The organism is Campylobacter sp. CFSAN093233, assembly GCF_011068165.1.
In the GTDB taxonomy this organism is placed as follows: Bacteria; Campylobacterota; Campylobacteria; order Campylobacterales; family Campylobacteraceae; genus Campylobacter_D; species Campylobacter_D jejuni.
In genome coordinates this window covers 1-57,671 of sequence record NZ_JAAMWY010000005.1, presented here as the reverse complement: position 1 = coordinate 57,671, position 57,671 = coordinate 1, and the positions used below count along the sequence as shown (strand labels likewise).

General features: G+C 30.2%; 51 protein-coding genes, 2 tRNA genes and 8 pseudogenes (1 of these 61 running past the window's edge). 39 read left to right on the top strand and 22 right to left on the bottom strand.

Going from position 1 to position 57,671, the window contains the following annotated elements; all coding sequences use genetic code 11:
• The 11 genes from FBF15_RS03160 to FBF15_RS03110 form a co-directional block, all read right to left on the bottom strand.
• Positions 1-116: the 5' portion of a nitronate monooxygenase family protein gene (locus FBF15_RS03160; protein WP_002857924.1), read on the bottom strand. It extends 976 nt beyond the left edge of the window; the window shows 116 of its 1,092 coding nt (coding positions 1-116); it begins with the start codon at positions 114-116; its stop codon lies beyond the left edge, outside the window.
• Positions 113-1,318, bottom strand: coding sequence for a tyrosine--tRNA ligase (gene tyrS / locus FBF15_RS03155; RefSeq protein ID WP_020836850.1), 1,206 nt, complete (start codon positions 1,316-1,318; stop codon positions 113-115). Before tyrS ends, FBF15_RS03160 begins: the two co-directional genes overlap by 4 nt.
• 11 nt (positions 1,319-1,329) lie before the next feature.
• Positions 1,330-3,525: a bifunctional (p)ppGpp synthetase/guanosine-3',5'-bis(diphosphate) 3'-pyrophosphohydrolase gene (locus FBF15_RS03150; protein WP_038816864.1), complete on the bottom strand. Its 2,196-nt coding sequence runs from the start codon at positions 3,523-3,525 to the stop codon at positions 1,330-1,332.
• A complete protein-coding gene (locus FBF15_RS03145) occupies positions 3,509-3,733 on the bottom strand; it encodes a DNA-directed RNA polymerase subunit omega (RefSeq protein ID WP_038816865.1) in 225 nt (74 codons plus the stop codon). Before FBF15_RS03145 ends, FBF15_RS03150 begins: the two co-directional genes overlap by 17 nt.
• 10 nt (positions 3,734-3,743) lie before the next feature.
• Positions 3,744-4,463: a UMP kinase gene (gene pyrH / locus FBF15_RS03140; protein ID WP_002854049.1), complete on the bottom strand. Its 720-nt coding sequence runs from the start codon at positions 4,461-4,463 to the stop codon at positions 3,744-3,746.
• A 51-nt stretch (positions 4,464-4,514) separates the two neighbouring features.
• Positions 4,515-5,708: a M23 family metallopeptidase gene (locus FBF15_RS03135; protein WP_038816866.1), complete on the bottom strand. Its 1,194-nt coding sequence runs from the start codon at positions 5,706-5,708 to the stop codon at positions 4,515-4,517.
• On the bottom strand, positions 5,705-6,511 hold the full coding sequence (locus FBF15_RS03130; RefSeq protein ID WP_038816867.1) for an FtsX-like permease family protein: 807 nt from the start codon (positions 6,509-6,511) through the stop codon (positions 5,705-5,707). The genes FBF15_RS03135 and FBF15_RS03130 overlap by 4 nt, the downstream gene beginning before the upstream one ends.
• A complete protein-coding gene (locus FBF15_RS03125) occupies positions 6,498-7,163 on the bottom strand; it encodes an ABC transporter ATP-binding protein (RefSeq protein WP_002853534.1) in 666 nt (221 codons plus the stop codon). Before FBF15_RS03125 ends, FBF15_RS03130 begins: the two co-directional genes overlap by 14 nt.
• A 69-nt stretch (positions 7,164-7,232) precedes the next feature.
• A complete protein-coding gene (trmB, locus tag FBF15_RS03120) occupies positions 7,233-8,411 on the bottom strand; it encodes a tRNA (guanosine(46)-N7)-methyltransferase TrmB (RefSeq protein WP_038816868.1) in 1,179 nt (392 codons plus the stop codon).
• Positions 8,411-9,646 (bottom strand): fibronectin type III domain-containing protein, encoded by a 1,236-nt coding sequence (locus FBF15_RS03115; protein ID WP_072233170.1) that lies wholly within the window; start codon positions 9,644-9,646, stop codon positions 8,411-8,413. Before FBF15_RS03115 ends, trmB begins: the two co-directional genes overlap by 1 nt.
• Positions 9,591-10,559 carry an RluA family pseudouridine synthase gene (locus FBF15_RS03110; protein WP_038816870.1) on the bottom strand — a complete coding sequence of 323 codons (969 nt, stop codon included), beginning with the start codon at positions 10,557-10,559 and terminating at the stop codon, positions 9,591-9,593. Before FBF15_RS03110 ends, FBF15_RS03115 begins: the two co-directional genes overlap by 56 nt.
• A gap of 77 nt (positions 10,560-10,636) precedes the next feature.
• Here FBF15_RS03110 and FBF15_RS03105 point away from each other — a divergent pair, with 77 nt between their 5' ends.
• On the top strand, positions 10,637-11,737 hold the full coding sequence (locus FBF15_RS03105) for an FtsW/RodA/SpoVE family cell cycle protein (protein WP_002853654.1): 1,101 nt from the start codon (positions 10,637-10,639) through the stop codon (positions 11,735-11,737).
• A 53-nt stretch (positions 11,738-11,790) separates the two neighbouring features.
• A tRNA-Ile gene (locus tag FBF15_RS03100) sits at positions 11,791-11,867 on the top strand.
• Between the two features lie 108 nt (positions 11,868-11,975).
• Here the strand turns inward: FBF15_RS03100 and FBF15_RS03095 are convergent.
• Positions 11,976-12,051 (bottom strand) — tRNA-Phe (locus FBF15_RS03095).
• Between the two features lie 154 nt (positions 12,052-12,205).
• Between FBF15_RS03095 and FBF15_RS03090 the strand changes: the two genes are divergently transcribed.
• Both FBF15_RS03090 and FBF15_RS03085 read left to right on the top strand, forming a co-directional pair.
• The gene (locus tag FBF15_RS03090; protein WP_038816871.1) at positions 12,206-13,549 is read left to right on the top strand and encodes a TrkH family potassium uptake protein; all 1,344 of its coding nucleotides are present in this window, start codon (positions 12,206-12,208) and stop codon (positions 13,547-13,549) included.
• 10 nt (positions 13,550-13,559) lie between these two features.
• Positions 13,560-14,210, top strand: a complete 651-nt coding sequence (locus tag FBF15_RS03085) for a TrkA family potassium uptake protein (protein WP_002853664.1) — start codon at positions 13,560-13,562, stop codon at positions 14,208-14,210.
• Here FBF15_RS03085 and FBF15_RS03080 read toward each other — a convergent pair.
• From FBF15_RS03080 to gltX, 4 genes are read right to left on the bottom strand one after another with little or no spacing between them, the layout of a single operon-like run.
• Positions 14,207-14,878, bottom strand: coding sequence for a menaquinone biosynthetic enzyme MqnA/MqnD family protein (locus FBF15_RS03080; RefSeq protein WP_002871654.1), 672 nt, complete (start codon positions 14,876-14,878; stop codon positions 14,207-14,209). The genes FBF15_RS03085 and FBF15_RS03080 overlap by 4 nt on opposite strands.
• Before the next feature lie 5 nt (positions 14,879-14,883).
• A complete protein-coding gene (gene upp, locus FBF15_RS03075) occupies positions 14,884-15,510 on the bottom strand; it encodes a uracil phosphoribosyltransferase (RefSeq protein ID WP_038816872.1) in 627 nt (208 codons plus the stop codon).
• A complete protein-coding gene (locus tag FBF15_RS03070; RefSeq protein WP_038816873.1) occupies positions 15,507-16,742 on the bottom strand; it encodes a malic enzyme-like NAD(P)-binding protein in 1,236 nt (411 codons plus the stop codon). The genes upp and FBF15_RS03070 overlap by 4 nt, the downstream gene beginning before the upstream one ends.
• 1 nt (position 16,743) lies before the next feature.
• The gene (gene gltX / locus FBF15_RS03065) at positions 16,744-18,135 is read right to left on the bottom strand and encodes a glutamate--tRNA ligase (RefSeq protein ID WP_002874415.1); all 1,392 of its coding nucleotides are present in this window, start codon (positions 18,133-18,135) and stop codon (positions 16,744-16,746) included.
• Between the two features lie 64 nt (positions 18,136-18,199).
• On the opposite strand from gltX, the gene salC reads away from it, so the two are divergent.
• The gene (gene salC / locus FBF15_RS03060) at positions 18,200-19,015 is read left to right on the top strand and encodes a peptidylprolyl isomerase SalC (RefSeq protein ID WP_038816874.1); all 816 of its coding nucleotides are present in this window, start codon (positions 18,200-18,202) and stop codon (positions 19,013-19,015) included.
• Between the two features lie 36 nt (positions 19,016-19,051).
• Here salC and FBF15_RS03055 read toward each other — a convergent pair whose 3' ends face one another.
• Together FBF15_RS03055 and accB are read right to left on the bottom strand one after the other, a co-directional pair.
• A complete protein-coding gene (locus FBF15_RS03055; protein WP_002854112.1) occupies positions 19,052-20,383 on the bottom strand; it encodes an acetyl-CoA carboxylase biotin carboxylase subunit in 1,332 nt (443 codons plus the stop codon).
• A 1-nt stretch (position 20,384) separates the two neighbouring features.
• A complete protein-coding gene (gene accB, locus FBF15_RS03050) occupies positions 20,385-20,840 on the bottom strand; it encodes an acetyl-CoA carboxylase biotin carboxyl carrier protein (protein WP_002853623.1) in 456 nt (151 codons plus the stop codon).
• A gap of 147 nt (positions 20,841-20,987) precedes the next feature.
• Here accB and dcd point away from each other — a divergent pair, with 147 nt between their 5' ends.
• The 10 genes and pseudogenes from dcd to FBF15_RS02995 all read left to right on the top strand — a co-directional run bounded on the left by dcd (position 20,988) and on the right by FBF15_RS02995 (position 29,776).
• Positions 20,988-21,548 (top strand): dCTP deaminase, encoded by a 561-nt coding sequence (dcd, locus tag FBF15_RS03045; RefSeq protein WP_002869981.1) that lies wholly within the window; start codon positions 20,988-20,990, stop codon positions 21,546-21,548.
• A 48-nt stretch (positions 21,549-21,596) separates the two neighbouring features.
• Positions 21,597-22,601 carry a UDP-N-acetylglucosamine 4,6-dehydratase (inverting) gene (gene pseB, locus FBF15_RS03040; RefSeq protein ID WP_038816875.1) on the top strand — a complete coding sequence of 335 codons (1,005 nt, stop codon included), beginning with the start codon at positions 21,597-21,599 and terminating at the stop codon, positions 22,599-22,601.
• Between the two features lies 1 nt (position 22,602).
• Complete coding sequence (gene pseC / locus FBF15_RS03035) at positions 22,603-23,733, top strand: UDP-4-amino-4,6-dideoxy-N-acetyl-beta-L-altrosamine transaminase (protein WP_038816876.1); 1,131 nt, start codon at positions 22,603-22,605, stop codon at positions 23,731-23,733.
• A pseudogene (locus tag FBF15_RS03025) lies at positions 23,726-25,036 on the top strand (DUF4910 domain-containing protein). Before pseC ends, FBF15_RS03025 begins: the two are co-directional and overlap by 8 nt.
• Positions 25,033-25,818, top strand: coding sequence for an AAC(3) family N-acetyltransferase (locus FBF15_RS03020; RefSeq protein ID WP_052773645.1), 786 nt, complete (start codon positions 25,033-25,035; stop codon positions 25,816-25,818). Before FBF15_RS03025 ends, FBF15_RS03020 begins: the two are co-directional and overlap by 4 nt.
• Positions 25,815-26,039, top strand: a complete 225-nt coding sequence (locus FBF15_RS03015) for an acyl carrier protein (protein WP_032591391.1) — start codon at positions 25,815-25,817, stop codon at positions 26,037-26,039. Before FBF15_RS03020 ends, FBF15_RS03015 begins: the two co-directional genes overlap by 4 nt.
• Positions 26,040-26,064: 25 nt before the next feature.
• Positions 26,065-26,941 (top strand): annotated as a pseudogene (locus FBF15_RS03010) (class I SAM-dependent methyltransferase).
• A pseudogene (locus FBF15_RS03005) lies at positions 26,941-28,504 on the top strand (HAD family hydrolase). Before FBF15_RS03010 ends, FBF15_RS03005 begins: the two co-directional pseudogenes overlap by 1 nt.
• A pseudogene (locus FBF15_RS03000) lies at positions 28,494-29,555 on the top strand (beta-ketoacyl-ACP synthase III). The pseudogenes FBF15_RS03005 and FBF15_RS03000 overlap by 11 nt, the downstream one beginning before the upstream one ends.
• Positions 29,555-29,776 carry an acyl carrier protein gene (locus tag FBF15_RS02995; protein WP_002777644.1) on the top strand — a complete coding sequence of 74 codons (222 nt, stop codon included), beginning with the start codon at positions 29,555-29,557 and terminating at the stop codon, positions 29,774-29,776. Before FBF15_RS03000 ends, FBF15_RS02995 begins: the two are co-directional and overlap by 1 nt.
• Positions 29,777-29,789: 13 nt before the next feature.
• On the opposite strand, the pseudogene FBF15_RS09615 reads toward FBF15_RS02995, so the two are convergent.
• Positions 29,790-31,019 (bottom strand): annotated as a pseudogene (locus FBF15_RS09615) (DUF2920 family protein).
• A 60-nt stretch (positions 31,020-31,079) separates the two neighbouring features.
• On the opposite strand from FBF15_RS09615, the gene FBF15_RS02985 reads away from it, so the two are divergent.
• The 4 genes and pseudogenes from FBF15_RS02985 to FBF15_RS02970 all read left to right on the top strand — a co-directional run bounded on the left by FBF15_RS02985 (position 31,080) and on the right by FBF15_RS02970 (position 34,255).
• Complete coding sequence (locus tag FBF15_RS02985) at positions 31,080-32,588, top strand: AMP-binding protein (protein ID WP_165434553.1); 1,509 nt, start codon at positions 31,080-31,082, stop codon at positions 32,586-32,588.
• Positions 32,581-33,306, top strand: coding sequence for a GNAT family N-acetyltransferase (locus FBF15_RS02980; RefSeq protein WP_002838787.1), 726 nt, complete (start codon positions 32,581-32,583; stop codon positions 33,304-33,306). Before FBF15_RS02985 ends, FBF15_RS02980 begins: the two co-directional genes overlap by 8 nt.
• Positions 33,306-34,026: pseudogene (locus FBF15_RS02975) on the top strand (formyltransferase family protein). The gene FBF15_RS02980 and the pseudogene FBF15_RS02975 overlap by 1 nt, the downstream one beginning before the upstream one ends.
• 1 nt (position 34,027) lies before the next feature.
• Positions 34,028-34,255, top strand: coding sequence for a hypothetical protein (locus tag FBF15_RS02970; protein WP_002838785.1), 228 nt, complete (start codon positions 34,028-34,030; stop codon positions 34,253-34,255).
• Here the strand turns inward: FBF15_RS02970 and FBF15_RS02965 are convergent.
• Positions 34,252-35,322: pseudogene (locus tag FBF15_RS02965) on the bottom strand (acyl carrier protein). The gene FBF15_RS02970 and the pseudogene FBF15_RS02965 sit on opposite strands and share 4 nt — an antisense overlap.
• Before the next feature lie 100 nt (positions 35,323-35,422).
• On the opposite strand from FBF15_RS02965, the gene FBF15_RS09605 reads away from it, so the two are divergent.
• A complete protein-coding gene (locus tag FBF15_RS09605; RefSeq protein WP_242633114.1) occupies positions 35,423-35,653 on the top strand; it encodes a hypothetical protein in 231 nt (76 codons plus the stop codon).
• On the top strand, positions 35,644-36,438 hold the full coding sequence (locus FBF15_RS02960) for a 3-oxoacyl-ACP synthase (RefSeq protein ID WP_233908857.1): 795 nt from the start codon (positions 35,644-35,646) through the stop codon (positions 36,436-36,438). Before FBF15_RS09605 ends, FBF15_RS02960 begins: the two co-directional genes overlap by 10 nt.
• Before the next feature lie 312 nt (positions 36,439-36,750).
• Here the strand turns inward: FBF15_RS02960 and FBF15_RS02955 are convergent, their stop codons facing one another.
• On the bottom strand, positions 36,751-37,962 hold the full coding sequence (locus FBF15_RS02955; protein WP_052773647.1) for a DUF2920 family protein: 1,212 nt from the start codon (positions 37,960-37,962) through the stop codon (positions 36,751-36,753).
• A gap of 91 nt (positions 37,963-38,053) precedes the next feature.
• On the opposite strand from FBF15_RS02955, the gene pseF reads away from it, so the two are divergent.
• From pseF to FBF15_RS02865, 18 genes and pseudogenes are all read left to right on the top strand, one after another.
• Complete coding sequence (gene pseF, locus FBF15_RS02950) at positions 38,054-38,752, top strand: pseudaminic acid cytidylyltransferase (protein ID WP_038816892.1); 699 nt, start codon at positions 38,054-38,056, stop codon at positions 38,750-38,752.
• Positions 38,736-39,557, top strand: a complete 822-nt coding sequence (gene pseG / locus FBF15_RS02945; protein WP_038816893.1) for a UDP-2,4-diacetamido-2,4,6-trideoxy-beta-L-altropyranose hydrolase — start codon at positions 38,736-38,738, stop codon at positions 39,555-39,557. Before pseF ends, pseG begins: the two co-directional genes overlap by 17 nt.
• Positions 39,554-40,057 (top strand): UDP-4-amino-4,6-dideoxy-N-acetyl-beta-L-altrosamine N-acetyltransferase, encoded by a 504-nt coding sequence (pseH, locus tag FBF15_RS02940; RefSeq protein ID WP_050554044.1) that lies wholly within the window; start codon positions 39,554-39,556, stop codon positions 40,055-40,057. Before pseG ends, pseH begins: the two co-directional genes overlap by 4 nt.
• Positions 40,054-40,686: a formyltransferase family protein gene (locus FBF15_RS02935; RefSeq protein WP_038816894.1), complete on the top strand. Its 633-nt coding sequence runs from the start codon at positions 40,054-40,056 to the stop codon at positions 40,684-40,686. The genes pseH and FBF15_RS02935 overlap by 4 nt, the downstream gene beginning before the upstream one ends.
• Before the next feature lie 259 nt (positions 40,687-40,945).
• On the top strand, positions 40,946-41,977 hold the full coding sequence (gene pseI, locus FBF15_RS02930; RefSeq protein ID WP_165434552.1) for a pseudaminic acid synthase: 1,032 nt from the start codon (positions 40,946-40,948) through the stop codon (positions 41,975-41,977).
• A complete protein-coding gene (gene legB, locus FBF15_RS02925; RefSeq protein ID WP_165434551.1) occupies positions 41,974-42,942 on the top strand; it encodes a 4,6-dehydratase LegB in 969 nt (322 codons plus the stop codon). The genes pseI and legB overlap by 4 nt, the downstream gene beginning before the upstream one ends.
• Positions 42,935-44,077, top strand: a complete 1,143-nt coding sequence (locus tag FBF15_RS02920; RefSeq protein WP_038816897.1) for a LegC family aminotransferase — start codon at positions 42,935-42,937, stop codon at positions 44,075-44,077. Before legB ends, FBF15_RS02920 begins: the two co-directional genes overlap by 8 nt.
• A 217-nt stretch (positions 44,078-44,294) precedes the next feature.
• Positions 44,295-45,416: an N-acetyl sugar amidotransferase gene (locus FBF15_RS02915; protein WP_052774585.1), complete on the top strand. Its 1,122-nt coding sequence runs from the start codon at positions 44,295-44,297 to the stop codon at positions 45,414-45,416.
• Between the two features lie 10 nt (positions 45,417-45,426).
• Positions 45,427-46,108 (top strand): annotated as a pseudogene (locus FBF15_RS02910) (methyltransferase domain-containing protein).
• Between the two features lie 41 nt (positions 46,109-46,149).
• Positions 46,150-47,154 (top strand): N,N'-diacetyllegionaminate synthase, encoded by a 1,005-nt coding sequence (legI, locus tag FBF15_RS02905; protein ID WP_002838713.1) that lies wholly within the window; start codon positions 46,150-46,152, stop codon positions 47,152-47,154.
• A complete protein-coding gene (legG, locus tag FBF15_RS02900; protein WP_002838716.1) occupies positions 47,147-48,322 on the top strand; it encodes a GDP-N,N'-diacetylbacillosamine 2-epimerase (hydrolyzing) in 1,176 nt (391 codons plus the stop codon). The genes legI and legG overlap by 8 nt, the downstream gene beginning before the upstream one ends.
• Positions 48,309-49,340 (top strand): nucleotidyltransferase family protein, encoded by a 1,032-nt coding sequence (locus tag FBF15_RS02895; protein WP_038816616.1) that lies wholly within the window; start codon positions 48,309-48,311, stop codon positions 49,338-49,340. The genes legG and FBF15_RS02895 overlap by 14 nt, the downstream gene beginning before the upstream one ends.
• Positions 49,337-50,242, top strand: coding sequence for a Gfo/Idh/MocA family oxidoreductase (locus tag FBF15_RS02890; protein WP_038816617.1), 906 nt, complete (start codon positions 49,337-49,339; stop codon positions 50,240-50,242). Before FBF15_RS02895 ends, FBF15_RS02890 begins: the two co-directional genes overlap by 4 nt.
• Positions 50,235-50,942 (top strand): CMP-N,N'-diacetyllegionaminic acid synthase, encoded by a 708-nt coding sequence (legF, locus tag FBF15_RS02885; RefSeq protein ID WP_002838724.1) that lies wholly within the window; start codon positions 50,235-50,237, stop codon positions 50,940-50,942. Before FBF15_RS02890 ends, legF begins: the two co-directional genes overlap by 8 nt.
• On the top strand, positions 50,942-51,712 hold the full coding sequence (locus tag FBF15_RS02880; RefSeq protein WP_038816618.1) for an oxidoreductase: 771 nt from the start codon (positions 50,942-50,944) through the stop codon (positions 51,710-51,712). The genes legF and FBF15_RS02880 overlap by 1 nt, the downstream gene beginning before the upstream one ends.
• Entirely contained in the window at positions 51,712-53,571 is a 1,860-nt protein-coding gene (locus tag FBF15_RS02875; protein WP_052773648.1) for a motility associated factor glycosyltransferase family protein, read from the top strand. The genes FBF15_RS02880 and FBF15_RS02875 overlap by 1 nt, the downstream gene beginning before the upstream one ends.
• Before the next feature lie 20 nt (positions 53,572-53,591).
• Positions 53,592-55,532, top strand: coding sequence for a motility associated factor glycosyltransferase family protein (locus FBF15_RS02870; protein WP_052773649.1), 1,941 nt, complete (start codon positions 53,592-53,594; stop codon positions 55,530-55,532).
• The gene (locus FBF15_RS02865; protein WP_002838825.1) at positions 55,519-57,417 is read left to right on the top strand and encodes a motility associated factor glycosyltransferase family protein; all 1,899 of its coding nucleotides are present in this window, start codon (positions 55,519-55,521) and stop codon (positions 57,415-57,417) included. The genes FBF15_RS02870 and FBF15_RS02865 overlap by 14 nt, the downstream gene beginning before the upstream one ends.
• Before the next feature lie 27 nt (positions 57,418-57,444).
• On the opposite strand, the gene FBF15_RS02860 is transcribed toward FBF15_RS02865, so the two are convergent.
• Positions 57,445-57,671 (bottom strand): flagellin (locus tag FBF15_RS02860; RefSeq protein WP_057098369.1); only part of this gene is annotated, 227 nt, incomplete at its 5' end.

Sequence of the window (57,671 nt, the reverse complement as noted above, 5' to 3'; positions counted from 1 at the left end):
CCATTTAAAGAAACTGCAGAAGCTAATCTATCCCAGCTTATGCCTAGTCCCATTCCCCCTTGAAAAATGGGATATTTTATAGTATGTTTTCCTATTTGTAAGGGTTGTAAATTCATTCTTTTACCTTTAATTTTGCAAATTTTCTTTTACCTATTTGTAAGATGTATTCTCCTTGTTCTAAATACATTTGCTCGTCGCTAACTTTTTGAGAATTTACACTTACTGCATTAGCACTGATGCTTCTTCTTGCCGCAGAAGTAGAACTTTCCAAACCACATTCAACCAAAGCCTTAGCAAGCCAAATTTTTCCTTGTATTTCAAACTCAGCCATATCACTTGGCAAAGCATTTTGAGAATGAATTTTATCAAATTCAGACTTAGCATTATTAGCCTCTTCTTTGGAGTGAAAACGCTCTGTAATCTCTAAAGCTAAATTTTCTTTAGCTTTTTTAGGATGTAAATTGCCTTGTTCTATATCTTTTTTTATTTGCGCAATTTCTTCTAGACTTTTTTGACTTAAAAGTTCATAATATCTAAACATCAATTCATCACTAATACTTAAAATTTTAGCATACATATCATTAGCTTTTTCTGTAACACCAATGTAATTATTTAAACTCTTACTCATTTTGTTTACACCGTCTAAACCTTCGAGTAAAGGCATCATAATCACAGCTTGTTCTTTTCCTATGTTATAAACTCTTTGAAGCTGTCTTCCCATCAAAAGATTAAATTTTTGATCCGTTCCACCCATTTCAATATCGCTTTTTAAAGCCACACTATCATATCCTTGAAGTAAGGGATATAAAAACTCACAAATCGAAATAGGACTTTGCTCTTTAAATCTCTTGGTAAAATCGTCACGCTCAAGCATTCTAGCTACACTAAAAGTTGAAGTAAGCTCTACTATACCCGCGGCTCCAAGTTCATTAAGCCAAGTAGAATTAAACTTAATCTGTGTTTTTTCTTTATCCAAAACCTTAAAAACCTGCGTTTCATAAGTTTTAGCATTGATTAAAACTTGCTCTTTATCCAGCTTTTTACGCGTTGCACTTTTTCCACTTGGATCGCCAATTTGTCCTGTAAAATCTCCAATCAAAAACTGCACAATAGCTCCATGTTTTTGCAAAAAAGCCATTTTTGTTAAAACCACGCTATGGCCTAAATGTAAATCAGGCGCTGTAGGATCAAACCCTGCCTTTATAAAGAAATTTTCACCCTTTTCATAATAATTTTTAATTAAATTTTCTATTCTTTCTTCATCAATAAGCTCTGCACAACCACGCTTAACTTCTGCTAATATTTTTTTTATATCCATAATAAACCTTTTTAACCTTCTTTATAAGCATCATTTAAAGATGTAAAATCTAAAATTTTACAACGAGATTTTAACCTATCCTTGACACTATCTGGATTGATATTATCAGGAATTTCCATTGTAATCTCAAAATAATCTACCGCCGAATTTAAATCACTTGATAAATTAATTGTTAATAAATTTATCTGCATTTTAGCTAAAAATGCCAAAAATTCCGCTAAAACACCTTTTTTATTTTCCAAAGAAAAAATCAATTTATAAGATTTAGGGATGTTAGAATCCCATTTTATAAATACCATATCTTGATTATTATCTATCATTTTATCAGCTCTATCGCAAAGCTTATGATGGACAATAGCGTTACCACCTTTAACAAAAGCTAAAACAGCATCGCCTCTTTTTGGATGGCAGCAAAAATCAAAATCCACATTAGCGATTTTATGGTTACAATATAGAGTAAAATTTCCTATTTTTTGTTCTTTAATCTCATATTTATCAAACCAATATGACTTCTTGGCGTATTTTTTAAGACCATTAACTATATCTTTCAAATAAGCACTATCTGTTGCTACTTGTCTAATACGTCTGGCTAAATTTTCTTTTTCTATCCAAGTTTCAATTCTGTTTTTATCAACTCCAAAAATAAAACTTAACATATTAATAGAACTTGCTAGATTAATCTCTCTGATTTTTTGCTTACAAAATTCCCTTATACTTGCTTTTGCTTTTCCTGTTTTAACACTATCTATCCAAGAACAGCGATAAAATTTATCATTGCTAGTAACCACTCGCACAATATCGCCATTTTTAAGCTCGGTTAACAAAGGCACTTTAATACGATTTACATAAGCACTTTTTGCATGAAGCCCTACTTTGGTATGCACTTCATAAGCAAAATCAAGAACCGTTGCACCACGAGGCAAAGTGAAAATTTCTCCCTTAGGAGAATAAACTGCGACATCTTCAACATAAAGACTATCTTTAGCATATTCATAAAGTTCAATAGCATTATAATCTTCTGCACTTTCAAGATTGTTTATACTTTGCATTGAAATATCTGTAAGCCAATCAAGACGAGGCGCAACCACACTGCCATCTTCTTTATATTTCCAATGCGCTGCTATACCAAATTCCGCAATTTTATGCATATCAAAAGTTCGAATTTGTGCTTCTATAATACTTTTAGCATCAAAAAGTGTGGTATGTATGGTTTGATAACCATTTTGTTTAGGCAAGGCTATATAATCCTTAAAACGCGAAACCAAGGGATTAAAATGTGTATGTAAAATTCCCAAAGCTAAATAACAATCACTTACTTTTTCAACCAAAATTCTTACCCCAAGCAAATCAAGAACTTCTTCAATACCAATGCCTTTTCTTTGCATTTTAAGATAAATAGAATAGCTATGTTTAATGCGTTTTTGAATTTCAAAACTACCTTGTCTAAAGCCATTGCTCAAAAATAAAAGTTCGATTTTGGAAATAAATTCATTTAAACCTAATTGCATTTCTTGATTATTGGAGTTGATATAATTGTCAATAAGCTTATACTCATCTGGCATAAGATATTTAAAACTAAGATCTTCCAAATAATTTTTTATGCTTGAAATACCAAGTCTATGGGCTATTGGGGCATATACAACTAAAGTTTCTTCGCTGATTCTTTTTTGCTTATCTTCTCTTAGAATATCAAGAGTAAGCATATTATGCAGCCTATCGCATAACTTCACAATCAAAACCCCAACATCTTCAATACTTGCTAAAAGCATATTTCTGAAAGTCAAGGCTGATTTAGTTAAACTTTTTTTAGATTTTGATGAAATGAGATTATCTTCTCTAATTTCTATAATTTTAGTAAGCCCTAAAACAAGTTTTAAAACCTCAGAACCAAACTGCTCTCTAAGTTCTTCTTCAGTACAGTTTGTATCTTCGATCACATCATGCAATAAAGCAGCTAAAATATTGCTTTTATTTTCACTTAAAAATCCAACCAGTGTTGCTACTAAAATAGGATGTACCGCATAAGGCTCTCCACTTTTTCTAAACTGCCCTTCATGGCAAAATATACAGTAATCTACCGCTTTTTCAAGAATGGCATCATGGCCACAAATTTCGAAAAGCAAAGCCTTAGCAGCTTCTAAATCTTTACAATTTTTTACATTATCGATTAATTGTTCAAGCAATAATTCTTCATCGATTGGTTTCAACTAAACCCTCTAAAGTGATTTTATTTTCTGCAATTTCATATAAAGCTATATCTGCAAATTTATTTTTATTTTTATCAAAGTCTACCAAAGGGGTTGCTCCGTTCGCCAATTGTTCCGCTCTTTTTGCTACCACTAAAGAAAGGCGATATCTATCATTACCCATTTTTTCCAAAGCTTTTGCCGCTACTTCTTCTATTCTTTTATCCATAATTTTCTCCTTAATTATTTTTAACGATTGAACAAAGGCTAGTATCACCTTGTATGATTTTAAGTAAATTACCCTCTTCAAACATATTACAAACCACAATAGGAAGTTTGTTATCTTTAGCTAAAGCTATAGCTGTATCATCCATCACTTTAATATTATCTTGCATAGCCTCATCATAACTTAAAGTATTTAAAAATACTGCATCATCAAATTGTTTTGGATCTTTATCATAAACTCCATTAACTTTTGTAGCTTTTATTACCATATCTGCATCAATTTCCACAGCTCTTAAAATAGCTGTTGTATCTGTAGTAAAATAAGGGTTTCCAGTACCTGCGGCAAAAACCACAACACGACCCTTTTCTAAGTGTCTTTGTGCTCTTCTCATAATATAAGTTTCACAAAATGCTTCCATCTGAATGGCGCTTTGAACCCTAACTTCAAGTCCAGAGCTTTCCAAGGCTTCTTGTATAGCAATAGCATTGATAACCGTAGCAAGCATCCCCATATGATCTCCACTTGTCCTTTTAATCAATCCACCCTTAGCAGCACTTACTCCGCGAATAATATTACCACCGCCTATAACTATGCCTACTTCTATTTGATTTTTTATAAGTTCTTTAATCTCTGAAGCTATGAATTTTAAAATAGAATTTTCTATACCAAAGCCATTTTCACCCGCTAAAGCCTCTCCTGAAAATTTTACTAAAACTCTTTTTCTCTCTTGCATTATTTCTCCTTATTTAACTTGAAATTATATTTTAAATTCCATTAAATTTAGCTAATTTAAGCTAATGAGTTCCAAAGGATTGATATGAAAATTTTTTTGAGTTACTTCAAAAGTAAGATCATTTTTTATTCTACCCACTACGGCACCTTTTTTAATATTCTTACCAACTTTAATATTAGGAGCAATCTTATCTAAATGTGCGTATATTGTATGTATGCCATTATCATGTTCAACAATAACAACTCGAGCTAACATACTAGTATCTTTAGCAAAAACTATTTTTCCATCTAGCACATTTTTAACAACTGCATCGCTTTTATTGCTTCTTAAAACTACATTCTCGTTAAAAATTTTAAGATTGTAAACAGGATCAACATAATTTCCAAATTTTTGCTTCACAGTAAAAGAATCCAATGGAGCTATGGTTTTTTTTCCTGTGTAACGCTTGACTGAACTTCCTTGATAGCTTGAACCTAATTGCCTTATTTGTTGATTATTTTTTACTATTTTAGTATCATTTTTGTTTAAATTTGCACCTTCTTTATTATTAATAATTTTTAATTGATTTAATGTTTTTCTAAGCTCTTCTTGCTGAGCTTGTAAGTCATCGAGTTTTTTTGCATATATGGTTCGATCTGTTTTTTGTTTATTAATTTCGCTAATTTGTTTTTGTTTTAAACTTTGAAGCTTGACTAATTGAGCATTGTAATCCTTAAGACTATCATTGATTTTCTTAATCTGAGCTTGTTTATCATCAATAAGTCTGCTTACTCCCTCATAATCTTTAGAAATTTTAAAAATTTCTTCATTTAAAACTTTGTTTAAACTCCCTAAAATTTCAAAAGCCACAAAACTTTCTTCACTTTCGATATAGCCTTGAGGAATAGGTAAATCATAGGCAAAATCTTTAGCCATCAAAGATATAAGCTTACTTTCCATATTTGATTTACTTTTAAGCAAATCTTCATTTTGGCTTGCAAGGGTGTTTAACTCTTGATTTTGAGCCTTAGCACTTGCTTCAAGCTTAGAAGTTTGTGAATTTAAGCTTTCAATTTGCAAACTTAAATCTTTCAAACTTTTTTCACCATTTAAAATATCACTAGCCAAATCTTCAAGTTTTTTATTTAGCTGTTCTTGTATGCGTTTATTTTCTTCTAAACTTTTTGTTTTTTCATTTATAGCGTTTGCTAAACTTATACCAACAAACAAAAAAAAACAAAAAAAGATAAGAATATTTTTTCTCATCTTTTAACCTTAAACATAACCGTATTTACACACAACAAGCAAATAAACAAAGTAGCTAAAAAAATTAAAGTCAAATGTAAAATAAAATTAATAGGTGGAAAAATAATATCTACAGCCTTTAAACTTTCTTGGATAATAGAAAGATCAAAAATTTGGGTAAAAAAGGCAAGTAAAATAACAAAAGCAATAAAACAATCAACCACAACCACCTTATAAAGCATAAAAGATCTAAACCAAAACGGAGCTCCAAATAAACACATAATTTCAATACGATCGGTATGTTCATAAAGCCAAATTCTCATCTGTTTTAAAAACAAAACAAAGGCAAGTAAAATAATGATAAACAAAAATAACCAAAAAACAAATTTCATCAAAATAAGCAAAGAGTATATCTTATCATGGGTTTTGGAAAAAGTTTCAACCTTACTAACACCTACAATATTTAAAAGTTGATTTTTAATCAAATTTAGTTCATTTTGATCGGGTAAAGAATTTAATTTTAAAGTATAAAATTTTGGCAGAGAATCTTTTAAAACTTTCAAATTCTTTTCAGAAACATCATTTTTCAAACGATCAATTAAATCCTTAGGATCTAAAGATTCAAGTCCAGCAAAAAATGGTACTTTTGTTTTTACTACATTCTGATCAAGTTCAGTTTTGCTGACAACTATAATATTATAATCTTTATTAACAAGTTCTTCATAATGCTTTAAAGTTGCATTTGTAACCAAAATAAATTCAAAAGCAAACATCATAAAAAGCAAAGGTAAAATTAAAGATAAATGTGTTTTAAAAAATTTCATTCATTTTTCCATTTTCTATATTAAAACGACGATAATCCACTCTTAAATTACTAGGAATTCTATGTGTTACCACTATAACACAAGTTCCTAAAAGCTCTCTAGCAGACTTTAAAAGAGTCCATATAATATCAGAAGAATACTCGTCCAAATTTCCCGTTGGCTCATCGCAAAGCAAAAGCTTTGGATTATGAGCTAAAGCCCTAGCCATAGCGACGCGTTGTTGCTCACCACCGCTAAGTTGATTAGGCAATTTATCTGCTTTAAAAGTTAAATTTACATGCTTTAAAAGCTTAGTAGCTTGATCATGGCATACTTTTTTGCTATAACCTTTAATCATTAAAGGCAACATAACATTTTTTTCAACACTATATTCTTGTACAAGTTTATAATCTTGAAAAATAATCCCTATTCTTTGACGCAATTTTAAAAGTTCTAAATTTCCAATTTTATTCATCAAAGATCCACATACTTCAAGCTTACCAGAAATAGGTTCTAAATCTCCATAAAAAGACTTTAAAAGCGTACTCTTACCACTCCCACTTTTACCCGTAATAAAAACAAAATCATCATCCTTAAAAGCAAAACTTGCTTCTTTAATAACTAGTTCATCATAACCTAAAGTAAGTTTATTTGCTTGGATTAAATTAGGCATCCTTTTTCCTTAATTTCCCTTTTTAAATTTTTAAATTATGCTTTATTTTTGCTTAATTTTCAAGAAAAATTATATTTTAAACTGAGCTTTTAAAATTTCTTTTAATTCATTTATCGCTTTAATATTTTCTTGAATTTTAAATGGTTCTTTAAAAGCAAAATCGATCGTTTTATCAAGATGCAAATAACAATGTTCAGGCTTATTAAAAGCTCCAAAAGCAACCTTTAAAAGCAAATTCTCATCTTGTTTATAGATGCTTTCAAAATGCAAGAAAAAATCATCTTTTTTTATAGTAATATTTTTAAAGTTCTGCTCTATTTTTTTCAAATCCTCTTTAGAAAATTCAACCGATGAGAGATTAAATTCATTTAACTCATAGTTTTTACACTCTTGGTTAAAATTCCACACCCAAAGATCATATATATTTTTTTCTTGCTTTTTCCATCTATCTTCATATTTGCTTGAAATTTCTAAATTTTCATTTTTTCTAAGACTAAATTTTGGAGCAGGAAAAGTTAAAAATTGTTCTAGAGTAAAATTAAAATACTCAAAACTATCTGTTCTAAGCTCAAAACGACCATTTTGGGTTAAAACCCTAGCACATTCTTTGCAAAAATCTTTCCCAATAACTCGCCTATGAGGCTTTTTGTCCCAAGGAACAGGGAAATGTAAAAAAATCTTTTCAACTGATTTTGATTTTAATACACTCAATAACAATCTCGCATCACTTTGGATTAGCAAAATATTATTTACATTTTGTGCTTTAGCAAGTTTAGCCACTTGAGTTAAAGCTGGGTTGTAAATTTCCACCCCTAAAATTAAAACATTTGGATTTTCTTTTGCTTGATAAAGCAAATGTCTTCCTGATCCAAAGCCTATTTCTATATAAATTTTACCTTGAAGTCTAGATAAAAGCTCATCAAAATTATCAACGATAAATGGTGTTTTTTCAATTAAAGCATTATTTTTAAGTCCAAAAGCTTCATTGATAATATCCTCACAAAAACCTTCTTTAAAGATTTTTAAAGCCTTTTGCAAATAACCTATTTTAGAAGGTTTTGTATGTTTATCGCCTTTAATCACAAAACCATTTTGTGCTTTTTTAATCTGCAGAAAAAAACTCTCTTCTTGAACCTTTGTATAAATAAGACTAACATTATCATTCTTAGTAAGCCAAAGAAATTCAACATCATCCTTACTATAAGGCAGATTTATTTCTTTGATCTTTTTACTTTTAAAATTTGGCACTACTGAGCCGCCTTAACTTTGCTTGAAGGTTCTGAACGAAGTCCAGCTGAATCAATAGCAATAACTTCATAACTATATTCCACCCCTGGTAAAGCTTTTACATCTTTTAATCGCTTTTCTTTAATGCCTTTAAAAACTGCATTTTGCTCCCCACCATAGCGTCTTATTTCATACTCAACAGCTCTAGCATCATTATCACTCCATTCTAAATTTATCCCTTCACTTGTGCTTTGGGCCAAAATAATACTAGGAGCCAAAGGGTTACCCAAAGTTTTACCTTCTACACCATCTTTTGGCATAGGACTTTCAAGACCATCTTTATCGACCATTGTTACTTTATAATACTTGCTTTTACCTGCTCCTTCTACTATATCCTCATAAGAATTTTTATCAGTCTTTGCCAAAACACTAAAAGGAAGGAAACTTGAGCTCGTAGAATAAACTTTATAATAAGAAAAATCTTCATACGTAGGAGCATCCCAAGTTAAAATGATTTTATTAGAACCATCTGTACTAGCACTTAAATGCTCAACTTGAGGAGGTAAAGCCTTGCTTGTAGAACTTACAACTTGACTTGGCTCACTCTTTATCCCATTAAAACTCACAGCAATAATTCTATAACTTGAATTTTCATTAGGTTTTAAATCACTATCGATGTATTCAGCGTTTAAACGATTTTTTACTTCTGCAATTTTTTTAAATTCTTTATCATCACCTTTGGTTCTTTCAATAATATAAGAATCAACCCTAAAATCAGGATGCGGACGCCAAATAAGTTTAATACGATTAGGCAAATTAGTCACAGCTTGAACAAAAGGAACAGCTTCAAGTCTTGGAGCTGTGCTCACTTCTATAACCTTGCTATCTTCTGAAATTTGTCCTTGTTCATTAAAGCTTTTCATCATATAACGATACTTAGTACCAGGCTCTAATTTAGTATCTACATAATGAGTTTGAAACTTATCTTTAATAGTACCTACAAGTTTAAAATCAGGATTTTCATCGCTAGAACGATACAGATAAAATCCTTTGATATTTTCATTATATAAAGGTTCCCATTCAAAAGCAATGTTACTCATATCACTAAGATTTTTTAAACTTTCAACCTTTGGCAAGCTCTCATTTACAGCAGGCTCTTTGCTTGAAGCTAGCGAATTCATTTGCGAAACACTACAAGCACTAAGCAAAAGAGTTAAAAAACTCAAGTAAAAACTCAAGCGAAATCTTTTCATCATTCTCTCCTAAATTAATTTGTTCAAACATAATATTTTTAAAATCTTCCATCAAAGGTGCTTTAACAAAAATTTGCTCTTTGGTTTTTGGATGGATAAAATACAAAAAATAAGCATGTAGCATTATCCTGCAATCATACTTACCGTTATAACCATACAAACCATCACCCAAAATATGGCGATTTAAACTAGCTAAATGCGCTCTAATTTGATGAGTTCTTCCTGTGAAAAGCTTAGCAGCCATCAAAGTTAAGTTTTCAGTTTTTACTACATTTATAAAAGCTGATTTTGCGTTTTTACTGAATTTATTTTCCTTATCTATGGCTATTTTTTTAATAGCATTAGAAGGCGAACGCATTAAAAATTTTTCTACTATAATTTTATCTTCTTTTAGTGGCAAATCAATTAACGCAAGATAAATTCTTCCCATGCTTTTATCTGCAAGCTGTTCGCTTAATTTTTGATGAGTGAAGTTATTTTTCGCTATTAGTATAGCTCCGCTTGTATCTTTATCTAATCTATGAACAAGACCAGCTCTTATCTCTCCTCCTAAATTTGATAAAGTATATTTTTTTTCTATTAACCAATCCACCAAAGTGGCATTTTTAACGCTACTTGCTCCATGAACGACTAAATTTGAAGGTTTATTTAAAACAAGCAAGTCTTCATCTTCGTATAACACATCAATATCAAAATCCACTTCAAACTGAGGTTTTATCTCATCGCAAAACTTTAAACTTGCAATAGAAATAATATCACCATTTTTAAGCTTAAATGAATTTTTATCTTGAATTTTATCATTAACCTGTACACAATCTTTTTCTATAAGTAAAGCAACTTGATTGCGACTTTGGTTTAATTTTTTAGCCAAAAATACATCAAGCCTTGAATTTTCATCTACTAAAAAAGTTTGCATTTTTTCCTTAGAGGTTTTGATAAATTTAAAATTTTAGTTTATAATTATAGCTTTATATTACCAACTGAAGGCAAATTTTGTTTAGATTAGATAGAAGAATTTTAACTCATTTTGACTATATGCAACCCATTTTATTTTTACCCATAATTCTTATTTCATTTTTCTTAATCTTTGAAGCTAATCCTTTTTTAGCAGAAAAACAGTTTGTTTATGCCTGTGTGGGATTGTTTGCTTTTATGGTTTTTTTCTTCTTTCCCATAAGGAAATTTATTTGGATTATTCCTGTTGCTTATTGGATTAATATTTTTTTATTGCTAAGCGTAGATATTTTTGGGGTTGAAAAATTAGGTGCTAAAAGATGGCTTGAAATTCCTTTTACTCACTTTACTATACAACCTTCTGAAATTTTTAAACCTAGTTTTATTTTAATGCTTGCCTATCTTATTTATCAAAATCCTCCTCCAAAAAATGGATACAAACTTAAACAATTCATCAAACTTAGCTTTTACATCATCTTGCCTTTTTTGCTAATTGCAAAAGAACCTGATTTAGGAAGTGCTATGGTTTTACTACTTGTTGGTTTTGGAGTGCTTTTTATCATGGGAGTTCATTATAAAATTTGGTTAAGTATTGTTATAGCTATAAGTGTTAGCTCTCCTATTATTTATACACATCTTTTAAAACCCTACCAAAAGCAAAGAATTCATGATTTTATTTCAGAAAAACCAAGTTATCAAGTAGCCCAATCAATGATAGCTATTGGAAATGGTGGTTTAACCGGAAAATCTCAAGATGAAGCTACGCAAACTCATTTTAAATTTTTACCTATTTCAACTAGTGATTTTATTTTCGCTTACATGATAGAAAGATTTGGATTTATTGGGGGATTGACATTAATTATATTTTATATTTTACTTATTTTTCATCTACTTAGTTTAAATTATAAACTTAAAGATGATTATTTTGCTAGAGTTGCTATTAATTGTGTTGCATTATTTATTTTTATTTATGCGGCAGTAAATATTTCAATGACTATAGGTTTTGCACCAGTAGTTGGGATCCCTTTGCCTTTTTTTAGTTATGGTGGAAGTTCTTTTACTATTTTTATGATTTTTTTTGGAATTTTACAGCATTTAATCACTTTTAGATATTTTTGGACGGATATAAAGGCTAAATAAAATATTTTTAAGCATTAATAAGATATAATTTTATCTTTTAATTCAACTTAGGCGGATTTATAGCTCAGTTGGTTAGAGCAACCGGCTCATAACCGGTTGGTCGCAGGTTCGAGTCCTGCTAAATCCACCATTCTACATATAAGCTATAGACTCTTTCTTTAAAAAATAACTTTTAGTTCTTTAAATATTTCAATCTTATATAAAAAAAGTATGTGATGTGATTTTTTGAAAGATAAAGTGGTGGTTAGAGGCAGAATCGAACTGCCGACACGCAGATTTTCAGTCTGCTGCTCTACCGACTGAGCTATCCAACCACAATGTTTGATAAAGTAAAGTTTGATAAAGTAAAAATGTAATTGTATCTTTTTTTCTTTAATTTAAGTTTAAATACAAAAATAAAATTTTATTTCCCTTAAAGTTTTAATAAGATAGAATACCCGCTTTAGATCATTATCAAATGGAAATTTTTTGAAACAATTTGGACTAGATAGACGAACTTTTAAAATTTTACTAGCTGGTTATATTATTATTGCATTGTTTGGGGCTTTATTGCTACATTCAAGCTGGGCACATACAACTCCTATTGATTTTTTAGATGCCTTTTTTACAAGCACATCTGCTGTTAGTATGACAGGATTAGTAGTTAAGAACACTGCGGTTGATTTTACCTTAGCAGGACAAATTATTATCTTAGCTTTGGTGCAAATTGGAGGCTTGGGATATATGGGTATAGGTTTATTTGTTTATATACTCATACGCAAAAAAGTTGGTTTTAGTGCAAGAAATTTACTAAAAGAGTCTTTATTTTATCCATCAATGGATGGTTTATTTAAATTTTTTAAAAAGGTTTTGCTGTTCATTTTTACTATAGAATTGATAGGTGCTATACTTCTTGCCATGCGTTTTGCCCTTGAAATGAATTTTAAGAAAGCTTTATGGTTTGGAATTTTTCATTCTATTAGCGCTTTTAATAATTCTGGGTTTACTATATTTGAACATGGGCTTATAGCTTATAAACATGATATAGCAATTAATCTTATTATCACTTCTTTGATTATTATTGGAGGGCTTGGATATTTTGTTTTGGTTGAATTATACTTTTTTCAAAGAAAAAAATTGCAAAATTTAAGCCTACATACAAAAATAGTTGTTGTTGCAAGTATTTTTCTTATACTCTCTTCAACACTTATTATTTTTGCTTTTGAATACTCAAATCCTCAAACTATAGGACATTTTTCATTTTTTGATAAAATTTTAAGCTCATATTTTATCGCTATTAACTACCGTACAGCAGGATTTAATACCTTAGATATGGGACATTTGCATGATGCAAGCTTATTTTTTGGATCATTGTTTATGGTTATTGGTGGTGCACCAGGTGGAACAGCTGGGGGTATGAAAGTAACAACTGTAATGGTTTTATTGCTCTATGCTTATTGGAGTATCCGCGATGGAAGAGTTAGAATTTTTGGACATGAAATTCCAAGAGAAACTATATCTAAAGCTTTTATCATAGCTGTAGGTTCAGCTGTTTATATAGTAATAGCTGTTATTTTGCTTTCCTTGCTAGAGTCAAAATTTGATTTTATAGCCTTGCTTTTTGAAACTTCTTCAGCTTTTGCAACTGTAGGAATTTCAGTAGGAAATGGTGGAACTTTATCTTTATGCGCTTTGTTTAGTGATCCTAGCAAGGTAATTATCATCATTATGATGCTAAGTGGTAGGATAGGTGTTTTTGCTTTTTTACTCTCGGTATTCAAACAAGACAAAGCTATTCATTTAAAATTCCCTGAAGGAAAGGTTAATTTATAAAGGTAAAATCGTGAAAAATCTTAATTATGGAATTATAGGACTTGGAAAATTTGGCTCAGTTGTAGCAGATGAACTCATTGCTGGAGGTCATACTGTTATCGTTGCAGATAAAGATGAGGAAGCTTTAAAAAGCATACAAAATCCTCCAAGTTATGCTTATATTTTAGATTCTACAAATATTTCAGCCCTAAAAGAAGCAGGCTTTCATGATGTTGAAGTTGTTATTGTCAGCATAGGAGAAAATGTTGAAAAATCAATCCTTACTCTTATGGCGCTTAAAGATATAGGTGTTAAAAATATCATTGCTAAAGCAACCTCTAACATCCATGGTCAAATTCTTTCTAAGTTAGGCGCCACAAAGGTTATTTATCCTGAAAAAGAAAGTGCTAAAAGACTAGTAAAAGAATTTTTAACCAAAGATGCTGATTATGAAGTTTTTGATCTTTCAGCAAATACTATACGAGCTATTAAGATCAATATAGATGAAAAATTAGCAGGAAATTCTTTAAAACATGTAGCACAAAATATGAAAGTGATTTCTTATAAAAAATTAAATAGCGACTGGGAAATACTACCTGATTTAGAAACCACGACAGTTTATAGTGGAGATGTTGTAATTCTCCTTGGAACAGTTAAGGAACTTAGAGAATTTGAACACTAAGCAAGATTTAAAGCCTTGCAAGCCTTTACAAAACGCTTTAAGGCTGTTTTTTCTTTGGTAGAAATTTTATGATATATAACTTCATCTAAATAATATCTAACATCTTTTATATCTAAATCCCTTGTTTTGGCATATTTTTGAAGTATATAATAGGGAATTTTAATCTTTGTTTTTGGAAATTTTTTCAAAATTTGTTTATATAAAGCTTTTTTTTGCACACAAGAAAATCTAGCAAAAACAAAAGGCAATCCTGTTTTTTCATGCCATTTTGCACATAAATCGATATATTTAGAAGGATCTTTTAGATAAAGCTTTAAAGCCTTATCGCCTATAATTACTTTTCCATCTTGTTTTAATACTTTAGCTAAAGCATTTGAAGTTGCTGAACTTGGATCTTTGGCATTTAATGTATTTTTTTCTACTAAAACACTTAAAACTCTTTTATTGGCACAAATACCCAAATCTAAATTTTTATATTTTTTTCTAGCGCTTTCTATGCTTGAAATGATAGCTGCATCAATTCTTCTATAAAATAAATCTTTATTTAGCTTACTTGGAACTCCTTTTTTATGCTCCATACTTGCTTTAAAACCATTAGGTAAGGGATATTTCTTAAGATATATATGCAAAGGTAAAAGATTAATATAATCAATTTTTCCAAAAATCATCTCTTTTAAAGAGTGTTAAACACTCTATCTCCTGCATCTCCAAGCCCTGGGATAATATAACCTTTTTCATTTAAACCTTCATCAATACAAGCCACAAAAACTTCTACATCATCATGCGTTTGGCTAAATTTTTGCAAACCTTGTAAAGCAGCAAGTATGGATATAAATTTTATTTTTTTAACTCCTTGGCTTTTTAAAAAATTACAAACCTCTATAGCAGTCCCACCTGTAGCAAACATAGGATCTATAACAATAGCGGTGCGTTTTTTTGCATCTTTGGGAAGTTTTTGAAAATAAAAATCCGCCTTTAAAGTCTCTTCATTTCTCACAAACCCCAAAAATCCAACACTTGCATCAGGAATCATCTTAAAAACACTTTCAAGCATTCCTAATGCAGCTCTTAAAATAGGACAAATCATAATCTTTTCATCAAGTTTTTTTACTATAGTTTTTTGTATAGGTGTTGAAATTTCAATTTCTTTTAAAGAAAAATCTTTACTCACTTCAAAAAGCAAAAAAGATGAAATTTCATCGATTAACATACGAAATTGAAAGGGCTTTGTCTCTTTAGCCCTTAAAATTCCTAACTTATGTTCGATCAATGGATGATTGATACAATGAATATTTTTCATTTTAAGCTTTCAAAATAAGCTTTCTCGTTAAAATTTTTTACCTTAGCCACACCATCTTTTACCGCAGCTGCTGCTACAGCTGTACTTACTGCAGCTTTTACTCTTTCATCAAAAGGTTTTGGTATGACATAATCTCTTCCAAATTCTAAGGTACTTAAATTATAAGCCTTTTTAACTGCATCACTTACAGGAAGTTTTGCAAGATCTGCTAATGCTTTAGCAGCCGCTACTTTCATATTTTCAGTGATTTTACTTGCACGCACATCTAAAGCCCCACGGAAAATAAAAGGAAAACCTAAAACATTATTGATTTGATTTGGATAATCACTTCTTCCTGTTCCTACAATCGTATCTTTTCTAAGTCTAGCTACATCTTCAGGCATCACTTCAGGAATAGGATTTGCCAAAGCAAAAATCACAGGATCTTTTGCCATGCTTAAAACCATTTCATCATCAAGAATTTTTGGCGCACTAAGTCCTAGGAAAACATCAGCTCCTTTTAAAACGTCTTTTAAAGTCTTTTCCTTAGAATCAACAGCAAATTCAAGCTTTTGAGGAGTTAAATCATTTCTATCTTTAGAAATCACTCCTTTGCTATCTACTAAAATAATATTTTCAACCCCTAAATTTCTATACATCTTAGCACTTGCTATACCTGCGGCACCTGCGCCACTTACAACCACCTTAATGTCTTTAAATTTTTTACCGCTTATCTCCATTGCATTCATAAGCCCTGCAGTTGAAATAATAGCTGTTCCGTGCTGATCATCGTGCATTACAGGAATTCCTAAATCTTGCAAAGCCGCTTCGATTTCAAAACATTTTGGAGCAGCTATATCTTCTAAATTTATCCCGCCCACAGTTGGAGCCAAAGCTTTGCAAAAATTTACAATCTCTTCCACACTATGAACATCAATTTCTATATCATAAGCATTGACATTTGCAAATTTTTTAAACAAACAAGCCTTACCTTCCATAACAGGTTTTGAAGCCTGCGCTCCTATGTTTCCAAGTCCTAAAACAGCAGAACCATCACTAACTATAGCTACTAAATTAGCCTTATTTGTATAAGTATAAGCAAGCTCATTATCTTTAGCGATTTCAAGGCAAGGTTCTGCAACTCCTGGGCTATACGCCAAAGATAGATCATGGCTTGTAGCCATTGGCTTACTTGGTACAATATCAATTTTCCCACCTAAATGGTATTTTAAAGCTTCTTCTTTTAAATTCATTTTATTTTCCTCTAACTTTTAAAAAATTTTCTATTCTTTTTTTGCACTCATCAACCTCTAAAAATTCTAATACTTCAAAAATACTAGGACTTACCGCACTCCCTGTTAAAGCTATGCGTATAGGCTGAGCCAAATCTTTTAACTTTGCTTCTTTTTTTTCTAAAAAATCATTTGTAAAATCTTCAAAATCTTTACCTGTTTTTTGATCTTTAAGTGTATTAGCAAATGCTTGGAGCAATTCTAAATTATTTTTGTTAATAAATTTTTGTACTGCATTTTCATCATAATTTTGCGGTGCATTAACTATACTTTTTGCACCATTGATAATATCATGCAAGGTTTTTGCACGCTCTCTTAATAAATCAAGTAAAAATCCTGCCTTTTCATAAACAGATAAATCAAAGCCAAGATCCTTAAGCTGACGGTTAATCTCTTCAAAAGGCAAAGTTTTAATATAATGAGCGTTAAGCCATTCAAGCTTTTTAACATTATAACAAGATGCGCTTTTATTAATATGATAAGGGTCAAAAAGTTTTTTCAAATCTTCTAATGAAAAAACCTCATCATCACCATGGCTCCAACCTAAACGCACAAGAAAATTAAGCAAAGCTTGAGGTAAAATTCCCATTTCTTTGTATTCCATAACATCAGTTGCCCCATGTCTTTTTGAAAGCTTTTTACCATCTTCTCCATGTATCATAGCCACATGAAAAAATTTAGGAATTTTAAAACCCAATGCCTCATAAAGCACAATTTGTTTAGGAGTATTTGAAAGATGATCATCTCCGCGAATCACATCACTTACCCCCATTAAAGCATCATCAATAACAACAGTAAAATTATAAGTTGGAGTTCCATCACTTCTTGCAATGATAAAATCATCCATTATATCCTCTGCTTTAAATCTCACCTCGCCTTTAACCCCATCTTCAAAAACAATCTCACCGCTTTGAGGTGCTTTAATACGCACAACAGGCTCTATACCCTGAGGTGGCGTGCCTGTAAATTCTCTATATCTTCCATCATATCTTGGGCGCTCTTTGGCAGCTTCTTGCTTGGCGCGCAATTCTTCTAATTCTTCTTTACTCATATAACAATAATACGCTTTACCTTCATCTAAAAGCTTTTTAACATATTCTTTATAAAGATCAAAACGCTCTGATTGGTAAGTTACTTCTCCATCATGTTCTAAACCGCACCATTTAAAAGCTTCGATAATTGCTTTAGTAGCTTCTTTGGAATTTCTTTTTAAATCCGTATCTTCGATACGAAGTAAAAAATTTCCACCATTTTTTCTAGCGTATAAATAATTATAAAGAGCTGTTCTAAGTCCACCTATGTGCAAATACCCTGTTGGGCTTGGAGCAAAACGCGTTGTAAGTTTTTCGTGCATTTTTTGCCTTTTCTTAAATTTTTATTGATATAATGCGATATTTATACTTAAATAAAGGTTTGAAATGAAAAAAATTTTATTAAGTTTTGCATTTTTTGCAAGTTTAGCTAGTGCAAATACCATTAATGCTATAGCCGTAGTTGTAGATAAAGAGCCTATCACAACTTATGATATAGATCAAACTATGAAAGCACTTAAAATTGATAGAAATAAAGCTTTAGGCGTACTCATCAATGAAAAAATGGAAATTTCACAAATGAAACAACTAGGTATTGTAGTCAATGATCTAGAGCTTGATGATGCTATAAATAAAATGCTTACTCAAAACAAAACGACTTTAAATGCTTTCAAAGCAAATTTAAAATCCAAAAATCAAAGCTATGAACAATTTCGTGCAAATTTTAAAAAAGATTTAGAAAAAAGAAAGCTTTATGAAAAAATCGCAAGTATGGCAAAAACTGATTTTAGTGATGATGGAGCAAAAAAATTTTTCGAACAAAATAAAGATAAATTCACTTTTTATACACAAATTAATGCAAATATTTATCTATCAAACAATCCTCAAACTTTAGAAAATATCAAAAATACAAAAAAAACAATCCTTAAACCACAAAATGCATCTTTAAACACAAGTAATGCCGATCCAAGACTTTTAGGGCTTTTATCACAAATTCCTGTTGGAGGCTTTTCCCCTGTTTTAAATGGAAAAAATGGCTATGAACTCTATGAAGTTAAAAGCAAAGATGGGGCACAAACTCCTGAATATGAACAAGTTAAAAATGAAGTTTTAAACGCTTATGTAAGCGAACAAAGACAAAATTTCATACAGGATTATTTTGATAAACTCCGCTCTAAAATCAATATAGAATATTTAAGATAAAAATTACAATTAAAATTTCCCTTTAATAGGGAAATTTTAATGTCTTGCAAGATAATTTGTATCGTAATTATTATTAATAAAATCAGGATTTTCCATCATAGAAAGATGAAAATCTTTGGTTGTTTTTATCCCACTTATAAGCAACTCATCTAAAGCTACTTTCATTTTTGCAATAGCTTTATTACGATCTTCTGCCCAAACTACAAGTTTGCCTATCATAGAATCATAATAAGGAGGCACGCTATAGTCTTGATAACAATGACTTTCCATTCTGACATTGCGTCCTGCGGGTGGAATGTATTTAGTAATCTTACCTGGACTTGGCAAGAAAGTTTTGGAATCTTCGGCTGTGATTCTACATTCTATAGAATGCCCATTTAATTTAATACTTTCTTGAGATGGTAAAGCATAACCTTCTGCTACTTTAATCATTTGTTCTATGATATCAATCCCACTTACCATTTCACTTACACAGTGTTCAACTTGCAAACGCGTATTCATTTCTATAAAATAAAAATCCAAATTTTTATCTACCAAAAACTCAAAAGTTCCCGCACCTTCATATCCTATAGCTTTAGCTGCCTTAATAGCAGTTTCATGAAGTCTAGTGCGTGTTTTTTCATCAAGCAAAATCGCAGGGGATTCTTCTATAAGTTTTTGATGGCGTCTTTGCATAGAACAATCTCTTTCGCCCACATGAATCACATTGCCAAAACTATCTCCTATAACCTGTACTTCTATATGGCGTGGATTTTGTATGTATTTTTCCATATACATAGTTCCATCGCCAAATGCTGTCATAGCCTCGCTTTCAGCCGACCAATACGCTTTTTCAAGATCTTTTTCATTTTCAACCACACGCATACCACGACCACCACCACCTGCAGCTGCTTTTAAAATCACAGGATAACCTATTTCTTTGGCAAGTTTTTTAGCTGCTTCAGCTCCTGCCAAAGCCCCATCGCTTCCTGGGATCACAGGTACGCCTGCTCTTTGCATGACTTGTTTTGCTTTTGATTTATCACTCATTAAATTCATAGCTTCCACAGAAGGACCTATAAATTTGATGTTATGTTTAGCACAAATTTCAACAAAATTTTGATTTTCACTTAAAAATCCGTATCCTGGAAAAATCGCATCTGCTTCAGCAATTTCAGCTGCTGTAATAATGGCTGGGATATTTAAATAGCTTTCAGAACTTCTTGCTTTGCCTATACAAATGCTTGCATCAGCGTATTTTAAATACAAAGCATCTTTATCTGCTTCAGAGTACACACAAATTGCTTTTTTGCCCATTTCTTTAATCGTTCTTAAAGCACGCAGTGCTATTTCTCCACGATTAGCAATTAATATGCTTTTAATTTCCATTTTATAATTTCTCCACCGCAAATAAAGGCATTCCAAATTCTACAGGCTGACCATCAGCAACTAAAATTTCAGCGATCCTACAATCAAATTCCGCTTCAATTTCATTCATGATTTTCATCGCTTCGATAATAGCTATAGTATCGCCTTTTTTAACCGTACTACCTACTTTTACAAAAGGTGCTGCACCTGGACTTGGAGCTTGATAGAAAGTTCCTACCATAGGGCTATTTATACTTGGTTTGTTTGATTTTACACTTTGACTAGGTTGAGCTTCGTTTACAACGCTTACATTGATAGGTTGTGGAGCTGGAACTGGAGGACAAACAGGAGCTGGAACATCGCAGCACATATCTCTTTCAAGTTCTATTTCAAAACCATCTTGTTCTTTGATCTTAATTTTACTAATATTTGCTTCAGCAAAAAGGTTTACTAACTCTTTAATTTCTTCTTTTGTCATAAAATTCTCCTACAAAATTTAAGAACTTAACCTTGTATTATATAAAAAAACTTGAAATTTAACTTTAAAAAAGAAAAAAATCATAAAAAATATAGATTTTTTAGGTTATAATCCTTACAAACAATTACAAATATTAAAAGGTTAAAAATGGGCTTAAAAGCGGATAATTGGATAAGAAAAATGGCATTAGAACACAAGATGATCGAACCATTTTGCGAAGCAAATATAGGAAAAGGTGTGGTAAGCTATGGACTTTCAAGCTATGGTTATGATATACGCGTAGGACGTGAGTTTAAAATTTTTACCAATGTTAATTCAACTGTAGTGGATCCAAAAAATTTCGTAGAAGAAAATGTAGTAGATTTTGAAGGTGATGTATGTATAGTTCCTGCAAATTCTTTTGCCCTAGCTAGAACTATAGAGTATTTTAAAATGCCTGATGATGTCTTAGCTATTTGTCTTGGCAAAAGCACTTATGCAAGATGTGGTATCATCGTCAATGTTACCCCTTTTGAACCAGGTTTTGAAGGACATATTACTATAGAAATTTCAAATACTACGCCTTTACCTGCAAAAATTTATGCTAATGAAGGCATAGCACAAGTGTTGTTTTTACAAGGTGATGAAAAATGTGACACCACTTATAAAGATAAAAAAGGCAAGTATCAAGCTCAAACGGGCATAACCTTGCCAAGAATTTTAAAATAGGAACACTTGTTGCTTTAATTTTAAAAAACTTAAGCAAAGGAAGGCAAAATGTTTAACGGAAAAAATATCTTAATCACGGGCGGAACAGGCTCTTTTGGAAAAACCTATACTAAGGTTTTGCTAGAAAATTATAAACCTAATAAAATCATCATTTATTCTCGTGATGAGCTCAAACAATTTGAAATGGCAAGCGTTTTTAATGCTCCTTGTATGCGTTATTTCATAGGAGATGTAAGAGATAAAGAGCGTTTAAGTGCTGCTATGCGTGATGTGGATTTTGTTATACATGCTGCTGCAATGAAGCATGTGCCTATTGCTGAATATAACCCTATGGAATGTATAAAAACAAACATACACGGTGCGCAAAATGTCATCGACGCTTGTTTTGAAAATGGGGTTAAAAAATGTATCGCTCTTAGTACGGATAAGGCTTGTAATCCTGTAAATTTATACGGTGCAACCAAACTTGCAAGCGATAAGCTTTTTGTCGCTGCAAACAACATAGCAGGTAACAAGCAAACACGCTTTGGTGTTACAAGATATGGCAATGTTGTAGGTTCAAGAGGTTCAGTGGTGCCTTTCTTTAAAAAACTCATCAGCGAAGGAGCTAAAGAACTTCCTATCACCGATACGAGAATGACTCGTTTTTGGATCAGCCTTGAAGATGGAGTAAAATTTGTACTGAGTAATTTTGAAAGAATGCATGGAGGAGAAATCTTTATCCCTAAAATTCCTTCGATGAAAATCACCGATCTAGCCCATGCTCTAGCTCCTAATTTAAGCCATAAAATCATAGGCATAAGAGCAGGAGAAAAACTACATGAAATCATGATTTCAAGCGATGATAGCCATTTAACCTATGAATTTGAAAACTACTATGCTATAAGCCCGAGTATTAAATTTGTAGATAAAGATAATGACTTTAGTATCAATGCCCTAGGCGAAAAAGGGCAAAAGGTAAAAGATGGTTTTTCTTATAGCTCGGATAATAATCCTTTATGGGCAAGCGAAAAAGAACTTTTAGAAATCATCAATCACACCGAGGGTTTTTAAAATGCTTACTTATTCTCATCAAAACATCGATCAAAGCGATATAGATACGCTTACAAAAGCTTTAAAAGATGAAATTTTAACTGGAGGTAAAAAGGTAGATGAATTTGAAGAAGCCCTTTGCGAATATGTGGGCGTAAAACACGCTTGTGTATTAAACTCAGCTACTTCAGCTCTTCATCTTGCCTACACAGCACTAGGTGTCCAAGAAAAAATCGTTTTAACCACTCCTTTAACCTTCGCTGCTACGGCTAATGCAGCCTTGATAGCTGGAGCTAAGGTAGAGTTTATCGACATTAAAAACGATGGCAATATTGACGAAAAAAAACTAGAAGCAAGACTTTTAAAAGATAGTAAAAATATAGGAGCTATTAGCGTGGTGGATTTTGGGGGAAATAGCGTTGAAATAGATGAAATTTCAAGCCTTGCTAAAAAATACAATATCCCTTTAATCGATGATGCAAGCCATGCTTTAGGTGCCTTATATAAAAGTGAAAAAGTAGGAAAAAAAGCCGATCTTTCTATCTTTTCTTTTCATCCTGTTAAACCCATCACTACTTTTGAAGGCGGGGCTGTGGTGAGTGATAATAAAGAGCTTATCACCAAAATCAAGCTTTTAAGAAGCCATGGTATCATTAAAAAAAGGCTTTGGGATAGCGATATGATAGAACTTGGCTATAATTACCGCTTAAGCGATGTTGCTTGTGCTTTAGGGATAAACCAGCTTAAAAAACTCGATCACAATCTTGAAAAAAGAGAAGAAATTGCAAGTTTTTACGATAAAGAATTTGAAAAAAATCCTTATTTTTCCACGATAAAAATCAAAAATTATAAAAAAAGCTCAAGACATTTATACCCTATCTTGCTTTTTCCTGAATTTTATTGTCAAAAAGAAGAACTTTTTGAAAGCTTGCTTCATGCAGGAGTTGGTGTACAGGTGCATTACAAACCTACTTATGAGTTTAGTTTTTATAAAAAACTCTTAGGAGAAATAAAACTCCGAAATGCGGATAATTTTTACAAAGCCGAGCTTAGCATACCTTGTCATCAAGAAATGAATCTAAAAGATGCAAAATTTGTAAAAGATACTTTATTTAGCATTCTTGAAAAAGTTAAAAAGGGATATTGTGAATAAGCTAGACTTTAGAAGCCAAGATTTTAGCCAAACTGGAAAGGCTATGTAATAAACTAGCTTGCGAACTTTTTCCTATCCCTAGAAGCATCACAGGGCAAGGTTTTAGAGATAGCTTAGAAATTTTAAATAAAACTCTGGGCGGGGGGGGGATACTCAAATTTCACTCTATAAAAAGTGGCACAAAGGTTTTTGACTGGATAGTCCCTGATGAATGGAATGTTAAAGAAGCCTATATCATCACCTCAGAAGGAGAAAAAATTTGTGATTTTAAAAAGCATAATTTACACCTTCTAAATTATAGCGAAGCTATCGATAAAGAAATCGAACTTGAATAACTTCAAAATCATCTTTACTCCATAGAAGAAATGCCCGATGCTATTCCTTATGTAACGAGTTATTACAAAAGACGTTGGGGATTTTATCTCACGCATAATAAAAGAAAAAAACTCAAAAAAGGCAAATACAAAGTCTATATCAATGCGAAACATGATGAAAATGGGGTTTTGGATTATGCTGATTTTATCCTACCTAGTACGCAAAATTCAAAAGATGAAATTTTAATTTCAACCTATCTTTGTCATCCTTCCATGGCAAATAATGAGCTTAGTGGTCCTGTGGTGGCTATTTTCCTAGCAAAATGGCTTTTGAGTTTAAAAGAAAGAAGGTATAATTACCGCTTTGTCATCATTCCTGAAACCATAGGCTCTATAGTCTATCTTAGCAAACATTTAGAGCATTTAAAAAAACATGTTAAAGCAGGCTTTGTGCTTTCTTGCTTAGGCGATGATCATGCTTACTCACTCATACACACACCCAAAAAAACACTCTAAGTGATAAAGTTGCCTTGCATACGCTTAAAAATAAAAAAAATTTCAAAGCTTTTAGTTTTTTAGATCGTGGAAGCGATGAAAGACAATACAATGCTCCGCTTGTAAATCTTGGCATTGTAGGAGTATGTCGCACAAGATACCTAGAATACGAACAATACCACACCAGCAAAGATGATCTCAATTTTATCTCTGAAAAAGGTTTAATGGGTGGACTTCAAAGCATACAAGAAATGATTTTAAATCTAGAAATCAACGCTGTATATGAAAACACCATAGTATGCGAACCCAATCTTGGCAAAAGAGGACTATATCATACCCTTAGCACTGCCAATGACATTCCTTTAGCTTGTAATTTTCTAGCTTACTGTGATGGAGAGAATGATATCATCGATATAGCCAATATCTTAAATATGCAAGCTTATGAATTTAAAGAACTTTTGAAAAAAATAAAATTTTATGGACTAGTAAAATGAAATATTTTTTAGAACACAATGACAAAAAATACTCCGATAAGGATTTAATAGATGCTTTTTATCAACTAGGTATAAAAAGAGGCGATATTTTATGTGTACATACAGAACTTTTTAAATTTGGCATACCTTTGCTTTCTAGAAATGAATTTTTACAGACTATACTCAATTGTTTTTTTGAAGTTATAGGTCAGGAAGGCACTTTGATCATGCCAACCTTTACTTATAGTTTTTGCAAAAATGAAGTTTATGACAAAATAAATTCCAAAACAAAAATGGGAGCATTAAATAAATATTTTCGCAAACAAACAGGAGTAAAACGCACAAACGATCCTATATTTTCTTTTGCTATAAAAGGAGCAAAAGAAGAATTATTTTTAAAAGATACAACAAGTTGTTTTGGGGAAAATTGTGTTTATGAAGTTTTAGCCAAAGAGAATGGAAAATATATAATTTTTGGTTTAAATGAAGGGCACGCTCTAGTTCATTACGCAGAAGAAAAAAATACAACTTTTTGTAGATATTTTAAAAATTTTAAAGGTATTTTAATAAACGAAAAAAGGAAAGAAAAAACAATAACTATTGACTACTACGTTAGAGATTTGCAACAGTCTTATTTATGCGATATTAATAAAATTAATCCTATAATTCAAGAAACGCAAAATTATAAAAAAATAAATTTTGCTAAAAATTTTATAGAAATTTATAATACTAGAGAATATGTTCAAGCAATATGTCAAGCCTTAACCAATGATAAATTAGCCATATATAAGAAAGATCGATAATGAAACAATTTTATGAAATTTTAGAAAATATACTTGAAACCAAAGTAGATGAAAATACAAATTTAAGCATGGAAAACTGCAAGAACTGGACTTCTTTAGCTCATATTGATATCATCATGAGTTTAGAAGAAGAATTTGAAATCAAATTTAGCAAAGATGAATTAAGTCAGCTAAAATCTCAAAATGAACTTTTAAAAGCTATTAAGGAGAAATTATGTTAAAAAAACTAAAAAACTATTTAAACTCATAGAAGAAAAAAATGCTTTGCATAAAAAATGTTTAGATGGATTGCAACTTTCAGATGAAGAATATAATGATTTAGAAAAACTTATCATCTATTATAAAGATACATTAAACATCAATCTAGAAGAACAAGCTAAAAGTTATATAGTTGTACTCAATGACACTCTAGAAGAAACTAAATATTTTATAGAATTTGGAAAATATAGATATAGCACTTTAGCAGAAGTAAAAAATATGGTATATTTCAATGAAAATTATATGAAGCAATACATGGTGGGACTTGCTATATCTTCTTTTATTTGGAATGCTCATATTGAAGTTAGAAGATATTTTGCTAAATATATAGATAAAAAACAAGATCGAAAAAGCACTTATCTTGAAATCGGTCCTGGTCATGGAGAATTTTTTGTTAAAGCACTAAGAAGTCAAAAAATTTATAGAATATTATGGAATAGATATTTCTCCTATAAGTTGTCAAATGAGCAAAGATATGGTAGAAAATCAATTTGGAGCAATTAATCAAAATAATTTTAAATGTGATTTTATATGTAAAGATTTCACTAAATGCAATTTCAACAATAAAGCAGATTTAGTTGTAATGGGAGAAGTCTTGGAGCACGTAGAACAACCTTTACAGTTTATGAAAGATGTAAAAACTTTACTGAATGATGGTGGAGAAATTTTTGCAACCATCCCTATCAACGCTCCTGCTATTGACCATATTTATTTATTTTCCCATCCTGATGAAGTTAAAGATTTGCTTAAAAATGCAGGTTTAAAAATCAAAGAATGCGAATATTTTATGGCAAATAATTATTCTTTAGAAAAAGCATTAAAAACAAAAAATGCCATTGTTATGGCAGTGGTTTTGGAAAAATAATGAATCTTTTTTCACCTCATTTAAAACGCAATGAGCTTATAAAATTTGCCAAAGAATTAGACTTTAGTAAAAGTCAAGATCTTCTTATTAATATCCATAGAAATCATACTTTTGAAGGAGTGCAAAGCATCATTGCTCCTTTTTTACATTTTGCTAATTTAAGAGCTGAGTTTAATTTCAGCTCTTATGATGATAGCTTGAGTTTTGATAACTTTAAATAAGCTAGTTTAGAACTTTTATGGCTAGATTTAACCCGCTATAAAAATAATGTGCAAAATTTTATAGAAGAAAGACTTTTAGAACTAAGAAAAATTTCACAAAACCCTATTTTAGTTCTTAGTTTAGGAGAATTTAAAACAGATAAAAAAATTTTAAATTGTGAAATTTTTAACATAGAAAAACTCATAAAAGAGTATTTTGATGAAGAAGATATTTTAGACTTAGCTAAAGAAGAACTTACAGGCTCTAAGCTTAATAATAAAGCCTTGATTTTCTTGGCACAAATTTTAGGACTTAGTCTCATCCCTGCACTTGTAAAACCCGCTCTTAAAGCTCTTGTACTTGATCTTGATAATACCTTGTATCAAGGAATTTTAGGTGAAGAGGGTATAGATAATCTTAATTTAAGTCCTTTGCACAAAACCTTACAAGAAAAAATTAAAACTTTTAAAAAACAAGGGTTTTTACTTGCCCTAGCTTCAAAAAATGAAGAAAAAGACGCAAAAAAACTTTTTGAAATAAGGAAAGATTTCATCTTACAATGGGATGATTTTGATGCTAGAATGATCAATTGGGAGCCAAAAGGTGAAAATATCTTAAAAATTGCTAAAAAATTTAATATAAATACTAACGCTATGCTTTTTATAGATGATAATATCGCCGAGCTTGAAAATACCAAAATTACAGGCGTTAAAACACTTTTATGCGATGAAAATATACTTTATAAAATCAAACTTTTTCCTAATCTTTTAAAACTTTCAAATTACCAAAGAAGATCAAATTCGTGCCAAAGATATAGCAGCCAATGCTTTAAGAGAAGAGCTTAAAAGCTTAAGCGATGAAGAATATTTTCAAAATCTTGAAATCAGCTTAAATTTTAGCAAAAATGATCTGCAAAATATCCCTCGCATTAGCGAACTTTTAGGCAAAACCAATCAATTTATCGCTAATTACACACGCTTAAATCAAGAAAAAGTCGCACAACACATGCAAAAAGAACTCATTGTAAGTGTGAGCATGAGTGATAAATTAAGCGATAGTGGGATTATCGCTATTTTTGTTTTTTCTCGCAAAGAAGGAAATTTATTTATCGATGATCTTTGCATTTCTTGTAGGGCTTTAGGTAGAAAACTTGAAACTAGAATGTTTTTTAAAGCCTTTGAACTAGCTTTACATTTCTTTGATCTTAAAAACAATAATGCAAGGCTTTACTATCAAAAAGGCGAAAGAAATATGCCATTTTTAAGCTTTTTAGAACAAATTTCTAAAGAAATTGAAAAAAACTCAGCCCTTGTTTCATTTCAAAATTTAAACTTTAAAGGACTTATAATCCATGAAAACTAGATTTGATAAAGCCAAAATTTCAGGCATTTGCGTAAGCGTACCTGAACATAAAATTTGCATTGATGATGAGTTAGAAAGCGTTTTTTCAAATGATATTAAAACCCTTAAAAGAATGAAAAAAGTCATAGGCTTAAACACGCGTTATATTTGTGATGAAAACACTTGTGTAAGCGATCTTGGCAAACACGCAGCCAATACACTTTTACAAGGTTTAAATATAGATAAAAATAGCCTTGACGCACTCATCGTAGTAACTCAAAGTCCTAATTTTTTCATGCCTTCTACGGCTTGTTATTTACACCAACTTTTAAATTTAAGCCCTAAAACCATAGCTTTTGATTTAGGACAAGCTTGTGCAGGGTATTTATACGGCTTATTTGTCGCTCATTCTTTAATACAAAGTGGCTTAGGTAAAATTTTGCTCGTTTGTGGGGATACTTTAAGCAAATTCATCCATCCTAAAAATATGAATTTAGCTCCAATTTTTGGCGATGGAGTAAGTGCAACTTTGATTGAAAAAACGGATTTTAATGAAACCTTTTTTGAACTTGGAAGCGATGGAAGACATTTTGATAAACTCATCATTCCAAAAGGTGCGATGAGAATACCTAAAGCAGATATTTTTAACGATGATTCGCTCATGCAAACTGAGGAGTTTAGACAATTAGAAAATCCTTATATGGACGGAGCAAATATTTTTAATATGGCTTTAGAATGCGAACCTAAAAGCTTTAAAGAAATTTTAGAATTTTCTAAAGTAGATGAAAAAGACATTGCTTTTCATCTTTTTCATTAATCTAATGCGTATTTGGTTGATTGTATTAAAGAAGAGTTAAAACTTAATGATGATAAAGTTCCTAATTTCATCATGGAAAAATACGCTAATTTAAGCGCTTGTTCACTACCTGCCCTACTTTGTGAACTAGATACTCCAAAAGAATTTAAAGCGAGTTTGAGTGCTTTTGGTACAGGGCTTAGCTGGGGAAGTGCCGTGCTAAATTTCAAGGATTTATACACAAAAGATATTTTAATTTACACAAAGGAGAAATAATGACAAAAACTGAATTTTTAGAAGAGCTTAAAGAAGCTATGCATAGAGATGAAGACTTAAATGAAGATATGCTACTTGATGATATAGACGAGTGGGATAGTTTGGCTTTTGTATCTGTGATGGTGCTTTATAAAAATCTTTTTGCTTTAAAAATCACAGCCGAGGACTTGAAAAATTGTCAAAAAGTAAGTGATTTAATCAATTTAGCAAAGCTTGATTAAAACCTTTAAGGTTTTAATCTTTTATCGTTAATTCAAATTTATCTCCCACATCTTTAAACATAAACACTTTATTTCCACAAGGATAAGAGATGGAATTTTCTTGCATGAAAGATTTTCTTTTTTGCAATTTTTCAAGCATTAAAGGAAGTTCTTTTCTAAATAAGGCTTTATCAGGTATACCACAACCATGATCTAAATTTTTAATAAATTTTCCATCAATTTTATTTTCATCTATCAAATTTAAGCTTACATCGTAACCTAAAATTTTTAATATTTGCATGGTTTGTTGTTTAAAATTGGCAGGCGTTAGAGGATCTTTATCGCTATGATAACTCACATAAATAATATTTTTATTTTTTTGACTTTGTAAAATTAAATGATCTTTATTTAACAATGTTCTAATAAAATAATTTTCATTATTAAAAAAATAAGGTGAATTTTCTTTACGCGTCCAGTGGGTTTTTAGAAAACAACTCACAAAAAAATGATCGCCCTGCATATACATATCCCCATTAGTATCTTTGCTTTTAAATTCCAACTCTCTACCAATAATATAATTAAGCGGTGGAACAGCCGAACCCGAATTATCAATCACACCATCCACATACCAAGGAGCTATCTTTGCTATGAGCAAGGCTAAGTATCCTCCATAAGACCCCCCCCCCATAAATTTTTGGTAAATCTGCAAGTTTTGGAAAGCGTTTAACTAGATCTTTTAAAGCATTGATATGATCAATAGCTGCCATAATGCCAAAATTTTGATATTCTCCACGCGAAGGAATAAAAGTTGCACTTAGTCTTTCTTCAAAATCATAAGGCAATCGATTTAACATTTTTATTCTGTCATAATCTCGCTCAAATATTCACAATGACTAACTACAGTATTATTGGCTAATTGATCACATGGAATATTGTATTTACGAAGCACTTTTTCTATTAATTTTAAATCATCTTTTGTAAAATCTGCTAATGTTGAATACTTTTCAACATCCGAACGCCTTTGACAAAAACAATGATAAAAAACATGCACTGCTACAACATCAAAATTTTTAGCAATATAATTTCTATAAGAGTCTAAAAAATATATATTTGCATTGGCTCCATAACCTCCTATTATAAAAACTATAGCTTTAATCTCTTTTTCATCATCATAACTTATACGGTATTCAAGTTTGCTAGTTCTTTTTATATTTAATTCTACATCATCACAAGAATCAATTTCAAAGCTTTGGTTTATGAGTATATAAAGGCCTTTTTTATTAATTTATCGATATTATATTACAAAAAATTAAAAAGGTAAATCATGACAACTCATATCTATGATTTTTTAGAAAAAAGTTTAATCAAATTTAGCGAAAAAACTGCTTTTGTAGAACCCTTTGCCAAAAAAAGAAAGGAAATCACTTACAAAGACTTTGATCTCTTTTCTAAAAAACTAGCCAGTGAAATTTTAAAAACTTTAGGAAATGATAATCCTACTCAAGCTCCTGTTTTAATCATCTTGCCTAAAGGGATTGATTGTTTGATTTCATTTTTTGGAGTAGCACTCAGTGGAAATTTTTATACACTTTTAGATGAAAAAAGTCCTAAAGAAAGAGTAGAAAAAGTTATAGAAGTTTTAAAACCTAAACTTTTTATCACTTCAAAGGACTTAAATTTTAACTTAGATTTACCTACGCTTTATACACAAGACTTTGAAAGTTTTAATATAGATGAGAGTTTAATAAAGCATGCCAAAGAAAAACATATAGATACTAATTTACTCTATGTTTTCTTTACAAGTGGGAGCACAGGCATTCCTAAAGGAGTAAGCATAGCACATAGGAGTGTGATTGATTATACTTTTTGGGTGTGTGAGACTTTTAAATTTGATGAGAATGAAATTTTAGCCAATCAAGCGCCATTTTATTTTGACAATAGCATTTTAGATATTTTTTCAAGTGTAAAATCAGGAGCGACTTTACACCTTTTACCTAATCATCTTTTTGCCTTTCCAAATAAAATTTTAGAATGTCTTGAAAAAGAAAAAGTAAGCACTATATTTTGGGTACCTTCGGTGCTGATTTATTTTGCAAATACTGAGGCTTTAAATAATTTTAGTTTAAATGCCTTAAAAAAGATACTTTTTTGTGGTGAAATCATGCCCAATAAACAGCTAAATATTTGGCGTAAACACTTACCCAATGCCTTATTTGCCAACCTTTATGGTCCAACAGAAATCACTGATGTGTGTTCTTTTTATATCATCAATCGCACTTTTAAAGATGAAGAACTTTTACCCATAGGCAAAGCATGTAAAAACACAGAACTTTTAGTTTTTGATGAAAATATGAATTTCATAAGTCCTAAACAAATAGGTATTAAAGGGGAGCTTTTTGTGCGTGGAACTTCTTTGTCTTTAGGGTATTATAATGACAAAGAAAAAAGCAAACAAGCTTTTATTCAAAATCCTTTACATGATAATTATTTAGATTTACTCTATAAAACAGGAGATATCGTTTCTTATAATGAATTTGGAGAGCTTTTATGCTACGGAAGAGCAGATAATCAGATAAAATATATGGGACACAGAATAGAACTTGGAGAAATAGAAAGCGTGATAAATTCCCATGCGAATATTAAAAATAGTGCTTGTATTTTTAAAGAAGATATTATTTGTTTTTATGAAAGTGAAGAAGAGATTGATCTTAAAGCTTTTTTAAAAGATAAATTACCTTCTTATATGATCCCAAAAAATTTTATTAAACTCGACAAATTTAAGCTTAATCAAAATGGTAAAATTGATAGAAAGGTTTTAAAAGAACTTGTTTAAAAAAGCTTTTTATAAAGGATTTAAGTTAAGTAATTACTATGACAATTTTGGTACAATTGAAGAAAAAATTTTAAAACAGGAATTTATTTTACAAAAATATAAAAACAATAATTTTTTCTTTTTTAATCGTGTAGATAATTTACTATATTATTTTATCAATGATTTACAGAATTTTAATTTAAAGGCTAATTATATAAAAATCTTAACCAAAACCGATAGGCAACTTTTACAACATAATGATTTTTTAAAACTCAATCATTTTAAAGAAATACTCAATTATAAACAAATGATACTCAAAAAAGATGAGATAAAATTAAAAAAATTTACCTTTATCTCTAAAGCTTCACATGAAGATAGCAAGGAAATTTATAGCTTTTTCAGAAAATATTTTAATCAATATTTGTTTTATTTTTCGCACAAAAATCTTGAAGAAAAAATATCTGATATACTTATCTATAAAGAAAATCAAAAAATTCGCGCTGCTTTGATCTATACTCAAACTCTCAATACAAATTTTTTAGATTTTATAGCCGTAGACAGAAATTTAAAACATAAAAATGTAGCTTTTGCTTTACTAAATCATTATTTTGCAGCCAATACTCAAAATAAATTCTTTAAACTTTTTGTAGAAGAAAAAAATCAAAAAGCCATTAATTTTTATAAAAGGGCGGGTTTTTGTTTTAATCATATTAATTTAAAATTTTATAGGAATTTCTAATGACTTACTCATATATTTACATCATAGGCACAGGCAAAGTAGCCAAAGAATGCCAAAAAATAGCTAATGATTTTTTCAGACAAGAAGTAAATTTTGTAAAAAATATAGAAAATTTAGATGATTTCTTTAAAAATCTTAAAAATTGCCTTATTATTAGTGCTAATAATTTTTATATTTTCAAAAAAGAATGTATTCAAAAAAATACTATTATTAATTACCACAACGCATTATTACCTTTTCACAGAGGATGTAATGCACATATTTGGAGTATATGGGAAAACGATAAAAAAACAGGTATTACTTGGCATATGGTTAAAGAAAGTATAGATACAGGTGATATTTTAGTTCAAAAAGAAATAAAACTTGATAATAATTGTACTGCTTTAAGTCTTTTAAACGCTCAACACAAACTTGCTCTAACTTTATTTAGAGAAGCTTTAGAAATTTTAAAAAATAAAGCTTTTAAAATGCAAATTTCAGGGGGGGGGGTATCACAAAAAATTATCTTTACCAAATAATGGTTATTTAGATCTTACTTGGAATAAAGAAAAAATTTCTCGCTTTTTAAGAGCTATGGACTGCGGTGCCTTAAGCGGAGTTCCTAAAGCTAGATTAGAAATATTAGGTGAAGAAAGAGAAATTTTATTTTATGAAATCAATGAGCTTGATTTAATTTTAAATTTAAGCGATAATGTCATTTTAAAAATCACAAAGGAATAAAATGCAAGAAATCAAACAATTTTTTATCAATATAGAAAGAACAGATATCAATGAGAGTATGGAAAATCTAGTAAGTGAAGATTTTATCGATAGTATCGATATCATGGCTTTGGTTGCCGAAATAGAAAAATTTTATAAAAAACCCTTAAAAGCAGAATTTATCACACCTGAAAATTTTGAAAGCTTTGAAAATATCAAAAAAATGCTTGAACTTGCAATGAAAGACTAATCTTTCCTTGCAAGTTCAAGCTGTTCTTTTAAAGAACTGATGATTTCATTTTTAGAAACAATAATTTGTGCTATAAAATCCGCCACATCATCCCAATCTTTACTTAGCATATGGGTTAAAGTATAATTTTGTTCATATTCTTCCCAATTCACAGGAGTAAAAAGAGAATTTTTATGCGGGAAATATTTGTTTTTTACCCATTCAAGTGAAGAAGCAAAATAATCCACATAAGCTTTAGCAATATCTTTTTGCACTGCAAATTTTAATCTTTTTTCTTTGCTGCCTTCAAATTTTCTTCTTGCCATAAAAAGCAAAGAATTAAGATTATCCTGCTTTAAATCTTTTTGATTTAATCTTGACATAAGCTCCATTCCTAAAAGATTAAAACTTTCATTTTTGGTTTGTTTTAAAACAAAACTCTCATCCCATTCAAGTCCTAAATGATAAACAAAATCCTTAAGTAAAGTCCCTCCTACATAATCCTCCCTTAGAAGTCTTACTATCAAATTTTCTTCTCCAAATACCTCAGCATGAGTTTTGCAAATCCATTCATAGTCAAAAATATATTTTCTAGGATGATCTTGCGGAGCAAAATCAGCAGAATAATACCCCATATTGTTTTTATGATCTTGAGAACAATGTGAGTTTAAATAACCCAAAGTATCTCTAAAATACACAATAATATAAATTTGAGTAAAACCTAACTCTCTCATAATCTTTTCTAAAATTTCTACATGTTTTTTGGTAGAAAAATCCCAAACTATACCCTCAGCTGAAAAAATAAATTTTTATCTTTATGTAAAGCACTTTCGCTTTTAAAATTTTCTATAGCTCTAAGAAGTCTTTCATTTGTGATATGACTTAAAATACTCTCTTTTTGCAAAATATCTTCTTTTTGAACTAGTTCTAAAACCATATCTACCAAAGCCCAATGCCTATTTGCCACTCTAAGGCTTTTTGGATAAATATAGCCTTTTTTTTAAAAGCCTTTCTTCGTTTTGCATCAAGAAGCCTTGTTTTTCTTGATTTCCTGTATTAGTAGTTCCTATATGTAAATATGCTGTCATTTTATATCCTTTCTTTACAAAAAATTATACTCCGTTTGTGCTTAAATTTTAAGCATTCATAAGTTACAATTTATCTATTAAATACTAGAAAGAAGTAAAAATGAATTTAAAATTAAACTCACACAATATTAAGGCTATTAGTATAGTTTTACCCAAAAATCCACATACCTTAGAAAAAGAATTACAAGAATGCAATTTAAACCAGAAAAAATACGAACTTTTAAAGCAAAATACCGGTATAAATCATCATTTCATAAGCCCTAATAATATCTATGCAAGTGATTTAGCAAGCAAAGCACTAGAAAGCTTTTTAGAGAAAATTTGCTTTTAAAAGATGAGCTTGATGTACTTTTAGTTTATAGTTTTTCACCAGATTTTCTAGCCCCTGCACTTTCAAGTTTAATCCATAAAAATCTTGGTTTAAGTGAAAAAACTCTGTGTTTTGATAATATTGCTTTTTGCCCAGGATTTTTACAAGGCCTAATGCAAGCTTTTTCTTTACTAGATAATGAAAATATCAAAAAAATAGCTTTCATTTGCGTAAGTGTAAAAAGTAAAAAAATACCCAAAAAAGATAAAATCACCTACCTTAGTAATAGCGACAGTGCTAGTGTTATTTTGCTTGAAAAATCTAATACAAAAGAAAAAGCTTTTTTCTCGCAAAAAATCTTTTCCAAATTAGCCACAGAAGAAACTTTTCCTCTAAAATGCTTTAAAGAAGCAAATGATTTTATCGATATGGACAAAAATCTCACATTTTCTCACTTAAATGAAAATTTTCCTCGATTTTTTGATGATTTTTTTGATAATTTTAAACTTGATAAAAGCAAAATAGGCGAATTTTTCTTTGGAAGTGCAAATAATTTTATAAAAACTAAATTATTAGAACTCTTAAATTTCAAAGAAATTAAAAATGATGAAACTTTAAAAAATTATGGCGATGTTACGATAAATAAATTAGCCTTTGATTTGGCAAACTATGAATGGAGGAAGGGGGGCATAAAACAAGTTTTTATGGCTAGTTTTGGCACAGGAATTACCTTTAATGCCATGAGTTTGAAAATTGATTTTAGCAAAATTAAAAACTTTATCGAAATTATTGATTTTAATACTTGAAAAAATATACTATGTTTCAAGCGTAGATTTTATTTAAGCATAGGCTAAAACAATGCGGTGGAAAAATTAGAGTTATTTATCAACTCAAGCAACTCATTTGCCATCTTCAACAGAAAATTATTTTAAAGTCTTTTTCTATTATTGGTAGCACCTTTTTCACCAAGAGAAATTAACCACTTAAACAAATCATTATACAAAAATATTTCACTTTTTTTAAAAAAATCATAAATTTAATTTTTATATTAGGCAAGGAAATATCCATCTACAAAGCCCCTCCCTAGCAATCCTTTCTTAACTTTACTAACGATAATCTTAAACAATTTCAAGCTCAAATTTATCATCTTTATCTTTAAAAATAAATTGCTTGTCTTTGCAAGGATAAGTGATAGAATTTTTACTCATATCAAATTTTCTTCCTTGTAGTTTTTCAAGCATCAAAGGAAGTTCTTTTCTAAATAAAGCTTTATCAGTCATTCTAAGACCGTGCTCTAGACTTTTTATAAATCTACCATCTATATCATTTTCATCTTTTACCAAATACAAAGTCGCATCATATCCTAATTCCTGATAACACTTATAAAGTTCTATTTTATTTTGCACTGGAGCGCCCATATCTTGCATGCTGTGATAGCTTATAAAGATAGTATTATTGTTCATACTTGCTTGAATTTTGAGATGATTTGAGTTTAAAACAGCTCTAATTAAATAATTTTCATCACCAAAATAATAAGAAGAATTTATATTTCTAGTCCAATATTTTTGCACAAAACAATAAATTCTATTATTATCTCCTTCAAAAACAAATTCTCCTTGATTCATATCTCTTCCCAAAATATGTGCTAAAAATGGCAAGCAAACTCCCGAATTATCAATCACACCATCTACATGCCAAGGAGCTATCTTGGCTATCAGTAAAGATAAATATCCTCCATAAGATCCTCCCCCATAAATCTTTGGAAGGTTTTTAAAATTTGGAAATTTTTTTACAAGATCTTTTAAAACATTGATATGATCAATAGCTGCCATAATGCCATAGTTTTGATAATCTCCATTAGGTGGGATAAAATCACAAGAAAGTTCTATTTTTTGATTTTCATCAACCAAACCTGCTTGTTTCATTTCATTAACTTTTTGCTCTATAAGAGGAATAATTTGTTCAAAATTATCTTTATTAACCGATAAATGTCCTAAATTAATATTTTTTAAAATATCATTGATACGCTCTAAATCATCTTGATTGGGAATAAGCTTTGGATTATACTTTTGATCAATACTTTGTCTTGCACAAAAACAATGATAAAAAACATGTACCACTACAACATCAAAATTTTTAGCAATATATTCCCTATCAAAATCTAAAAAAGAAATATTTGCATTAGCTCCAAAACCACCCACTATAAAAACTATGGCTTTGATATCTTTTTCATCATCATAGCTAATGCGGTATTCAAGTTTGCTAGTTCTTTTTATATTTAATTCTACATCATCACAAGAATCAATTTCAAAGGTTTGATTTATGAGCATTATTCCACCCCATTTGCATTATTTTATTGTATTTTAAAGACAATTATACTTAAATTTTAGTAAAATAAAACACAAAAAACAAGGCTTAACTATGAAAAATCTTTGCATAATCCCTGCTCGTGGTGGATCAAAAAGAATTCCTAGAAAAAATATCATTGATTTTCTAGGTAAACCTTTAATCGCTTATAGCATAGAAAATGCTTTAAATTCAGGTATTTTTGATGAAATAGTACTTTCAAGCGACGATGAAGAAATCATAGAAGTAGCCTTAAAATACGGTGCAAAAGCTCCATTTGTGCGTGATAAAAATTTAAGCGATGATTATGCTTCAAGCACTGCTGCAGTGCAAAATGCCATAGAAATTTTACAAAGCCAAAATCAAATTTATGATCATGTCTGTTGTCTTTATGCTACTGCTCCGCTTTTAAATAAAAACATTTTAAAACAAGCTTATGAAAAATTTATACAAAATGAAAGCAAGTTTTTATTTGCCGCCACTGAGTTTGAGTATCCTATACAAAGGGCTTTTTATCTAAATGAGAATAATCAAGTTTATATGTTTGATGAAAAACATTATAAAAGTCGTTCACAAGACTTAACAAAAGCTTATCACGATGCAGGAGCTTTTTATTTTGGCACAAGTAAAGCTTGGCTTGAAGAAGATTTTATATTTAAACCTCATTCTAGTGTATTTGTATTGCCAAGAAATTTAGTTTGCGATATAGATACCATACAAGATTTAGAATTTGCAAAAATACTTTATAAGGTAAATCATGAAAGTGCTTTTTAGAAGCGATAGCTCCAGTCAAATAGGCTTTGGACACATTAAACGTGATCTAGTCTTAGCTAAACAATATAGCGATGTAAGTTTTGCTTGTTTGCCTTTAGAAGGCTCTTTGATCGATGAAATTCCTTATCCTGTTTATGAGCTTGATAGTGAAAGCATTTACGAACTTATCAATCTCATCAAAGAAGAAAAATTTGAACTTCTTATCATTGATCACTATGGCATCAGCGTAGATGATGAAAAACTGATCAAGCTTGAAACAGGGGTGAAAATTCTAAGCTTTGATGATGAAATAAAGCCTCATCATTGTGATATTTTACTCAATGTCAATGCCTATGCAAAAGCAAGTGATTATGAAGGTTTAGTGCCTTTTAAATGCGAAGTAAGATGTGGGTTTTCTTATGCTTTAATTAGAGATGAATTTTATAAAGAAAGCAAGATAGAAAGAGAGAAAATTTGGGATTATTTCATTTGCATAGGTGGCACAGATATCAAAAATCTTTCCATGCAAATTGCCTCTGATTTGCCTAAAAATAAAAAAATTGCAATCGCTACAAGCTCATCCAATAAAAATCTCAAAAAACTTGAAAAATTCATCCAAAATCATGAAAATGTAAAGCTCTTTATCGATGAAGAAATTTCAAAATTAATGAATGAAAGCACAAAGCTTATCATCAGTGCTAGTTCTTTAGTCAATGAAGCTTTGCTTTTAAAGGCTAATTTTAAAGCCGTTTGTGTCGCTAAAAATCAAGAAAAACTAGCCAATTGGCTAGTTCAAAAAGGCTATGAAGTGGAGTATAGACTTTGATAGGCTTAAAAGATTTCACTCATTTAAATGGAAACGAAATTTTGCTTATATGGCAATGGCGCAATGATGAAAAAATAAGCCAGTTTATGAAGACAAAATATATCGATTTTCAAGAGCATTTAAATTTCATTACTAGCTTGAAAAAAGATCAAAGTAAAAAATATTTTTTGGTTTTTAAAGATGATGGGGCTATTGGCGTGATTGATTTTATCAATATAATGCAAGATTCTTGCGAATTTGGACTTTATGCAAAGCCTGATTTAAAAGGCATAGGGCAAATTTTAATACAGGAAATCAAAAAATACGCCTTTGAAAATTTAAAAATAAAAGAATTAAAAGCTTGCGTTTTTAAGCAAAATAAAAAGGCTTTAGATTTATATTTAAAAAATGGTTTTTATATTAAAAATGAGGATAAGAATATGTTTTATGTAGAATTTATGGGGGGGGGTATAGTCAAATTTCAACCTAAACTTCTTATTATAAAAAGGCTAGCAGTATGAAAATAGCCATACTTACCTCGCCTAATCAATGGTTTATCCCTTATGCTAAAGAACTTAACCAGCAAATCAAAAATTCCAAGCTTTTTTACAATCATACAGAGATTTTTAATTTTGATATAGTATTTATACTTTCTTATCATAAAATCATAGATAAAAATTTTCTAAAACACAACAAACACAATATCGTCATCCATGCTTCAAATTTACCCCAAGGAAAAGGCTGGGCTCCACTTTTTCATCAAGTCATAGAAGGCAAAAATGAAATCGCCTTTTCGCTTTTTGAAGCAGACGATAAAGCCGATAATGGCGATATTTATTTACAAAAAAACCTTAAATTAAATGGCTTAGAATTATATGAAGAGCTAAGAGAGAAACAAGCTCGGTTTACTCTAGATATGTGTTTAGAATTTTTAGAACTTTATCCCGATATACAAGCAAAAAAACAAGTGGGCAAAGAAAGTTTTTATCCTAAAAGAAGTCCAAAAGATAGCGAGCTTGATATAAATAAAAGTTTAAATGAACAATTTAATCTCTTACGCATAGCTAGCAATGAAGATTTTCCAGCATTTTTTTACAAAGATGGTAAAAAATTTATACTCAAAATTTATCCAGATTCCATAGATAGATAAAGGTCTAAATAATTAGTATTTTATTTTTAAAAATTTTTAAAACAAAGCTCTATATATTTAAGCTTATAATTTTCTAAAAATAAAAATCTTAAAATTAAAAATTTTTCAAGAAAACTTGCAGGTTATCAATTTGCACAAAAATTTGGTTTTGGCGTTACCAAAGAAACAATCAAACATGATAAAAAAATTTTTATCATGCAATTAGTTTTTTTAAAAAAAGTCGATATAATGCAAAATAAGAACCATAAAAGGCAAAATCATGCAAATAGGAAATTTTAATACCGATGAAAAAGTTTTTATCATAGCAGAGCTGTCCGCAAATCACGCAGGAAGTCTTGAAATGGCACTTAAAAGCATAAAAGCAGCTAAAGAAGCAGGAGCAGATGCGATAAAAATTCAAACCTACACTCCAGATAGTCTCACGCTAGATTGCGATAAAGATGATTTTATCATCAAAGGGGGACTTTGGGATAAGCGCAAATTTTATGAGCTTTATGAAAGCGCTAAAACTCCTTATGAGTGGCATTCTCAAATTTTTGAAGCCGCACAGGATGCGGGTATACTTTGTTTTTCAAGTCCTTTTGCGAAAGAGGATATAGAGTTTTTAAAACGCTTTGATCCCATCGCCTATAAAATCGCCTCTTTTGAAGCAAATGATGAAAATTTCGTGCGTATGATCGCCAAAGAAAACAAGCCTACCATCGTTTCAACTGGTATTGCAAACGAAGAAGAGCTTTTTAAAATATGTGAAATTTTCAAAGAGGAAAAAAATCCTAATCTGATCTTTTTAAAATGCACTTCAGCTTACCCAGCACAAATTTCTGATATGAATTTAAAAGGTATTGCAAGTTTAAAAGAAAAATTTGGCGTTGAAGTAGGACTTAGTGATCATAGCTTTGGACACTTAGCTCCTGTTATGGCTGTTGCGCTTGGGGCTAGAGTGATAGAAAAACATTTTATGCTTGATAAAAATATAAAAAGCGAAGATAGTGAATTTAGTCTTGATTTTGATGAATTTAAAGCCATGGTGGAAGCAGTAAGAGAGGCTGAAAGTGCTTTGGGTGATGGCTCCTTAGCCTTAGATGAAAAAGGTCTTAAAAACCGCGTTTTTGCTAGAAGTTTATATGCAAGCAAAGACATCAAAAAAGATGAAATTTTTAGCGAAGAAAATGTAAAATCAGTGCGTCCTTCTTTTGGTCTTCATCCTAAATTTTACAAAGAACTTATAGGAAAAACTGCTACTAAAGATATAGAATTTGGCACAGCTTTAAAACAAGGAGATTTTCAATGAAAACCCTAGTAACAGGTGCAGATGGTTTTATAGGCTCTCATCTTTGTGAGAGTTTGGTTCAAAAAGGCTATAAAGTAAGAGCTTTAAGTCAATATAATTCTTTTAACTTTTGGGGACATTTGGAAAAAAGTCCTTATTTAAAGGATATGGAAGTTGTAAGTGGGGATTTAAGAGATAGCTTTTTTTGTGAAAAAATCACCCAAGGAATGGACGCTATTTTTCATCTTGGAGCTTTAATTGCCATTCCTTATTCTTACGAGGCACCGCAAAGTTATGTAGATACTAATGTAAAAGGTACTTTAAATATGCTAGAAGCTGCGAAGAAAAATGAAATTTCTCATTTTATACACACTTCTACAAGCGAAGTTTATGGCACTGCAAGATATGTGCCTATTGATGAAAAGCACCCTTTGCAACCTCAAAGCCCCTATTCTGCTAGTAAAATCGCAGCGGATATGATGGCGCTTAGTTATTATAATGCTTTTAATTTAAATGTAAATATTGCTCGCCCTTTCAATACCTATGGACCAAGACAAAGCGCAAGAGCCATTATACCCACTATCATAACACAAATTTTAAGTGGGACAAAAGAATTAAAACTTGGGAATTTAAGTCCGACAAGGGATTTAAACTTTGTCCTTGATACTTGCGAAGGCTTTATCTCGCTTTTGAAATTAAATCATTTTGGAGAAGTGTATAACATAGGCTCTGGGACTGAATACTCGATGCAAGAAGTGCTTGATCTTATACAAAAAATTCTAAATCAAAATGTAAAAATCATCCAAGATGAAAAAAGATTGCGCCCAAAAAATAGTGAGGTTTTTAGACTAAAATGCGATTCAAGCAAACTTCAAAATGCAACCCATTGGCAAAGCAAAATAAGTCTTGAAGAAGGCTTGAAACTAAGCATAGAATATTTTAGAGAAAATTTAGCAAGTTATAAAAGTGAAGTTTACAATGTTTGAAAATGAAATTGCTTTTATTAAAAAACTTTTCAATAAAGAAAAAATCGCCTTGCACGAACCTTGCTTTATCGGAAATGAAAAAAAATATCTCTTAGAATGCATTGATAGCGGTTTTGTTTCAAGCGTAGGTGAGTTTGTAGCGCGTTTTGAAGAAGCTTTAAAACAAAGAACAAAAGCTCGATTTGTTATCGCTACAAATACAGGCACCGCCGCACTTCATATCGCTTTACTTGCAAATGGTATTGATGAAAATTGTGAGGTGATTACCCAAAGTATTAGCTTTGTTGCAACGGCAAATGCTATTGCTTACACAGGAGCTAGGGCTATTTTTTTAGATATTGATGAAAATACTTTAAGTTTAGGCCCTAAAGCTTTACAAAATTTTTTAGAAAATCACAGCTATCAAAAAGATGGCTTTACTTACAATAAAATCACACATAAGCGCATCAAAGCTTGTGTTGTAATGCACACTTTTGGCCTTAGTGCTGACATAGAAAAGCTTTGCGAAATTTGTAAAAATTATAATATTTTTTTAATCGAAGATGCCGCCGAAGCTTTAGGAAGCACTTATAAAAACAAAGCTTTAGGTACTTTTGGAAAATGTGGAATTTTAAGTTTTAATGGAAACAAAATCATCACAGGTGGAAGTGGCGGAGCGATTTTATGCGATGATGAAAATTTGGCAAATCTTACAAAGCATTTAAGTACTACTGCTAAAATACCTCATCCTTATGAATACGATCATGATATCATAGGCTATAATTATAGACTGTGCAATATAAATGCCGCAATTTTACTTGCGGGACTTGAAAAGCTAGATTTCTTCCTAGAAAACAAAAGAGAATTGGCACAAATTTATAAGGAATTTTTTACAAATCATAAAGCTTGTAAATTTATAGATGAAAGAAAAAATTCAAAAAGCAATTTTTGGCTCAACGCTTTATGTTTTAAAGATGGAAATTTAAGAAATACATTTTTACAAGAATGTTTAGAAAACAATATTTTTGTGCGTCCTGTATGGAAAAGCTTACCTAGCCTTAAACCTTTTCAAACTTGGCAAAAAGATGAGCTTTTAAATACTCAAAAATTAGAAAAATGTTTGGTAAATTTACCTAGCAGTGTAAGATTAAACTAGGAATAATATATACCAATATTTTATAAGATATAAAAATATTGTATATGTAAACAAAAATTTTTATCAATAAAAAGCTTTAAAAACAGTATTTTAAACAGGAAAATAAAACACATATCTTATATATTACAAATATAAAATAAGAATATATTAAATTAATGTTCGATATAATCTAAACATTTTTTAAAAAAAATAATAAATAATTAAGGGGGAAACCAAATTGCTTTACTGTGATCATTGTGTCATGCCAAATACAAGGCCTGGTATAAAATTTTTCAAAGATGAAAAAGGTAAAAACATCTGTTCTGCTTGTATCAATCATAAAAACAAAGAAAAAATTGACTATAAAGCAAGATTTAAAGAGCTTGAAAATCTATGTGATAAATACCGCAGAATGAATGGTAAATTCGAATACGATTGTGCTATAGCTGTAAGCGGAGGCAAGGATTCACATTTTCAAGTGCATGTCATGAAAGAAAAACTTGGAATGAATCCTATTCTTTTTAGCGTTGAAGATAATTTTACCATGACACAAGCAGGCAAGAAAAATCTTAAAAATTTAAGCGAAACTTTTGGTTGTCATATCATTAGCTTAAAACCTGATATCAAAACTCAAAAAAAAGTTATGCTAAAAACCTTTGAAAAATATGGAAAACCTACTTGGTTTATTGATAGACTGATTTACAGCTATCCTTTTGCTATGGCTTTAAAATTTAATACACCTTTATTGGTTTATGGGGAAAATGTAAGTTATGAGTATGGGGGGGGGGACGACAAAGAAACGCCTAGTGCAAAAGCGATCTTTGAAAATGGGGTTGCAAGCGATTTAGATATAAATGAATTTATTGATGATGAAATAAAAGAGGAAAATCTTCAACTTTTCTTTAATCCAAGCGCTGATGATCTTAATAAACTTGATCCGATTTATCTTAGTTATTTTATAAAATGGAATTCTTACTCAAATTATATCTTTGCTAAAAGTCGTGGATTTAGTGATTTGCAAAATGAGTGGGATAGAAGTCATTGTGCTGAAAATTTTGACCAAATTGATACCATAGGATACATACTGCACGCTTGGATGAAATATCCAAAATTTGGTCATGCAATGGCAAGTGATTACGCATCTCGTTTTGTGCGTTATGGAATGATGAGTAGAGAAGAAGCTGTAAAAATCGTGAAAGAAAAAGATCATAAACTAGACAATAAATGTATTGAAGATTTTTGTAATTTTACAGGCATTAGCAAGACTACTTTTTGGAAAATTGTTGAAAAGCATTACAATCTTGAACTTTTTTACAAAAATGAATTCAATGAATTTAAACTTAAAAATCCATTAAAATAAAGGAAATAAAATGCAAAATTCACTTCAAACCTATACTCAAAAATATGATGAAAACAATTATGGACTTTTATATCCTGATTCTCATGTAATACGATTTTATGAAAGAATTTTAAAATACAAACTTGGCATTACAAGCGGAAATTTACTTGATTTTGGTTGTGGCAATGGGGTTCATTCTAAGTATTTTTTAGATAAGGGCTTTAAACCTTTTGGCATAGATATTGTGCCAAGTTTGCAAAAAAATTGGGATGCAAAAATCAAAATTTCAGGGGGGGGGGGATTGTAAAATCATAGAGCCAAATTCTAGTATCAAAGGGCTTTTTGATGAAAAAATGGATATTGTCTTTGCAAATCAAAGCCTTTATTATATCCCTAAAACAGAACTTAAACAAAATATCTTAGAATTTTATGAATGCTTAAATCAAGGTGGAATACTTTTTGCTACAATGATGAGTGAGAAAAATTACTATTTCTCTCATAGCGAAAAAGAAAATGAAAATGGATTGCGTAAGGTTAGTATACAGGGTCGCTTAAACGAAACAACCTACATTCATTTTGCTAAAAGTATTGATGAGTTGCAAGAACTTTTTAAGCCTTTTGAAGCCTTATTTTTGGGTGATTATGATCCTATTAATTTTTATAATTTTGAAGGCTCGGCTCATCATTTTATTTACATTGGTATAAAAAGATAAAAATTTTTTGCCTTTATTGAAGGCAAAATAAAGGTAAAAAAATGAAAAAAGCTTTAATCATAGCAGAAGCAGGGGTTAATCACAATGGTGATTTAAATTTGGCCAAAAAGCTGATCGAAGTTGCTGCCAAAAGTGGAGCTGATTTTGTTAAATTTCAAAGTTTCAAAGCCGAACTTTGCGTGAGTAAAAATGCTAAAAAAGCAGCTTATCAGCTAAAAACCACAGCTAAAGATGAAAGTCAATTAGAAATGATTAAAAAACTAGAGCTTGACTTTAATGCACACCAGCTTTTAATCTCTCATGCTAAACAATGTGGTATCGCTTTTCTTTCAACGGCTTTTGATTTAGAAAGTATTGAACTTTTAGATGATTTAGGACTTGAAGTTTTTAAAATTCCAAGCGGAGAAATCACAAATTTGCCCTATCTAAAAAAAATTGCAAAATTAAATAAAAAAATCATACTCTCCACAGGAATGTCAAATTTGGGCGAGATAGAAGCGGCTTTAGAAGTACTTTGCAAAGAAGGCACCCAAAGAGCAAATATCACCCTACTTCACTGCACTACCGAATACCCCGCACCCTTTAATGAGGTTAATTTAAAAGCTATGCAAACCTTAAAAAATGCTTTTAATCTTGATGTAGGCTATTCAGATCACACCAAAGGTATACATATTTCTTTGGCCGCTATCGCCTTAGGGGCAAGCGTGATAGAAAAGCATTTTACCTTAGATAAAAATATGTCAGGACCTGATCATAAAGCCTCTTTAGAACCTGATGAGCTTCAAGAACTTTGCACAAAAATTAGAGAAATCGAAAGTGCTTTAGGTGATGGCATAAAACAAGCAAGCAAAAGCGAAAGAAAAAATATCGAAATTGCAAGAAAAAGCCTAGTAGCTAAAAAGAAAATCAAAAAAGGAGAAATTTTTAGCGAAGAAAACCTTACCACAAAACGCCCTGCTAGTGGTATAAGTGCGATGCGTTATGATGAGTATTTGGGCAAAAAAGCCAGTAAAGATTATGAAGAAGATGAGCTAATCCATGAGTAAAAGAAAAATTTGCATAGTCAGCGCAACAAGGGCTGAGTGGTATCTTTTAAGAAATTTATGCCTTGAAATACAAAATGATAAGGACTTAGAGCTCCAAATTATCGCTACAGGAGCGCACTTAAGCCCCGAATTTGGACTAACTTATAAAGAAATAGAAAAAGAATTTAAAATCGCTAAAAAAATTCCTATTTTACTCGCAAGCGATGATAAAATAAGCCTTTGCAAAGCTATGGCTTTAGCAAATATTGGCTTTAGCGAAGCATTTGAAAGCTTAAAACCTGATATCGTAGTAATTTTAGGCGATCGTTATGAAATGTTAAGCGTGGCTAGTGTATGCTTGATGATGAATCTTCCCATAGCCCATCTTTGCGGCGGAGAGCTTACCTTAGGAGCCATTGATGATAGCATAAGACATAGCATTTCTAAAATGGCACATTTGCATTTTGTAAGCACTCAAACTTATAAAAATCGTCTTTTGCAACTTGGAGAAGAAAAAAATCGTGTATTTAATGTCGGATCTTTGGCAAGTACTATTATGAAAAATATCAATTTTTTGGATAAAAATGAGCTTGCAAAAGTCTTAGAATTTGACTTAGGACAAAATATTTATTTAATTACCTATCATCCTGTAACTTTAAATTTAAAAAATTCTAAAAAGGAAATCGATATTTTATTAAAAACTTTAGACGAGCTTAATAATGCAAGTTTGATTTTTACCAAAGCAAATGCAGATGAAAATGGGCTTTTGATCAATGAAATTTTAAAAGACTACTGCGAAAAAAATCCTAAAAAAGCTAAACTTTTTGACAATCTTGGCTCACAAAAATATCTTAGCATTATGAAAATAGCTAAAGCCATGATAGGAAATAGCTCAAGCGGTATAAGCGAAAGTCCTTTCTTTAAAACCCCTTGTATCAATATAGGATCAAGACAAAAAGGGCGTTTAAGAACTCAAAATATCATTGATTGTGAATTTGAAAATTTAGATCAAGCTTTTGAAAAGCTAGAAAGCAAAGATTTTAAACAAGCTTTACATCATTTTAAAAACCCTTACGAAAATGACAAAAATCCAAATATAATCATAAAAACTTGCCTAAAAAACGCGAATTTGGATACAATTTTACAAAAAAATTTCATTGATTTAAGGCAAAACCTTGGATATAAATAAACTCAAACTCACACCTGATTCTAGCATTGAAGAAGCCTTAAAAGTAGTAGGAAAAGAACGCGTTCGCCTTGGAATCATTGTCGATAAAAAGGATAAATTCTTAGGTGTCATCAGTGATTCAAATATCAGAAAAGCTTTGATAAAGGGTAAAAATTTACAAAGCAAAATCAAAGATATCTATACTAAAAATCCTATTACCATCAAAGAAAATACAAGCAAGAATGAACTTTTAAAACTAAGTGCAAAGACTGATATTTATGATTTTCCTGTGCTAAATGACAAAAAAGAAATCATTTCTATAAAATCCATTTCTTCCTTGTTAAACCGCCAAGTAAATTCAAATTTTGTCATCATAATGGCAGGTGGACTTGGAACCCGTTTAAAAGAATTGACCAAAGATACTCCAAAACCTATGCTAAAGGTTGGAAAAAAGCCTATTTTAGAAAGTATAGTGCAAAAATTAAAAGAGCAAAATTTTGAAAATTTTATCTTTTGTGTAAATTATAAAAAACAAATTATCGAGGATTATTTTAAAAAAGGTAAAAATTTTGGTGTAAAAATTTCTTATATCAAAGAGCGCAAAAAACTAGGTACAGCAGGGGCTTTAAGTCTTATCAAGCAAGATTTTAAAGAAAGCTTTATCGTAATGAATGCAGATATTTTAACCGAGCTCAATTTTAACGAGCTTTTAAAAGCACATAAAGATTCTAAAGCTTTAATGAGTGTGTGTGTAAGAGAATTTGAGCAGCAAATTCCTTTTGGGGTGATAGAACAAAATAAAGGCTTTATCACAAATATCACAGAAAAGCCGGTGCAAAAATTTTTAGTAAGTGCAGGAATTTATGTATGCGAGCCTGAAATGTTAGAACTTTTAAATAAAAACGAATACCTTGATATGCCAGAGCTTATTAAACTAGCGATGCAAAAAGGTAGAGTAAATACTTATTTAATCCATGATTATTGGATCGATATAGGAAGACTTGATGAGTTTGTCAAGGCAAATGAGGATTTTAAATGAAAGTTTTAATCATAGGCTTTGGGAGCATAGGAAAAAAACATTTTTTAGCCTTAAATGAACTGAGATTTTTAGTAGATGTGCTTTCAAAAAGCTATGAATTTTCGCATTTTGAAGGTAAAAACTTTAGACTTTTTAAGGATTTAGAAGAATTAAATTTACAAGATTATGACTTATTTATCATCGCAAATATCACTACAAGTCATTTTAAAACTCTTGAATTTTTAGATCAAAATGTAAAAGAAAAAATCATACTTGTGGAAAAACCTTTATTTCAAAAGGATATGGAGTTTATTCCTAGCAACAATAATCAAATTTATATTGCTTATCTTTTAAGATTTCATCCTATGATTCAAGATTTAAAACAACTCATCGATGAAAAAGAAGTTTATTTTGCTAAATTTATTTGCAATTCTTATTTGCCTAATTGGCGAAAACTTGATTATAGGCAAAATTATAGCGCCAAAAAAGAGCTAGGTGGTGGGGTAATGCTTGATTTATCCCATGAGATTGATTTGGCTTTTTATTTTTTTAAAGAACTTTCTTTAAAATTTTCTCAAAATTTAAAAATTTCAGAGCTTGAAATAACAAGTGATGATTTTACTTTTTTGGCATTGAGTGCGAAAAATACTTCAATTCATATCGAGCTTGATTATTTTTCAAAATTAACTCAAAGAAAAATTCTTTTTCACACCAAAGAAAATAGCTTTGAAGCCGATTTAGTTCATAATAAATTAAATATTTATGACAAAACTAACAATTTTAAAAGTAAAACTTATGAAAATGATACTTTTAAAACCTTACAAAATATGTATAAAGCGATCCTAGAAAAAGATCAAAATTTATGTACTTTAGGAGAAGCAAGGAGGGTTTTAAGATTGTGTGATAAGGCAAGAAATGAGTGAAATTTTATGCACAATTTGTGCAAGAGGTGGAAGCAAAGGTGTTAAAAATAAAAATATACGCAAGATTAACGATCTTGAGATGATAGCTTATAGCATTATCCAAGCTAAAAATTCAAAACTTTTTAAACATATCGTTATAAGCACAGATAGTGAGGAAATAGCCAAAATAGCGCTAAAATATGGCGGCGAAGTTTTTTTCAAAAGAGAAGCTCATCTAGCAAGCGATACAGCTGCTAAAATTCCTGTAATGCGTGATGCTTTGTTAAGAAGTGAAGAGTATTTTAAATGCCAATTTGACACCTTAATCGATCTTGACGCTTCAGCGCCGCTTAGATCTAGTGCTGATATCATAAAAGCTTTTGAAACATTTTGTCAAAATCAAAATGATAATCTAATCACCGCTGTTCCTGCTAGACGCAATCCTTATTTTAATCTAATCGAAGTGCAAGATGGAAAAGTTGTAAAATCCAAATCAGGAAATTTTACCACACGCCAAAGCGTACCTAAATGTTATGATATGAATGCAAGTATTTATATATTTAAAAGAGATTTTTTACTGCAAAATGATAGCGTTTTTGGTAAAAATACAGGGCTTTTTATCATGGATGAAAGCACTGCTTTTGATGTAGATAGCGAGCTTGATTTTAAAATAGTAGAATTTTTGATCAAAGAAAAAAACTTACAAGCAAAGGATTTTTAATGCTAGAAAATAAAATTATATTTGTAGCAGGAGCTTGTGGACGCATAGGCAAGGCGCTTTGTAAAAAGATATTGCAAAACAAAGGCATAGCCATTTTAGCCGATATCAATGAAAATCATTTATCTATATTAAAAACAGAACTCGAAAATGAGTTTAAAAAAGAGCTTTTAAGTCTTAGGCTTGATATTACTTCTAAAGAAAGCTTAAATTGTGCCATCGATCAAGCTTTTGAAAAATACTCTAAAATCGATAGCTTTGTAAATTCTAGCTATCCTGTAGGAAAAGATTGGGGCAAGATAGCTTATTATGAGGCTTCATATGAGCAAATTTGCGAAAGTTTAAATTTGCATTTGGGTGGATTTATCTTAGCTTCGCAAGAATTTGTGAAATTTTTTAAAAAACAAAGTTATGGCAATATCATCAATCTTAGCTCTATTATGGGGGTTTTTGCGCCTAAATTTGAAAATTATGAAAATACCACCATGCAAAGTTCTTTGGAATACAGCGTGATCAAAGCAGGAATTAATCATCTTGGTGCTTGGCTCGCAAAAGAGCTTTTTAATACAAACATTCGTGTAAATACCTTAGCAAGTGGTGGAATTTTAGATAATCAAGCTAATATTTTTTTAGAAAAATACCGCAAATGCTGCGCAAGTAAGGGCATGTTAGATGCAGAAGATATTTGCGGAACCTTGGTATTTTTACTCAGTGATGAGAGCAAATTTGTCACAGGACAAACCTTAGTTGTAGATGACGGATGGGGGCTCTAATGAATAATGAACTTTTTTTAAAAAATACCCAAGCGCTTTTTGAAGTAGACCAACCTTTAGCATATGCGTTAAGAATTTTAAAAAATATCGAAAATTATAATATAGATAAAAATAGTGATGGTTTAAATATAATCAATAAGCAAATGCAAAAAATATATGAAAATCCCAATCAAGAACTTTTAGATCAACTTGTCTATTTTCAAACTCACTATAAAAAATATCCTGTTTTATTTTTTTATGGTTTTGGAAATGGTATGCTTTATAAAACCTTGTGTGAGAATAAAAATCATAAACATATCATTGTCTTTGAAAACACCTTAGAGTTAATAGCTTTAGCTTTTAGTTTGTTTGATTTTAGTCAGGAAATAAAAAGTGAAAAATTAATCCTATTTTATACACCAAATATTACAACAGCACAACTTACTACACTTTTTACTCATCCAAATATTTATAATTGTCTCAAAATTTATAAATTGCACATACATTCTAATTTTTATCAACAATTATACAACCAAGAGATAAAAAATTTAAACACAAAACTAAGTGAAACTATTAAATTTATAGCTTTAAATTATGGAAATGATCCTAAAGATTCTTTAATAGGCATAAAACACACCTTAGAAAATCTTCCAAAAGTTTTAAACCATGGGATTTTTCAAGATTTTCTCAAAGAAAGAAGGGGTAAAGTTAAAAATGCTATCATAGTTTCGACAGGCCCAAGCCTAACCAAACAGCTTCCTTTATTAAAAAAATATGGTCATAAAATGACCATATTTTGTGCAGATTCTTCTTATGCGATACTTGCCAAAGCGGGTATCAAACCAGACTATGTTTTATCCTTAGAAAGAGTGCATTATACCAGTGAATTATTTAATAATGATTTTAAAGATTTTGATAAAGATATTTTATTTATTATAAGCTCTTTAACTCACAAAAATACTCTTCACTATCTTGAAAAAAACAATAGAACATATATGCTTGTACACCGTCCTCTAGAATCTGCAGGAATACTAAAGCTTGATAATTTTGGATATATAGGAGTTGGATATAGTGTAGCCAATATGGCTTATGAACTAGCAAGTGCTTTAAGACATGAAAATATCATTCTTATAGGTCAAGATTTAGCTTATGCTGAAGATGGAAGCTCTCATCCAAAAGATTATCTTTACCTAGAGCAAGCAGATAATACAGACAATACTACTACTTTAGCATATGGAAAAAATGGACTAGTAAAAACAACATTGACATGGAATTTATTCAGACAAACTTTTGAAAAAGACATATTTTGGACGAAAGAAAAATTAAATATCAACACCTATAATTGCACCGAAGGTGGAGCATATATAGAAGGCAGCATAGAAAAACCTTTTCTTTGGGCTTGTGAAAATTTATTAGATGAAAGCCTCAACAAACCTTTTTCTTTTCCAAAAAGTTTATCAAAAAAAGAGGCGAATGATAAGATCGATAAAATAAAAAAAATACTACAAAGTGCTATTTTGCAAGCAAATAAATTGATCAAAAGCACTCAAAAAGAACTTAATAAACTTAAATTTGAGTTAAATAGAGATGAAATTAATCTTCAAACCTTAGAAAAAATTCGAAAAAAATTACTTATCTCTTTTAAAGAATATAAAAAACTTAAATTGTTTAATGAGCTCAGTAGAGCTTTATATTTTCACAATGAATGTGAAATTGTAAAATATGAAGCTATGGATGATGAAAACCAAAAAAAATATCTATCTCACTTTTTAAAACTTCAGTATAATTGGTTTGCACAAGGACTTGGATATCTAGATACTCAAAACAAAATCATACAAGAAGCTTTACAAAATTGGCATTTTGACGATATAAAAGAATGAAAGAATACACAGGAAAAGAAATGAATTTTACCTCAAATCAACAAGAAATATTTAAGCAAAATATCAATGCTCTAGTTAACGAAATACTTAGAAAAAAATTACAAAAAATTAAAAATACTAAATTTGAACTTCTCTTGGGTAACGATAACCTAGATATCAATTTAAGAAATACAAAGGATAACACCCTTCTTTATATAAATACCATTGATGAATTAAACTCTATGTTAGAAATTTACAATGACAAATATTTACTTTATCCTGTGCTTTATTTCTATGGATTTGGAAATGGAATTTTATTTAAAGCCTTGCTTCAAAACAAACACCGCCAACATATAGTAATTTTTGAAAATGATATAGAAATTCTTTGGATAATGTTTCATCTTTTGGATTTTTCTTGTGAAATTAAAAAAAATAAAATTATTATATTTGATACCAATGAAATTAATATCAAAGATTATGAAATGTTAACCCTTACAAAACCATTTATATCCTTTTTAAGAATTTATTTTTTAGAACTTTCAAGTAGCTATTATGAAAAAATGAATAAAGATATCCAAAAAGTTAATAAAAATTTAATGGAATACTTTAAAAAAGCTATGATAGGCTATGGTAATGATCCGCTAGATGCTCTTCAAGGTATAGAACAATTTGTTCATAATCTTCCCAAAATGCTTACTCATTCTAGCTATAAGGAATTAATCAACAAAAGAAAAAATTTAAGCAAAACTGCTATCATTGTTTCAACAGGACCAAGTTTAATCAAACAACTACCTTTGCTTGAAAAATATCAAAATAAAGCCACGATTTTTTGTGCAGATTCTTCTTATCCTATTTTGGCTAAACATAACATAAAGCCTGATTATGTCTGCATGCTTGAAAGAACAAGTTTAACAGCCGAATTTTTTAATCATGATTTTAAGGATTTTGATAAAGATATAGTCTTTATATGCGCATCTTTGATACACCCTAATGCTATCGCTTATCTAGAAAAAAATAATAGAGAATATATACTCATATCAAGATTTTTATCTTTTGCTCTCTTTATTGCTTGTCATGATTATGGATATTTTGATCAAAGTCCTAGTGTCGCACATATGAGCTATATAATAGCGGCTAAGCTTTGTCATAAAAATATCATTTTTATAGGACAAGATTTAGCCTATGCAGAAAATGGGGATTCGCACCCTCAAGAATATCAAAACTCATCAACATTTGAAAGTAATATATATCAAAAAATAGAATGTCTAGGATATGGTGGTAAAAATTCTGTAAAAACGCATTCTATTTGGCTACTCTTTAAACAAATTATAGAACAACTTATTTTAGATTATCCATATATTAATACTTATAATTGCACAGAAGGCGGAGCATGGATAGAAGGAACTATAGAACAATCTTTTAAAACAACTTGTGATAAACTTCTGCTCGATGATTTAAACAAACCCTTTATTAAGCTTAAAAAACCAAATATTCAAAAACAAAATGAACTTATGCTCAAATCTTATGCAAAAATCTACAAAAGCATAAAACACTGTATAGAATTTAAAAAGCAGACTTTAGCTACTATTGAGGATATAGAATCTAGCTATACAACTTTAAATTATTTAAGCTTAGAAGAAAGTAAGGAAATTTTAGATATCTTGATTCAAATTATTGATAATTTTAAAACCAAACTAGAAAATGTTAATATGGTCGATTTTTATGAAATTTTAGGACCGCTTTTAATGCAATTTGAATTGAATCTTGCTAGGATTTATGTTTTAAATCCAAAAACTCTAGAAGATAGTTTTAATAAATCTGTATTATGGATCAAAGAACATTTAGAATTTATACATATGGTTTATGGACACATAGAAGCCCAAGAAAATGCTTTATTTAAAAATATCATACCATTAGAAGAAGAGCTGAAAAAAAGAGGGTTTAAAAAATATTTACAAAGGATAAAAAATGCAAACAAGTGATATTTTTAAAAAAAATTTAGATTCTATGAAAGGAAATGTATATAAGAAGTTAAAAGAAGAGCTAAAAAATTTTCAGGAGCTTAGAGACTTTTCTTTTACCATAGGAAAAGATTCTTTAAATATAAATCTGATTTGTAAAAAAAACCTAAAAAAAATTTACCAAGATCCAGTACAAGAACTTAATGAAAATTTAGTTTTTTATCAACAAAATTACTATAATCATCCTTTTTTATTTTTTTATGGATTAGGTAACGGAATTTTATATAAAGCACTATTAAAAAATCTAAACCATAAAAGGATTGTCATTATAGAAAAGGAACTAGAAATTATATTTATCGTTCTAAATTTCATTGATTTTAGTGAGTATTTGTTCAATGGGCGCATAGCTATAATATATTCTTCTGATTATAATAACAACACCGCAGAGCTTATTTTTTCATTGACAAATATTAATCTTTTTTTTAAAACATATCAAATCAACATTCACTCTGCTTTTTATGAAACATATCAAGAAGATATTAAAAAAATTAATAATATCAATCTTCAAACTATAAAATATCTTACTCTAAAAAAAGGGACAGACCCTTCAGATGCTATGTTAGGAATCGAACAGGCTATTTGGAATTTACCAGAAATGTTCAAGCATTATAGCTATAAAGAATTATTACAAAAAAGAAAGGGTTTAAATAAAAACGCCATCATTGTTTCTACAGGACCTTCGCTCACTAAGCAACTTCTTTTACTAAAACAATATGCCAACAAGGCTATTATATTTTGTGTGGACTCTTCTTATTCTATACTTGCTAAGCATAACATCAAGCCCGATTATGTATTATCTCTAGAAAGAATTCCTTTAACTTCAGAATTTTTTAATAATGATTTTGGAGAATTTGACAAAGACGTTTTGTTTATTTTACCAAGTTTAACTCACCCCAATTCAATCAAATACTTAAATAAATTTAAAAAAGATTACATGCTAATAGCTAGATATCTACCTTTTATGATTTCTTTAAACCTTAAAGATAATGGTTATATAGGAGGCGGTATGAGTGTGGCTCATGTAGCTTACGAATTAGCAATTTCATTAGAGTGTAAAAATATTATTTTAATAGGGCAAGATTTAGCTTATAATAAAGAAGGGAAATCCCATACAGATGACTATATAAACCTAACTTTGCACGAAAAGGATTTTGAACGAGATAAGGGTCGCTTTACCACTACAGCTTATGGTGGCAAGGGAACAGTTGAAAGTTCTGAAATTTGGACTTTATTTAGAAAAATATTTGAAAACTATGCAATCAATAATAAAAAATGCATTAAAATCTACAACTGTACTGAAGGTGGGGCAAGAATAGAGGGAACCATAGAAAAACCTTTTGAGGAAATATGCGAAGAAATACTTGAAAGCGAAATTAAAAAACCTTTAATAAAACTAAAAAAGAAGACAAAAAAAGAACAATTTGAACATATGCTCAAAAGCTATCAAAAAATCAAAAAAAATATACAACTTGCACTCAGTTTTCAAAAAGAATGCAAAAAAACTCTTAGAAAAATTCAAAAAATCACTCTTAAAAACGAATATATTAATATGGATGATATTGTAAAAGATATAGATAACATAAGAAACAAACTGAGCAACAAAAGATACTTTTTTTTACATGAAATTTTAGGACCTAGTCTATATCATGAAGAAAGTTTAATTGCCCCTATTTATATCCAAAGTGTTAACAATGAAAGCCAAAGACAAAATAAAATTCTATCTTGGATTTATGCTAACGAATCTTTAATTGAAACTATAATTGATCTCATAGAAAGTCAAAACATAAGAATTAAAAAAGCCATTATCCCTTTACAAGATGAATTAGAAAAAAGAAATTTAATCTAAAGAGCAAAAATTTGCTCTTTAGAAAAATTATTGTAAAAGTTTTAAGACATTTTGTTGCACAGCGTTAGCTTGGCTCATAGCATATGAACCCGACTGCGCAAGGATATTGTACTTAGAAAAATTTGCACTTTCTGCAGCGAAATCCACATCTCTTATGGTTGATTCTGCTGCTTTAACATTTACCTGGGTTACGGTAATATTATTTATCGTTACTTGGAGCTGATTTTGCACAGCACCTATATCTGCTCTGATTT

Excerpts from the sequence above, each read along its gene's own strand:
- tyrS (WP_020836850.1), bottom strand. The coding sequence starts at position 1,318 with ATGGATATAAAAAAAATATTAGCAGAAGTTAAGCGTGGTTGTGCAGAG.
- FBF15_RS03145 (WP_038816865.1), bottom strand. The coding sequence starts at position 3,733 with ATGGATAAAAGAATAGAAGAAGTAGCGGCAAAAGCTTTGGAAAAAATG.
- pyrH (WP_002854049.1), bottom strand. The coding sequence starts at position 4,463 with ATGCAAGAGAGAAAAAGAGTTTTAGTAAAATTTTCAGGAGAGGCTTTA.
- FBF15_RS03135 (WP_038816866.1), bottom strand. The coding sequence starts at position 5,708 with ATGAGAAAAAATATTCTTATCTTTTTTTGTTTTTTTTTGTTTGTTGGT.
- FBF15_RS03130 (WP_038816867.1), bottom strand. The coding sequence starts at position 6,511 with ATGAAATTTTTTAAAACACATTTATCTTTAATTTTACCTTTGCTTTTT.
- FBF15_RS03125 (WP_002853534.1), bottom strand. The coding sequence starts at position 7,163 with ATGCCTAATTTAATCCAAGCAAATAAACTTACTTTAGGTTATGATGAA.
- FBF15_RS03115 (WP_072233170.1), bottom strand. The coding sequence starts at position 9,646 with ATGATGAAAAGATTTCGCTTGAGTTTTTACTTGAGTTTTTTAACTCTT.
- FBF15_RS03110 (WP_038816870.1), bottom strand. The coding sequence starts at position 10,559 with ATGCAAACTTTTTTAGTAGATGAAAATTCAAGGCTTGATGTATTTTTG.
- FBF15_RS03080 (WP_002871654.1), bottom strand. The coding sequence starts at position 14,878 with ATGATTTTTGGAAAAATTGATTATATTAATCTTTTACCTTTGCATATA.
- upp (WP_038816872.1), bottom strand. The coding sequence starts at position 15,510 with ATGAAAAATATTCATTGTATCAATCATCCATTGATCGAACATAAGTTA.
- FBF15_RS03070 (WP_038816873.1), bottom strand. The coding sequence starts at position 16,742 with ATGAATTTAAAAGAAGAAGCTTTAAAATACCATTTAGGTGGGAAAATT.
- gltX (WP_002874415.1), bottom strand. The coding sequence starts at position 18,135 with ATGCACGAAAAACTTACAACGCGTTTTGCTCCAAGCCCAACAGGGTAT.
- salC (WP_038816874.1), top strand. The coding sequence starts at position 18,200 with ATGAAAAAAATTTTATTAAGTTTTGCATTTTTTGCAAGTTTAGCTAGT.
- FBF15_RS03055 (WP_002854112.1), bottom strand. The coding sequence starts at position 20,383 with ATGGAAATTAAAAGCATATTAATTGCTAATCGTGGAGAAATAGCACTG.
- accB (WP_002853623.1), bottom strand. The coding sequence starts at position 20,840 with ATGACAAAAGAAGAAATTAAAGAGTTAGTAAACCTTTTTGCTGAAGCA.
- dcd (WP_002869981.1), top strand. The coding sequence starts at position 20,988 with ATGGGCTTAAAAGCGGATAATTGGATAAGAAAAATGGCATTAGAACAC.
- pseB (WP_038816875.1), top strand. The coding sequence starts at position 21,597 with ATGTTTAACGGAAAAAATATCTTAATCACGGGCGGAACAGGCTCTTTT.
- pseC (WP_038816876.1), top strand. The coding sequence starts at position 22,603 with ATGCTTACTTATTCTCATCAAAACATCGATCAAAGCGATATAGATACG.
- FBF15_RS03020 (WP_052773645.1), top strand. The coding sequence starts at position 25,033 with ATGAAATATTTTTTAGAACACAATGACAAAAAATACTCCGATAAGGAT.
- FBF15_RS02995 (WP_002777644.1), top strand. The coding sequence starts at position 29,555 with ATGACAAAAACTGAATTTTTAGAAGAGCTTAAAGAAGCTATGCATAGA.
- FBF15_RS02985 (WP_165434553.1), top strand. The coding sequence starts at position 31,080 with ATGACAACTCATATCTATGATTTTTTAGAAAAAAGTTTAATCAAATTT.
- FBF15_RS02970 (WP_002838785.1), top strand. The coding sequence starts at position 34,028 with ATGCAAGAAATCAAACAATTTTTTATCAATATAGAAAGAACAGATATC.
- FBF15_RS09605 (WP_242633114.1), top strand. The coding sequence starts at position 35,423 with ATGAATTTAAAATTAAACTCACACAATATTAAGGCTATTAGTATAGTT.
- FBF15_RS02955 (WP_052773647.1), bottom strand. The coding sequence starts at position 37,962 with ATGCTCATAAATCAAACCTTTGAAATTGATTCTTGTGATGATGTAGAA.
- pseF (WP_038816892.1), top strand. The coding sequence starts at position 38,054 with ATGAAAAATCTTTGCATAATCCCTGCTCGTGGTGGATCAAAAAGAATT.
- pseG (WP_038816893.1), top strand. The coding sequence starts at position 38,736 with ATGAAAGTGCTTTTTAGAAGCGATAGCTCCAGTCAAATAGGCTTTGGA.
- FBF15_RS02935 (WP_038816894.1), top strand. The coding sequence starts at position 40,054 with ATGAAAATAGCCATACTTACCTCGCCTAATCAATGGTTTATCCCTTAT.
- pseI (WP_165434552.1), top strand. The coding sequence starts at position 40,946 with ATGCAAATAGGAAATTTTAATACCGATGAAAAAGTTTTTATCATAGCA.
- legB (WP_165434551.1), top strand. The coding sequence starts at position 41,974 with ATGAAAACCCTAGTAACAGGTGCAGATGGTTTTATAGGCTCTCATCTT.
- FBF15_RS02920 (WP_038816897.1), top strand. The coding sequence starts at position 42,935 with ATGTTTGAAAATGAAATTGCTTTTATTAAAAAACTTTTCAATAAAGAA.
- legI (WP_002838713.1), top strand. The coding sequence starts at position 46,150 with ATGAAAAAAGCTTTAATCATAGCAGAAGCAGGGGTTAATCACAATGGT.
- legG (WP_002838716.1), top strand. The coding sequence starts at position 47,147 with ATGAGTAAAAGAAAAATTTGCATAGTCAGCGCAACAAGGGCTGAGTGG.
- FBF15_RS02890 (WP_038816617.1), top strand. The coding sequence starts at position 49,337 with ATGAAAGTTTTAATCATAGGCTTTGGGAGCATAGGAAAAAAACATTTT.
- legF (WP_002838724.1), top strand. The coding sequence starts at position 50,235 with ATGAGTGAAATTTTATGCACAATTTGTGCAAGAGGTGGAAGCAAAGGT.
- FBF15_RS02880 (WP_038816618.1), top strand. The coding sequence starts at position 50,942 with ATGCTAGAAAATAAAATTATATTTGTAGCAGGAGCTTGTGGACGCATA.
- FBF15_RS02875 (WP_052773648.1), top strand. The coding sequence starts at position 51,712 with ATGAATAATGAACTTTTTTTAAAAAATACCCAAGCGCTTTTTGAAGTA.
- FBF15_RS02870 (WP_052773649.1), top strand. The coding sequence starts at position 53,592 with ATGAATTTTACCTCAAATCAACAAGAAATATTTAAGCAAAATATCAAT.
- FBF15_RS02865 (WP_002838825.1), top strand. The coding sequence starts at position 55,519 with ATGCAAACAAGTGATATTTTTAAAAAAAATTTAGATTCTATGAAAGGA.